This window comes from Mesorhizobium sp. M0208, assembly GCF_040322015.1.
Classification (GTDB): domain Bacteria; phylum Pseudomonadota; class Alphaproteobacteria; order Rhizobiales; family Rhizobiaceae; genus Mesorhizobium.
Genome location: NZ_JAMYSP010000010.1, coordinates 54,256 through 110,326 on the forward strand (window position 1 = coordinate 54,256; position 56,071 = coordinate 110,326).

56 protein-coding genes (2 of these 56 running past the window's edge) are annotated in these 56,071 nt (G+C 63.3%); 20 read left to right on the forward strand and 36 right to left on the reverse strand.

Annotation, left to right across the window (positions count from 1 at the left end; translation table 11 throughout):
* The 4 genes from NKJ17_RS12800 to NKJ17_RS12815 all read right to left on the reverse strand — a co-directional run.
* Positions 1-300: the start of an ABC transporter ATP-binding protein gene (locus NKJ17_RS12800; RefSeq protein ID WP_352688625.1), read on the reverse strand. Its footprint begins 798 nt before the window's first position; the window shows 300 of its 1,098 coding nt (coding positions 1-300); it begins with the start codon at positions 298-300; the stop codon falls past the left edge of the window.
* A gap of 1 nt (position 301) precedes the next feature.
* Positions 302-1,168, reverse strand: a complete 867-nt coding sequence (locus NKJ17_RS12805) for a carbohydrate ABC transporter permease (protein WP_352465970.1) — start codon at positions 1,166-1,168, stop codon at positions 302-304.
* Positions 1,169-1,170: 2 nt separating this feature from the next.
* Entirely contained in the window at positions 1,171-2,067 is an 897-nt protein-coding gene (locus NKJ17_RS12810; protein WP_352688628.1) for a carbohydrate ABC transporter permease, read from the reverse strand.
* Between the two features lie 141 nt (positions 2,068-2,208).
* Positions 2,209-3,528: a type 2 periplasmic-binding domain-containing protein gene (locus NKJ17_RS12815; protein WP_352476491.1), complete on the reverse strand. Its 1,320-nt coding sequence runs from the start codon at positions 3,526-3,528 to the stop codon at positions 2,209-2,211.
* Between the two features lie 159 nt (positions 3,529-3,687).
* On the opposite strand from NKJ17_RS12815, the gene NKJ17_RS12820 reads away from it, so the two are divergent.
* On the forward strand, positions 3,688-4,476 hold the full coding sequence (locus NKJ17_RS12820; protein WP_352451570.1) for an IclR family transcriptional regulator: 789 nt from the start codon (positions 3,688-3,690) through the stop codon (positions 4,474-4,476).
* Between the two features lie 67 nt (positions 4,477-4,543).
* Positions 4,544-5,380: an amidohydrolase family protein gene (locus tag NKJ17_RS12825; RefSeq protein ID WP_352688631.1), complete on the forward strand. Its 837-nt coding sequence runs from the start codon at positions 4,544-4,546 to the stop codon at positions 5,378-5,380.
* 65 nt (positions 5,381-5,445) lie between these two features.
* On the opposite strand, the gene NKJ17_RS12830 is transcribed toward NKJ17_RS12825, so the two are convergent.
* The 4 genes from NKJ17_RS12830 to NKJ17_RS12845 are packed head-to-tail and all read right to left on the reverse strand — an operon-like array spanning position 5,446 to position 8,428.
* Complete coding sequence (locus tag NKJ17_RS12830; RefSeq protein ID WP_352505389.1) at positions 5,446-5,583, reverse strand: hypothetical protein; 138 nt, start codon at positions 5,581-5,583, stop codon at positions 5,446-5,448.
* Between the two features lie 8 nt (positions 5,584-5,591).
* Entirely contained in the window at positions 5,592-6,692 is a 1,101-nt protein-coding gene (locus NKJ17_RS12835) for an extracellular solute-binding protein (protein ID WP_352688733.1), read from the reverse strand.
* Between the two features lie 20 nt (positions 6,693-6,712).
* On the reverse strand, positions 6,713-7,873 hold the full coding sequence (locus tag NKJ17_RS12840; protein ID WP_352688633.1) for a CaiB/BaiF CoA transferase family protein: 1,161 nt from the start codon (positions 7,871-7,873) through the stop codon (positions 6,713-6,715).
* A gap of 3 nt (positions 7,874-7,876) precedes the next feature.
* Positions 7,877-8,428, reverse strand: coding sequence for a MaoC family dehydratase (locus NKJ17_RS12845; protein ID WP_352505387.1), 552 nt, complete (start codon positions 8,426-8,428; stop codon positions 7,877-7,879).
* 190 nt (positions 8,429-8,618) lie between these two features.
* Between NKJ17_RS12845 and NKJ17_RS12850 the strand changes: the two genes are divergently transcribed.
* A complete protein-coding gene (locus NKJ17_RS12850) occupies positions 8,619-9,716 on the forward strand; it encodes a lactonase family protein (protein ID WP_352688636.1) in 1,098 nt (365 codons plus the stop codon).
* 7 nt (positions 9,717-9,723) lie between these two features.
* Here NKJ17_RS12850 and NKJ17_RS12855 read toward each other — a convergent pair whose 3' ends face one another.
* Positions 9,724-10,437: a GntR family transcriptional regulator gene (locus tag NKJ17_RS12855; RefSeq protein WP_023676076.1), complete on the reverse strand. Its 714-nt coding sequence runs from the start codon at positions 10,435-10,437 to the stop codon at positions 9,724-9,726.
* A gap of 258 nt (positions 10,438-10,695) precedes the next feature.
* Between NKJ17_RS12855 and NKJ17_RS12860 the strand changes: the two genes are divergently transcribed.
* From NKJ17_RS12860 to NKJ17_RS12885, 6 genes are all read left to right on the forward strand, one after another.
* Positions 10,696-11,784: an ABC transporter ATP-binding protein gene (locus tag NKJ17_RS12860; RefSeq protein ID WP_352688639.1), complete on the forward strand. Its 1,089-nt coding sequence runs from the start codon at positions 10,696-10,698 to the stop codon at positions 11,782-11,784.
* Between the two features lie 36 nt (positions 11,785-11,820).
* A complete protein-coding gene (locus NKJ17_RS12865) occupies positions 11,821-13,110 on the forward strand; it encodes an ABC transporter substrate-binding protein (RefSeq protein ID WP_352451581.1) in 1,290 nt (429 codons plus the stop codon).
* A 254-nt stretch (positions 13,111-13,364) separates the two neighbouring features.
* On the forward strand, positions 13,365-14,273 hold the full coding sequence (locus NKJ17_RS12870) for an ABC transporter permease (protein ID WP_352688642.1): 909 nt from the start codon (positions 13,365-13,367) through the stop codon (positions 14,271-14,273).
* Between the two features lie 4 nt (positions 14,274-14,277).
* A complete protein-coding gene (locus NKJ17_RS12875) occupies positions 14,278-15,096 on the forward strand; it encodes an ABC transporter permease (protein ID WP_352451583.1) in 819 nt (272 codons plus the stop codon).
* Between the two features lie 2 nt (positions 15,097-15,098).
* Positions 15,099-15,839, forward strand: coding sequence for an aspartate/glutamate racemase family protein (locus NKJ17_RS12880; RefSeq protein WP_352688645.1), 741 nt, complete (start codon positions 15,099-15,101; stop codon positions 15,837-15,839).
* Between the two features lie 6 nt (positions 15,840-15,845).
* Entirely contained in the window at positions 15,846-16,682 is an 837-nt protein-coding gene (locus tag NKJ17_RS12885) for a GNAT family N-acetyltransferase (RefSeq protein WP_352505379.1), read from the forward strand.
* Positions 16,683-16,728: 46 nt separating this feature from the next.
* Here the strand turns inward: NKJ17_RS12885 and NKJ17_RS12890 are convergent, their stop codons facing one another.
* The 6 genes from NKJ17_RS12890 to NKJ17_RS12915 form a co-directional block, all read right to left on the reverse strand.
* Positions 16,729-16,875, reverse strand: a complete 147-nt coding sequence (locus NKJ17_RS12890) for a hypothetical protein (protein ID WP_023716676.1) — start codon at positions 16,873-16,875, stop codon at positions 16,729-16,731.
* A 75-nt stretch (positions 16,876-16,950) separates the two neighbouring features.
* Positions 16,951-18,243: an NAD(P)/FAD-dependent oxidoreductase gene (locus NKJ17_RS12895; protein ID WP_352505378.1), complete on the reverse strand. Its 1,293-nt coding sequence runs from the start codon at positions 18,241-18,243 to the stop codon at positions 16,951-16,953.
* Positions 18,240-19,223, reverse strand: a complete 984-nt coding sequence (locus NKJ17_RS12900) for a branched-chain amino acid ABC transporter permease (RefSeq protein WP_352688736.1) — start codon at positions 19,221-19,223, stop codon at positions 18,240-18,242. The genes NKJ17_RS12895 and NKJ17_RS12900 overlap by 4 nt, the downstream gene beginning before the upstream one ends.
* On the reverse strand, positions 19,220-20,128 hold the full coding sequence (locus tag NKJ17_RS12905; RefSeq protein ID WP_352688649.1) for a branched-chain amino acid ABC transporter permease: 909 nt from the start codon (positions 20,126-20,128) through the stop codon (positions 19,220-19,222). Before NKJ17_RS12905 ends, NKJ17_RS12900 begins: the two co-directional genes overlap by 4 nt.
* Positions 20,125-20,874, reverse strand: a complete 750-nt coding sequence (locus NKJ17_RS12910) for an ABC transporter ATP-binding protein (protein WP_352505376.1) — start codon at positions 20,872-20,874, stop codon at positions 20,125-20,127. Before NKJ17_RS12910 ends, NKJ17_RS12905 begins: the two co-directional genes overlap by 4 nt.
* Positions 20,871-21,668, reverse strand: a complete 798-nt coding sequence (locus tag NKJ17_RS12915; RefSeq protein ID WP_352505375.1) for an ABC transporter ATP-binding protein — start codon at positions 21,666-21,668, stop codon at positions 20,871-20,873. The genes NKJ17_RS12910 and NKJ17_RS12915 overlap by 4 nt, the downstream gene beginning before the upstream one ends.
* A gap of 126 nt (positions 21,669-21,794) precedes the next feature.
* Between NKJ17_RS12915 and NKJ17_RS12920 the strand changes: the two genes are divergently transcribed.
* From NKJ17_RS12920 to NKJ17_RS12945, 6 genes are read left to right on the forward strand one after another with little or no spacing between them, the layout of a single operon-like run.
* On the forward strand, positions 21,795-22,532 hold the full coding sequence (locus NKJ17_RS12920; protein WP_352505374.1) for a GntR family transcriptional regulator: 738 nt from the start codon (positions 21,795-21,797) through the stop codon (positions 22,530-22,532).
* Complete coding sequence (locus NKJ17_RS12925) at positions 22,529-23,017, forward strand: DUF3830 family protein (RefSeq protein WP_352688652.1); 489 nt, start codon at positions 22,529-22,531, stop codon at positions 23,015-23,017. The genes NKJ17_RS12920 and NKJ17_RS12925 overlap by 4 nt, the downstream gene beginning before the upstream one ends.
* Entirely contained in the window at positions 23,018-23,377 is a 360-nt protein-coding gene (locus NKJ17_RS12930; RefSeq protein ID WP_352505372.1) for a TIGR04076 family protein, read from the forward strand.
* Positions 23,374-24,429, forward strand: a complete 1,056-nt coding sequence (locus NKJ17_RS12935; RefSeq protein ID WP_352505371.1) for an aldo/keto reductase — start codon at positions 23,374-23,376, stop codon at positions 24,427-24,429. The genes NKJ17_RS12930 and NKJ17_RS12935 overlap by 4 nt, the downstream gene beginning before the upstream one ends.
* An 8-nt stretch (positions 24,430-24,437) precedes the next feature.
* Entirely contained in the window at positions 24,438-24,866 is a 429-nt protein-coding gene (locus tag NKJ17_RS12940) for a DUF4440 domain-containing protein (RefSeq protein WP_352505370.1), read from the forward strand.
* 48 nt (positions 24,867-24,914) lie between these two features.
* Complete coding sequence (locus NKJ17_RS12945) at positions 24,915-26,174, forward strand: ABC transporter substrate-binding protein (protein WP_352505369.1); 1,260 nt, start codon at positions 24,915-24,917, stop codon at positions 26,172-26,174.
* 72 nt (positions 26,175-26,246) lie between these two features.
* Here the strand turns inward: NKJ17_RS12945 and NKJ17_RS12950 are convergent, their stop codons facing one another.
* The 3 genes from NKJ17_RS12950 to NKJ17_RS12960 form a co-directional block, all read right to left on the reverse strand.
* The gene (locus NKJ17_RS12950; protein WP_352505367.1) at positions 26,247-27,164 is read right to left on the reverse strand and encodes a sigma-70 family RNA polymerase sigma factor; all 918 of its coding nucleotides are present in this window, start codon (positions 27,162-27,164) and stop codon (positions 26,247-26,249) included.
* A gap of 22 nt (positions 27,165-27,186) precedes the next feature.
* The gene (locus NKJ17_RS12955; protein WP_352505366.1) at positions 27,187-27,726 is read right to left on the reverse strand and encodes a dihydrofolate reductase family protein; all 540 of its coding nucleotides are present in this window, start codon (positions 27,724-27,726) and stop codon (positions 27,187-27,189) included.
* 139 nt (positions 27,727-27,865) lie between these two features.
* Positions 27,866-28,405 (reverse strand): Lrp/AsnC family transcriptional regulator, encoded by a 540-nt coding sequence (locus NKJ17_RS12960; protein ID WP_352476516.1) that lies wholly within the window; start codon positions 28,403-28,405, stop codon positions 27,866-27,868.
* 48 nt (positions 28,406-28,453) lie between these two features.
* Here NKJ17_RS12960 and NKJ17_RS12965 point away from each other — a divergent pair, with 48 nt between their 5' ends.
* Together NKJ17_RS12965 and NKJ17_RS12970 are read left to right on the forward strand one after the other, a co-directional pair.
* Positions 28,454-29,629, forward strand: coding sequence for an MFS transporter (locus NKJ17_RS12965; protein WP_352688658.1), 1,176 nt, complete (start codon positions 28,454-28,456; stop codon positions 29,627-29,629).
* 49 nt (positions 29,630-29,678) lie between these two features.
* Complete coding sequence (locus NKJ17_RS12970) at positions 29,679-30,110, forward strand: GNAT family N-acetyltransferase (protein WP_352505364.1); 432 nt, start codon at positions 29,679-29,681, stop codon at positions 30,108-30,110.
* Here the strand turns inward: NKJ17_RS12970 and NKJ17_RS12975 are convergent.
* From NKJ17_RS12975 to murA, 9 genes are all read right to left on the reverse strand, one after another.
* Positions 30,107-31,237 carry an anhydro-N-acetylmuramic acid kinase gene (locus NKJ17_RS12975; RefSeq protein WP_352505363.1) on the reverse strand — a complete coding sequence of 377 codons (1,131 nt, stop codon included), beginning with the start codon at positions 31,235-31,237 and terminating at the stop codon, positions 30,107-30,109. The genes NKJ17_RS12970 and NKJ17_RS12975 overlap by 4 nt on opposite strands.
* A gap of 6 nt (positions 31,238-31,243) precedes the next feature.
* Positions 31,244-32,245: a serine hydrolase domain-containing protein gene (locus NKJ17_RS12980; RefSeq protein ID WP_352505362.1), complete on the reverse strand. Its 1,002-nt coding sequence runs from the start codon at positions 32,243-32,245 to the stop codon at positions 31,244-31,246.
* Positions 32,246-32,315: 70 nt separating this feature from the next.
* Positions 32,316-34,064: an ABC transporter ATP-binding protein gene (locus NKJ17_RS12985; RefSeq protein ID WP_352505361.1), complete on the reverse strand. Its 1,749-nt coding sequence runs from the start codon at positions 34,062-34,064 to the stop codon at positions 32,316-32,318.
* A complete protein-coding gene (locus tag NKJ17_RS12990; RefSeq protein ID WP_352476522.1) occupies positions 34,061-34,900 on the reverse strand; it encodes an ABC transporter permease in 840 nt (279 codons plus the stop codon). The genes NKJ17_RS12985 and NKJ17_RS12990 overlap by 4 nt, the downstream gene beginning before the upstream one ends.
* Positions 34,900-35,859 (reverse strand): ABC transporter permease, encoded by a 960-nt coding sequence (locus tag NKJ17_RS12995; protein ID WP_352505360.1) that lies wholly within the window; start codon positions 35,857-35,859, stop codon positions 34,900-34,902. Before NKJ17_RS12995 ends, NKJ17_RS12990 begins: the two co-directional genes overlap by 1 nt.
* A gap of 34 nt (positions 35,860-35,893) precedes the next feature.
* On the reverse strand, positions 35,894-37,414 hold the full coding sequence (locus NKJ17_RS13000) for an ABC transporter substrate-binding protein (RefSeq protein ID WP_352505359.1): 1,521 nt from the start codon (positions 37,412-37,414) through the stop codon (positions 35,894-35,896).
* A 99-nt stretch (positions 37,415-37,513) separates the two neighbouring features.
* Entirely contained in the window at positions 37,514-38,419 is a 906-nt protein-coding gene (murQ, locus tag NKJ17_RS13005) for an N-acetylmuramic acid 6-phosphate etherase (RefSeq protein ID WP_502896030.1), read from the reverse strand.
* A 169-nt stretch (positions 38,420-38,588) separates the two neighbouring features.
* Entirely contained in the window at positions 38,589-39,479 is an 891-nt protein-coding gene (locus tag NKJ17_RS13010) for a glucosamine kinase nucleotide-binding domain-containing protein (protein WP_352505357.1), read from the reverse strand.
* A complete protein-coding gene (gene murA, locus NKJ17_RS13015; protein ID WP_352505356.1) occupies positions 39,476-40,732 on the reverse strand; it encodes a UDP-N-acetylglucosamine 1-carboxyvinyltransferase in 1,257 nt (418 codons plus the stop codon). Before murA ends, NKJ17_RS13010 begins: the two co-directional genes overlap by 4 nt.
* A gap of 186 nt (positions 40,733-40,918) precedes the next feature.
* Here murA and NKJ17_RS13020 point away from each other — a divergent pair, with 186 nt between their 5' ends.
* The 3 genes from NKJ17_RS13020 (at position 40,919) to NKJ17_RS13030 (ending at position 44,049) form a co-directional block, all read left to right on the forward strand.
* Positions 40,919-41,767: a MurR/RpiR family transcriptional regulator gene (locus NKJ17_RS13020; protein ID WP_352505355.1), complete on the forward strand. Its 849-nt coding sequence runs from the start codon at positions 40,919-40,921 to the stop codon at positions 41,765-41,767.
* A 230-nt stretch (positions 41,768-41,997) separates the two neighbouring features.
* A complete protein-coding gene (locus NKJ17_RS13025; protein WP_352505354.1) occupies positions 41,998-43,107 on the forward strand; it encodes a carbohydrate kinase in 1,110 nt (369 codons plus the stop codon).
* Between the two features lie 12 nt (positions 43,108-43,119).
* A complete protein-coding gene (locus tag NKJ17_RS13030) occupies positions 43,120-44,049 on the forward strand; it encodes a pseudouridine-5'-phosphate glycosidase (protein WP_352505353.1) in 930 nt (309 codons plus the stop codon).
* A 32-nt stretch (positions 44,050-44,081) separates the two neighbouring features.
* Here NKJ17_RS13030 and NKJ17_RS13035 read toward each other — a convergent pair whose 3' ends face one another.
* From NKJ17_RS13035 to NKJ17_RS13075, 9 genes are all read right to left on the reverse strand, one after another.
* Entirely contained in the window at positions 44,082-45,473 is a 1,392-nt protein-coding gene (locus NKJ17_RS13035; protein WP_352688666.1) for an FAD-binding oxidoreductase, read from the reverse strand.
* 255 nt (positions 45,474-45,728) lie between these two features.
* Positions 45,729-46,967, reverse strand: coding sequence for a VWA domain-containing protein (locus NKJ17_RS13040; RefSeq protein WP_352505351.1), 1,239 nt, complete (start codon positions 46,965-46,967; stop codon positions 45,729-45,731).
* Positions 46,968-46,969: 2 nt separating this feature from the next.
* Positions 46,970-49,219, reverse strand: a complete 2,250-nt coding sequence (locus NKJ17_RS13045) for a DUF5682 family protein (RefSeq protein WP_352688669.1) — start codon at positions 49,217-49,219, stop codon at positions 46,970-46,972.
* A gap of 4 nt (positions 49,220-49,223) precedes the next feature.
* Positions 49,224-50,303: an ATP-binding protein gene (locus tag NKJ17_RS13050; RefSeq protein WP_352645331.1), complete on the reverse strand. Its 1,080-nt coding sequence runs from the start codon at positions 50,301-50,303 to the stop codon at positions 49,224-49,226.
* An 18-nt stretch (positions 50,304-50,321) separates the two neighbouring features.
* On the reverse strand, positions 50,322-51,764 hold the full coding sequence (locus NKJ17_RS13055) for a DUF5691 domain-containing protein (protein ID WP_352505348.1): 1,443 nt from the start codon (positions 51,762-51,764) through the stop codon (positions 50,322-50,324).
* Positions 51,761-53,164: an SWIM zinc finger family protein gene (locus NKJ17_RS13060; protein WP_352505347.1), complete on the reverse strand. Its 1,404-nt coding sequence runs from the start codon at positions 53,162-53,164 to the stop codon at positions 51,761-51,763. The genes NKJ17_RS13055 and NKJ17_RS13060 overlap by 4 nt, the downstream gene beginning before the upstream one ends.
* A 192-nt stretch (positions 53,165-53,356) precedes the next feature.
* On the reverse strand, positions 53,357-54,637 hold the full coding sequence (locus tag NKJ17_RS13065; protein ID WP_352505345.1) for an amylo-alpha-1,6-glucosidase: 1,281 nt from the start codon (positions 54,635-54,637) through the stop codon (positions 53,357-53,359).
* A 34-nt stretch (positions 54,638-54,671) separates the two neighbouring features.
* Positions 54,672-55,712, reverse strand: a complete 1,041-nt coding sequence (locus tag NKJ17_RS13070; protein WP_352505344.1) for an ABC transporter ATP-binding protein — start codon at positions 55,710-55,712, stop codon at positions 54,672-54,674.
* Between the two features lie 21 nt (positions 55,713-55,733).
* Positions 55,734-56,071, reverse strand: the 3' portion of a protein-coding gene (locus NKJ17_RS13075; RefSeq protein ID WP_352476534.1) for a carbohydrate ABC transporter permease. The gene runs 505 nt beyond the window's last position; 338 of the gene's 843 nt are visible here — the last part of the coding sequence; its start codon lies off the right edge, out of view — the gene reads right to left on this strand; the stop codon is at positions 55,734-55,736.

Consider the following 56,071-nt stretch of genomic DNA (forward strand, 5'->3'; position numbering starts at 1 on the left):
CAGCGAGAAGCCGAGGTTTTCGCGCACCGTCATATGCGGATAGAGCGCGTAGGACTGGAACACCATCGAGATGTTGCGCGAGCGCGGCGGCAGGTCGTTGACCATGCGGCCGCCGATCTCGATGATCCCGTCGCTGATCGCCTCGAGGCCGGCGATCATGCGCAGGGTTGTCGACTTGCCGCAGCCGGACGGCCCGACCAGCGCGATGAACTCGCGGTCGGCGACCTCGAGGTCGATGCCGTGCACGACCGCCACCGGACCATAGCTCTTGGTGAGTTTCTTGAGCGATACAGTTGCCATGTCAGCCTTTCACCGCGCCGGAAGTGAGGCCGCCGACGAGATGTTTCTGGACGATGAAGGTAAGCGTGAGCGCCGGTATGATCATAACCACGGCGAGCGCGCACATGCCGCGCCAGTCGATGGTGAATTCGGCCGTATAGTCGAGCAGGCCGACCGGCAGGGTCTTGGAGTTGATCGAGCGTGTCAGCTGCGAGGCGAGCGCGAACTCGTTCCAGGAGGTGAGGAAGGCAAAGATGCCGGCCGAGGCGATGCCCGGCCCGGCCAACGGAAACTCGACCTGCCAGAAGGCCTGCCAGCGCGTGCAGCCGTCGATCTGCGCCGCCTCGGCGAGGTCTTTCGGCACCTGGCGGAAAAAGCCGTCGATCAGCCAAACGGTGAAGGGCACGTTGAGCGCGACATAGACCAGGATCAGCCCGAAATGCGTGTCGATGATGCCGAGCCGCGCAAAGACGAAGAACAGCGGCAGCGACAGCGCAATGCCAGGCACCGTGCGCGTCAGCATCAGGCCAAGGAACATCGCCGATTTGGCGCGAAAGCGGTAGCGCGCAAAGGCATAGCCGCCGGCCATGCCGATAACGATGGCGATCACCGTCGAGGTCACCGAGATGATCAGCGAATTGCGGAAGTAGTCGAGCACCGGGATGCCGCCCTGGCCGACGCCGCTGAACATGGCTATGTAGGCATCGAGCGAGAGTTGCTGCGGGATCCACACCGGCGGCTTGGCCATGATCTCGACGGTCGGCCGCAGCGACGACAGCACGATCCAGATGCCGGGCAGGCAGATGACCAGCATGGCCAGGAACAGTCCGATGCCGTGAACGATGCCGAGCGCTTTGTTGCCGACGCGATGCAGGCTGTTCTGGTCCATCCTCACCACTCCGCCGCGATCTGCGTGCGCGCCGCGGCGAGCTTGCGGTAGAAATAGACGGTGAACAGGATGGACAGCAGGATCGAGAAGTAGGCCATGGCATTGGCCATTCCCATCCGGGCATCGCCATAGGCAGTGCGGGCGACGAGCGTCCAGACGAGTTCGGTGCGGCCGGCAGGACCGCCGTCGGTCATGATCTTGACGATGTCATAGGCGCGCGCGACGTCGAGCGAGCGGATGGTCATGGCGATGAAGGCAAACGGCATGATGAACGGCCAGGTGACATAGCGGAATGTCTGCCACGGCGTGCAGCCGTCGACGCGCGCCGCCTCGACCGGTTCGCGCGGCATCGCCAGCAGCCCGGCAAGGATCAGGATCGCGAACACCGAGGTCGACGACCAGATCTCGGCGGTTAGGATGGCGATGAAGGCGAGATTGCCGTCGATCAGCCAGGGGATGGCGCGGTCGGTCAGGCCGAGCCCCTGCAGGGCGTTGTTCACCAGGCCGATATTGTCGTTGAACATGAATTTGAACTGGAAGCCGACCAGGATCGGCGAAAACATCATCGGAAACATAATGATGGTGCGCAGAACCCGCTGGCCGCGCGATGCCTTTTCCACCAGCAGCGCCAGCCCGAGCCCGATCAGCATTTCCAGGTTGAGCGCCACCGTCAGCAGCACCACGGTGCGGGCAAAGGCGACCCAGAAAGCGCGGCTGGTCAGGATGGCGACGTAATTGCGCGCGCCGATGAAGACCCAGAACGTCTCCGGCCTGGTCAGCCGGAACGGCGTGAAGCTGGAATAGAGCGACAGCAGCAGCGGCACCACCACCACCGCCGCCAGCACGATCACCGCCGGCAGCAGGAGCAGCAATGGCGGCGAAGGTCTCCAGCCTTTCATGGCGATCCGGTTCTGGTTGGTGCCCGGACACCGAAGGCCGCCATTGGCGAACTGGGATCAAGACAAAGCGTGTTGCGCATGGTTCGAAAAAATGCTCGGGGCGCCGCTCTTCAATGAGCGCGGCGCCCCTCGGTTGAATGATCAAAGCTTGCCTGCGTCCTCGAGGATCTGGGTGGCCTTGGCGGCAGCGTCGTCCAGCGCCTGCTTGGAGGTCTTGTCGCCAAGGATGGCGGCCTGCAATTCGGGATAGACGGCGTTGGAGATTTCAATCCATTCAGGTGTCTGCGGCACGGCAAAAGCGTGCTTTGCCTCTTCCTGGAAAGCCGCCAGCACTTCCTTCTTATAGGGATCGCTTGCCGCCTGCTGGATGTCCCAGTCCCACACCGCCGTGCGGGTCGGCAGTGGGCCGCTTGCCGCCTCGAGCTTCTGGCTGTCCTCATTGGTCAGGAACCAGACCAGCGACGCCGCAGCCTCCTTGCTGGCGCAGTTCTCGGTGACCGAAAATCCGTGGTGCCCCGACCAGCCGGTGCGAATGCCGGCCGACCCCTTCGGCGCCACCTTCACCCCGACATTGCCGGCGACCTTCGACGACTTCGGATCGTTGAAGAAGCCTGCCCAGCCCGGCCAGTCGAGGTTGATGGCGACGGTGCCTGAGGCAAAGCCCTGGCCGAGATCGTCCCACAGATAGTTGGTGGTGCCGGCCGGCACCGCCTTGGCCTTGTAGAGATTGACGAACCAGTCGAGTGCGTGCACGCCGGCTTCCGAGTTGAAGGCCGGCTTGCCATCCTTGTCGAGGTATTCGCCGCCGTCGGCGATGAGCATCTCGTAAAACCGGCCGTTGATCGCCTCTTCCTTGCCGGCGAACTGGGTGCCGTAGAAATCGGGCGGGCTGGCGAAGAATTCCGCCTGCTGGGCGACCTCGTCCCAGGTGTCGGGCGGTGTCAGCTCCTTGCCGTACTTGGCCTTGTAGGCGGCCTTCTTGGCTTCGTCCTGGTAGAGGCTCTTCTGGTAATAGAGCGCCGACACGTCGAACTGCGCGCGCGGCAGCATCACCAGCTTGCCGTCGAGCGTCGAGGCCTTGATCGTCGACGGCACGAAGGCGTCGATCTCCTCCTTCGGCAGCAGCTTGTTGAGGTCGGTGTAGATATCAGGATACTGCGGCGCGAAGGACGAGTGGTTCGACCCAACGCACCAGTTGATGCTGCCGGAGGCGATGTCCGACTTGATTTCCTTGTCGAGCTCGAAGTGGTTTTTCTTCGAGATCACGTTGACCTTGGCGCCGGTCAGTTTTTCCCATTCGCCGATGCGCGCGTAGAGCCCTTCATATTGCTGGCCGCCGATCAGCTTGGCGTCGATAGTGACGCCGTCGAATTTGCCGGGCAGGTCGGCAGCAAGGGCAGCACTCGCACCAAGTGCGAGCAGCGTTACGCCGGCTGACAGGCCGCAGAACAGTTTCGTCATTGGTATCCTCCCAAGAGCCTGCATCGATCGCGTAGTGAGGTCGATCGGCAGCTTCATTCATATACAAACAAAACATTCATAGGATCGTCAAGCCGAAAGTTCTTTCGGAAGCAATACCGTTATGCGTATATGAAAAATGCAATTCACTGGAGAGGCGGAATGGCAGAGGACGAGGAAGACGACCGCTATCGAGCCCCGGCGCTGGACAAGGGGCTCGACATCCTCGAGCTGCTGGCCGGGGTCGATGGCGGCCTGACGCAGGCGGAAATCGCCAAGAAGCTCGACCGCAGCCCGAACGAATTCTATCGCATGCTGGACCGGCTGGTGCGGCGCGGCTATGTCACGCGGCCGGATGGTGACCGTTACTCGCTGACGCTCAAGCTGTTTGGTCTGGCGCAGCTGCACGCGCCGGTGCGCCGGCTGGTTTCCTATGCGACGCCGCTGATGCGCGAGCTGGCCGAGACCACACAGCAGGCAAATCAGCTGGTCGTCTTCGATCGCGGTTCTGCGGTGGTGATCGCACAGCAGGAGGCGCCGGATTACTGGGGCATCTCGATCCGCGTCGGCTCGCATATCAGCCTGTTCGACACCGGCTCCGGCCATGTGCTGCTGGCGTTCCGCCCGCCGGAAGAGCGGCAGATGATGATCTCAGAACATCTGCGCAGCACCGACAAGCCGCCGCAATCGCCGGAGTTCTTTGCCCGCCTCGACCAGATCCGGGAACGCGGCTACGAGATGATGGCATCGATGCAGACCGCCGGTGTCTTCAACCTGTCGACACCGGTTCTTGGCTCGGACGGCAGGGCGATCGCCGCGCTGTCGATCCCCTACATAACCCTGGTCAACGCACCCAAGGCGCCCGACATTACGAGGACGATTGAGCTGCTGCTGGCAGCGACCGAAAAGCTGTCGCAGCTGGCGGGATCGACCGTCAAGCAATCGCGATGAATTCTTATTTGAATGAAGAATTTCTCCGTGAGATGATCGCGAAGTCGCCAAGGAGGAGCGCGCCACCATGATCTTCGACACTCATCTGCACCTGATCGACCAGTCCGCGCTGCGCTATCCCTGGCTGGCCGGTGTGCCGGCGCTCAACCGCGATTTCTCCTACGACGAATATGCAGTCCAGGCCCGCCGCGCCGGCATCGAGGGCGCATTGCACATGGAGGTCGATGTCGATCCTGCCGACATCGAGGCCGAGACCAGCCATGTGAAAACGCTGTCGCAGCAGAAGGGCAGCCTGCTACGCGGTGCAATCGCCTCCTGCCGTCCGGAAGAGCCGGGCTTTGCCGGCTATCTCGAGCGCCAGCGTGAAGATTCTTTCGTCAAGGGCTTTCGGCGTGTGCTGCACGTCATTCCGGATGAACTGTCGGAAGGCGCGCTGTTTCGTGAAAACATCAAGCGGCTTGCCGGCAGCGGCCTGACCTTCGACCTCGTCGTCCTGCCGCACCAGATCCCCAAGGCGATCGTACTCGCCGACCTCGCGCCGGATGTGCAGTTCGTGCTCGACCATTGCGGCGTGCCCGACATCAAGGGCGGTGCCGAGCACCCCTGGCGCGAGCACATGGCGGAGATCGCGCGGCGCCCGAACGTCGCCGGCAAAATTTCCGGTGTGGTCGCCTATGCGGATGCTGGATCCTGGACTGTCGAAACGCTGCGTTCCTATGTCGAGCACACCATCCAATGCTTCGGCTGGGATCGCGTCGTCTGGGGAAGCGACTGGCCGGTCTGCACGCTCGGCGGCGGGCTTGCGACCTGGATTGCGGCGACGCACGCGCTGCTTGCCGGCACCAGCGACGATGAACGGCAAAAGCTGCTGTCCGGCAACGCCAAGCGGCTGTGGAGTTTGTAGAGCATTTTGCAGCCAAGTGGAATCACTTGGCGTCGCACAAATGCGGCTAAAACGAATAGACGGCCTCAGATGGTCGCCGACATGTGCCGCTCGCGACCGTAGAGCGAAACCAGGAGCACGACGACCAGGCCAAGTGCCGCCCAGGCCGACGGCAGCACCTTCTGCGGCGCGCCGTCATATTGCGCCTTCAGTTCGGTCGGCAATCCAGCGATCACGCCCGAAACAGGCGATTGAGATCGGCAACGACGCGAGCCGCATTGTGCCTTTCGCTCAGGCCAAGATTGATGCGATCTGACGCCGCCTGCTGGAAGGCCATGTAGCCGTCGTGCCGCGGCCTGACCCAGGCACCTTCGAGCGTGGCTCGGGTGTCCTTGTAGAAATTGCCGCTGGCGGCGTTGACGGCGGCATTCGCCCAGGCTGCCGCATGGCCGGGCTGGCCGCCGGCCGAGGCATAAGGGCCGCGCTGCACGTCACCGCTGGCGATCCAGTAAGCGAAGTCGATGGCCGCCCGCCTGGCCTTCGAAAAGGCCGACACGGCGATGCCGGTCCCGCCGAGCGCCGAGCCGATCGGACCGACATTGCCCGCAGCAGGGATATCGGCGAAAATAACGCGGCTGGGCCGGAATCCGGCGATGGCGTAGGAGACATAGCCATAGATCAGCGGCGCACAGGCGATCCGCGATCCCGATCCGGCCATTTGCTCCAGAACCGCGATCGGGTCCGTGCCAAGACAGGCCGGGTCGACGAGCGCCGCGATCTCGCGCATCATCTCGAAAACCTGCTTGCCGATTGCAGGATCCACATGGTCGCCCGGGCCTTCACCGGCGGGCCGGCCGAGATTACCGGCGAGCGTGTAGAACACCATCAGCGAATGCGGCGGCCTGAGCGGCAACAACACGCGGCCCTGCCGCGCCAGATCGAGCGCATCGGCCCATCTCGCCGGCGCAGCCGAGAGCATGTCGGGCCGCCACGCCTGCACCTGGCTGGCCGCGTCGATCGGAAACGCCCACTGCCGGCCCTGCCAGTTGTAGCTGGCATAGGATCGGCCGACGCTGCCCGCCGCAAGTGCTTTACGTTCGGCTTCCCGGCCGGCGACATCGAGCGGCGTCAGACAGTTCTCGGCGGTGATCTGGCCGACATGCGGATGGTCGATGACGATCAGATCATAGGTACGCGCCAGTTCCTCGACCGGGAAGGATTCGAAATCCTGCAGCGAGCGCTTGTCCCATTCGATAGTGACGCCGGTCCGTTCCTTCCACAGCGCCGAACAGGCGACCATCGGGTCATAGCCGCGCGGATGGCTCCAGGTCATGCCTTTGAGCATGACGTCGCTCACAGCCCGAACTCCGCGCGGATTTTTGCGCTGTGCTCGCCGATGCGTGGCGCGGCCCGCTCGACCTTGGCGCGGATGCCGTCGACCGTGAGCGGCGAGCGCGTGGTAAGGATCGAAACGTCATCCTCGCGCGTCACCGTCTGCAGCATGTCGAGAACCTGGAAGCCTTCGCTGGCCATCATTTCCGGCCAGGTCAAAACCTTGGCGCACCAGATGTCGGCAGGCTCGAGGATGGCAAGCCACTCGTCGACCGTTTTCGTCGCGATTTTTTGCGCGATGATCGCTTTGATCTCGTCGCGGGCAGTGAACCAGGTCGACGGCTGATCGCGGTAGGGCGCAAGCTCCTCGAGCCCGAGGAGATCGGCGAGTTTCGAGATCGGCGTCATGGCGATCGCCAGATAGCCGTCCTTGGCCGGATAGACGCCGTAGGGCGCCGACAGATAGGCGTGTGCGCTGCGGAAGCTCGACCGCCGCGGCAGCCGGCGCCCGTCATTGAGATGCGTGGTCAGCACCTCGAACTGGAAGTCGACCAGCGCTTCGAGCAGGCTGGTCTCGACATGGCTGCCCTTGCCGGTCACACCGCGCCGCACCAGTGCGGCGAGGATGCCTTGCGCGGCGGCCGAACCCGCCAGCATGTCGGCGATCGCCAGGCCGAAGGGCACCGGCCCCTGGTCCTCGTCGCCGTTCAGCCACATGACGCCGGAGCGGGCCTGCGCCAGCAGATCCTGCCCGGGCCGCTTGACCCATGGGCCTTCCTCGCCGTAGCCGCTGATCGAGGCATAGACCAGGCGCGGATTGATCTTGCGCACCGCCTCAAAGTCGAGGCCCAGTCGTTCGATGACGCCGGGCCGAAAATTCTGGATCAGCACGTCGGCCCTGGCCAGCAGGCCGCGCAGTGCCGCAAGGTCGGCCTCGTCCTTCAAGTCGATGGCAAAGCTTTCCTTGGCGCGGTTGATCGCGTGGAAGATAGTGGAATCGCCGCCGATCTCGGTGTCGCTGAGATAGAGACGGCGCGACAGGTCGCCGCCATCCGGCCGTTCGATCTTGATGACGCGAGCGCCGAGGTCGAGCAGTCTGAGCGAGCAGTAGGGGCCGGACAAGAACTGGCTCATATCCACAACGATGAGCCCGGTCAGCGGCAGTTCGGCAATGGCAGCCATTGCCTATTTCTCCGTCTTGCCGGCGAAATCGGCCGGATTGCGGTACTTCACCGTCTGCAGGTGCTCGCAATAAAGCACAAGCTCTCCTTCACCTTTGAAGACTTCATAGCTGGCGCGGATCAGCCCCATCTCCTTGTATTTGGGTTTCTTGTCGAGATTGGAGCGGATCGAATAGATCGTGTCGCCGATGAACACCGGCTTGATGAAGCGCAATTTGTCGTAGCCATAGGAAAAAGCGTTGATGCAGTTGGTGGCAACGAGGCCGAGCCCGGCCGAGAACACGAAGGCGCCGGCGACCAGGCGCTTGCCGAAGATGCCTTCTGTTTCGGCGAACATCTGGTCCTGCACGTAAGGATGGATATCGAGCACCAGCGCGTTGAAAAGATGGCTGTCGCCCTCGGCAATGGTCCTGCGCAGCGAGCGGATCTTCTGGCCGACCGGCCAGTCTTCGTAGAACCAGTTCTCCGCGTTCCAGACCGGAAGATCGGCGTGATCCCTAGGCATGTTGGCGGGGTGTGTCGATGCCACGCCCACGGTTGGCGCGAAACCGCTCATGACGACTTCCTCTGGGAGCGGGAATCGTCCATCAGGGCGCGCCGCAGACCAGCGAAATGCATGATCGATCCTCCCGTCAATCTTCTTTTGTGAATAGTATTTTCACATATGGGGTTGTGATGCAAGCGAGTCTCGGTGAAATTTTGGCGGCTCCGTCGCGGCCAATGCCGGCGGAACGTGGGAGGAAGTGATGCAGAATGCCTGTCTGGTTTTCGTCGGCAGCCTCAATCGCGACGCCCCCTATTTTCAGGGCGCGCGCGGCGTCGGGCTGGGCGTCTACAGTTTCGACGAGGGGACGCTGGAGACAAAGAAACTGGCCGAGACGGAAGACATCGACAATCCGACCTTCCTGTCGGTGACGCCGGACGGCTCCCACGTCTACGCCAACTCCGAAGTGTTCACCTGGCGCGAAGGGGTTGTCTCGGCCTACCGTTTCGACAGGCAGACCGCCACGCTGTCCTACATCAACAAGCAGCCGACGCTGGGCAGCATCACGGCGCATAACACCATCACGCGCGACGGGACCAAGCTGCTGGTCGCCAATTACGGCATGGGCGAGGGCGGCCCCGATCGCTCGGTCGTGGTCTTGGGGCTGCGCGAGGATGGCGGCCTGACAGCGCCGTTGTCGAGCATTGCCCATAGCGGGACCGGACCAGATCCTGCCCGCCAGGAGCGGCCGCATGCCCATAGCGTAACCGAGACGGTTGCCGGCGGCATGGCGATCGTCGCTGACCTCGGCATCGACCGGCTGGTGTCCTATCGCATCGGCTCAGACGGCAGCCTGACGAAGCTCGCCGAGTCGGCGCTTGCGCCAGGCGCGGGTCCGCGCCATCTCGCACTGCATCCGGGCGGTCGCTTCGTGTTCGTCATGAACGAGCTGGATTCGACGGTTGTCTCGCTGGCGCTGGACGAAGCATCAGGCAAGCTTACGGTGATCGACAGCAAGCCGGCCGTGCCGCCCGAGGCGCGCGACGGCAATCACTGCGCCGACATCCAGATCTCGCCTGACGGCCGCTTTCTCTACGGCTCCAACCGCGGTCATGACAGCATCGTGGTGTTTTCGATCGACCAGCAAACCGGCAGGATTGCCCTTGTCGACTATACGCCTTGCGGCGGTGCCACGCCGCGCAATCTGGCACTGACGCCCTCGGGCGGCCATCTCTTCTCGGCCAACCAGAATGCCGACCGCATCTCGATTTTCGCCCGTGATGCCGCAACCGGCCGGCTGACCGACACCGGCCGATCCATCGAAATTGGCACGCCGATGTGTGTGAGGATCGTGCGTTGACGCGATCTCAGAACTCGAGCGCCTGCCTGAGTGCCGGGCCGCTCCTGACGCGCAGATCGAGGTCGGCCTCGATATGGTCGATGTGGTGCAGCATCAGCGCGCTGGCGCGTTCGGCATTGCCATTTTCCAGCGCCTCGAGGATCTGCGTGTGTTCGTTGTGGCCGCAGCTCGAGATGCCCGAGCGGCCATAGAGTGCGATCACCAGCGATGAACGAGCGACCAATTCCTCCATGAAGCGCTGCAGGATGACGTTTCCCGCGACCGACGCCAGAAGCAGGTGAAAATCCCCCGACGCCTTGATCTCCGATCGCCTTGCGTTGGGTCCGCGTTCGGCGATGAAACGGCCTTCTTCGTCGAGCTGGGCCTTGAACGCGGCGACATGCGCCGGCGTCATCCGTCCGGCGGCGGCAATCGCGATGCCTGGTTCGATGAGCCGGCGCGAAGCAAAAACCTGCCGCGCTTCCTCCGGCGACGGATTGGCGACGAAGGCGCCGCGATTGCGCTCGGTGCGCACCAATCCCTCGAAGGAAAGCATCTGCAGTGCCGCACGCGCCACGGTGCGGCTGACATCGAACAGCGTGCCGACTTCGCCTTCGGAAAGCTTGGTTCCCGGCGCCAGCCGGCGATCGACGATCGCGTCGCGCAACTGGTCGCGGATCGCCTGCGCGCGATCCTCGTTGGCGGCCTCGATAGCAGGGAAGGTCTGGTCGGCAATGTTCATGGCAGTGGTCCTGCCTTCTTCTACCCTGAATCGCATCGCTTGGACGAGAGACAAAGTGAATACAGAGATGAAAAAGATTGCATACGATCTTTGCGAAGATCGGCGGCAATCGCCTATAATTTGTGCATTGCACAAGGGTGACGTATCGGCAGCTATATAGAGGCGGCCCTGATTTCTTCGAGGATTCAGTCGGTTGGTGCGGCGGCGCGCAACTGGCACGCATGATGCTTTGGCTAATCCGACCAAAGGGGAAGCTGGATGTCCAAAGCCGCCGAAATCGACATTGTGTCCGTTTCGAAAGTCTATGGCGCGACGACTGCCGTCGAAGGCATCAGCCTGAAAATCCCTGCGGGAACCTATTGCTGCCTGCTCGGTCCGTCCGGCTGTGGCAAGACCTCGACGCTGCGCATGATCGCCGGGCACGAGAGCATATCGAGTGGCGACGTGCGTCTCGGCAACACGGTGGTCACCGACCTGCCGCCGGCCAGGCGCGGCACTGCCATGATGTTCCAGTCCTACGCACTGTTTCCGCATCTCGACCTGATCGACAATGTCGCCTTCAGCCTGAAGATGAAAGGCGTCGGCAAGGAGGAGCGCCGCGCCAAGGCACTCGACATGCTGAAGCTGATGCAGATGGAGGCCTATGCCAGCCGCCGCCCGGCGCAGCTTTCCGGCGGACAGCAGCAGCGTGTCGCTCTTGCCCGCGCACTGATCACCGATCCCGAGGCGCTGTTGCTCGACGAACCGCTTTCGGCGCTCGATCCGTTCCTGAAGATCCGCATGCGGGCCGAACTGAAGAAGTTGCAGACGTCGCTCGGCATCACTTTCGTCCACGTCACCCACAGCCAGGAAGAGGCGATGGCGCTGGCCGACCTGATCGTGGTGATGAACGACGGCCGAATCGAGCAGGCGGCGCACCCGCGCACGGTGTTCGAGCGGCCGGCCACCCCCTTCGTCGCTCGTTTCATGGGCGACCACAATGTCATCTCCGGCCGCGTCACCGGTAGTCGCGACGGCATGGTCGTTTTCGACGTGCCCGGCGGCGTCGCGCTCGCCGCGAGCGGGCAGGGCAGGGAGACCGGGGAGCCCATCGACATCGCCATTCGCACCGACCACGTGCGCATCGGCGAGCCGGCGGCAGCCGGGCTCGGCTTCACCGGCATCATTGCAAACGTCGAGTACCGCGGTTCGACCGTGAAGCTCTCGGTCAATGGCGCCGGCATCGAGGATTTCACGGTGATCGTCGACGACACCAGCTTCTTCGCCAGGCCGGTTGCCGTCGGCGACGCCGTGCCGATCGCCTGGGATGCCGAGGACGCGATCGTCCTTGGCCGTCTCGATTCCTGAAATCCAGCATAACCAACCAAAACAGGGGAACTGAACATGACCAACACCACCGACAAGAAGACTGGAATATCGCGACGTTCGCTGCTCAAGACAGGTGCCGCCGCCGTCGGTTTCGCCGCCGGTTCCGGCGCCATATCAGGCTTTCCGACCATCTGGGCGCAATCGAACATCACGCTGCGCCAGTTCGGCACCGGCGTATCCAACCTCAATGCCATCGCCGACAAGTGCAAGGCCGACCTCGGCATCACGCTGGAGATGACAGCAACCGATTCCGACGCCGCCGCGCAGCGCGCCGTGACGCAGCCCGACAGCTACGACATCGCCGACATCGAATACTGGATCTGCAAGAAGGTGTTCCCGACAGGCGTCCTGCAGCCGATGGATGTCACCAAGCTGAAATATTACGACGAGCTGGTGCCGCTGTTCAAAACCGGCAAGCTGACGCCGGACAGCGTCATTGCCCAGGGCACCGCGCCGCATACCGTCGGTTACGTCGAGGCGCAGGACAGCAAGGTCTTCGCCAAGGCGCCGACCAACTGGTTCACCATGGTGCCGACGATCTACAATGCCGATACGCTTGGCATCCGCCCCGACCTCGTCGGCCGCGATATCACCACCTGGGCCGACATCATGGATCCGGCCTTCAAGGGCAAGACCGCCATCCTCAACATCCCGTCAATCGGCATCATGGATGCGGCGATGATCATGGAGGCAACGGGCAACATCAAATACGCCGACAAGGGCAACATGACCAAGGAGGAGATCGACAAGACGATCGACTTCCTGATCAAGGCCAAGCAAGCCGGCCAGTTCCGCGCCTTCTGGAAATCCTTCGACGAGAGCGTCAACCTGATGGCTTCAGGCGAAGTCGTAATCCAGTCGATGTGGTCGCCGGCCGTGGCCGCGGTCCGCTCCAAGGGCATCGCGTGCCGGTTCCAGCCGCTCAAGGAAGGCTACCGGTCCTGGGGTGGCGGGCTTGGCCTGGCAGCCCATCTCTCCGGCGCCGAACTCGATGCCGCCTATGAATACATCAACTGGTACACGTCCGGCTGGGTTGGCGGCTATCTCAACCGCCAGGGCTATTACTCGGCCAACATGGTGTCGGCCAAGAAGTTCATGTCCGAGGACGAGTGGGGCTACTGGATCGAAGGCAAGCCGGCAAAGGGCGATATCCTGTCGCCGGACGGCAAGGTCATGGAAAAGGCTGGCGCCGTGCGTGACGGCGGCTCGTTCGAAGAGCGCATGGGCAAGGTCGCCTGCTGGAACTCGGTCATGGACGAGGACCGCTACATGGTGAAGCGCTGGAACGAGTTCATCGCTGCTTGATGCAGCCGGGCAACAACTGAGATGCCTCATTCCTTCCCACCCCCCTCTGTCCTGCCGGACATCTCCCCCGCAAGGGGGGAGATTGCGCCGTCATCTCTGATTTCGCCAATCTCCAATGCTTCAAGAGGAGAGCTAGCAGCCAAATTGCCGATCTCCCCCCTTGCGGGGGAGATGTCCGGCAGGACAGAGGGGGGTGGGAAGGATCACGGCGTGCCGGACTATCGGCCCTCTGCGACACCCCAGGGCTGTTCCAGATGACAGTGGCACTCGATCAGCCCGCAACCATTGCCACAAAGCCTGCCAGACGTAGGCGCTCCTTTGCCGCCATCGCACCCTATCTCCAGGCAACACCACTTGCCCTGATCCTCGGCGCGTTCCTCCTGCTGCCGATCCTGATGATCGCCGTGGTCTCATTCTGGGATTACGATTTCGCGGCGATGTATCCGGATTTCCTGACCACCAATTATTCCGACACGCTCGGCTCCTGGGTCACCTGGAAAACCTACCTGAATACGCTGAAATACGCCGCCATCGTCTGGGCGCTGACGCTGTTCATCGGTTTCTGGGTCGCCTATTTCCTTGCCTTCCATATCAGGACCACGGCCATGCAGATGGTGCTGTTCCTTGTCTGCACGGTGCCGTTCCTGACCTCCAACATCATCCGCATGATCTCGTGGATTCCGGTGCTTGGCCGCAATGGCCTGGTCAACTCGACGCTGGTGCAAATGGGGCTGATCCCGAAGCCGATCGAATGGCTGCTCTATTCCGAATTCGCCGTGGTGCTGGCCATGGTGCATCTCTATACGCTGTTCATGGTGACGCCGATCTTCAACACGCTGATGCGCATCGACAAGTCGTTGATAGAAGCCGCGCGCGACGCCGGCGCTTCCGGCTGGCAGGTTCTGTGGAACGTCGTCATTCCGCTCGCCAAGCCCGGCATGGCGATCGGCACCATTTTCGTCGTCACCCTGGTGATGGCCGATTTCTCGACGGTGCAGGTGATGTCCGGCGGGCAGAGCGCCTCCGTCGCGCTGATGATGAAGAACCAGATGTCGCTGCTGCAATATCCGGCAGCCGCCGCCAACGCCGTCGTGCTCTTGGTGCTGGTGCTGCTGATGGTCGCGGGCATCCTGCGCATCGTCGACATCCGCAAGGAGCTGTGAGGCGATGAGCCAGGACAAGCGCACCCTCGAATTCTATGTGTTGGCGGCGTTCTTCGGTCTTTTCGTGTTGTTCCTCTACGGCCCGCTTTCGGCGATCCTGATCCTCTCTTTCCAGGGCGAGAACGGCGGTCTGACATTTCCGCTGAACGGCGTGTCGCTGCACTGGTTCGCCAATTTGTTCGAGCGCCAGGCGGTCGGCGACTTCGGCGGCAGCTTCAAACGCTCGCTCGTCCTTGGCCTGATGGTGATGGTCGTCACTGTCGCCGTGTCGCTGCTCGCCGGCCTGGCCTTCCGGCAGAAATTTCGCGGCGCAACCGCACTGTTCTATCTGGCCGTCGCCAGCCTGGTCGTGCCCTCGATCATCATCAGTCTCGGCATTGGCGTCGTCTTCCAGCAGATCGGCTTCCGCCCCGCCTGGTACACATCCGCTTTCGGCGCCCATCTGACCTGGACCTTGCCTTTCGGCGTGCTGATTATGTTTGCTGTCTTCAACCGGTTCTCGCCCGCCTACGAGGAAGCCGCGCGCGATCTCGGAGCATCGTCGTGGCAAACCTTCGCGCATGTCGTCCTGCCGATGATCGCGCCCAGCCTGATCGGCGTCGGCCTGTTCGGCTTCACTCTGTCATATGACGAGTTCGCCCGCACGCTGATGACCTCGGGCACGTTCAACACCTTGCCGCTCGAAATCTACGGCATGACGACCAATGTCACGACGCCGGTGCTCTATGCGCTGGGCACCGTGACGACCGTGTTTTCCTTCCTGGTGATCCTGCTGACGCTCGGCGCAATCGTCTATGTCGGCCGCCGCCGCGAGCGTGCCTGACAGTGCAGATCCTCGTCGTCAATCCAAACACCACCGCCAGCATGACCGACACTATCGCGGCGGCGGCCCGATCGGTCGCTGCCCAATCGACGAAGATCGTTGCCGTCACCTCGTCGATGGGACCTGTATCGATCGAAGGCTATTACGATGAAGCACTTGCCGTGCCCGGCCTGCTGGTCGAGATCGCCGCCGGCGAACGCTCGGGCGCGCAAGCCGCGATCATTGCCTGTTTCGACGACACCGGCCTCGATGCCGCGCGCGCCATGGCCAACATTCCGGTCATCGGCATTTGCGAGGCATCGCTCAGCACGGCCTCGTTCATCGCCCAGCGCTTCACCGTCGTCACCACCACCGGACGTTCGCGCGTGCCGGTCGAAGGGTTGGTGCAGCGCTATGGCATGGCAGGGCGCGCGCGTGTGCGCGCCGCCGACATCCCGGTTCTTGCCCTCGAAGATCCGGCGTCCGACGCACTGCTCAGGCTGCGCAACGAGATTGCGCGCGCCATCGACGAGGATCGCGCCGAGGCGATCGTGCTCGGCTGCGCCGGCATGGCCGATCTGGCGGCGGCGCTGCAGCGGGAATTCGGGCTTCCGGTCATCGACGGCGTGGGCGCTGCCGTGAAACAGGCCGAGGCATTGATCGCCCTTGGCCTGACGACATCCAAGCGCGGCGCCTATGCAAGCCCGTTGGCAAAGTCTTATCATGGCGCGTTGAAATCCTTCGCGCCTGGCGCCGCCGAGTGATCGAAAATGCTCAGAACGATCCGAACACTCGCACTTGAAGAGGTGGAAACCCTTGTCGACTGGGCGGCGCAGGAAGGCTGGAATGCCGGCCTCGGCGACGCCGCTCTGTTCCAGGCAGCGGACCCGCAGGGCTTCATCGGCGCCTTTGTCGAAGGCGAGATGGTGGCCGGCATTTCGGCTGTGGCGTATGGCGACGATTTCGGCTTCATCGGCCTCTATATCTGCCGGCCGGACAGGCGCGGTGCGGGCCATGGCAAGGCGGTCTGGGATGCCGGCATGGCGCGGCTCGGCAACCGCACGATCGGACTCGACGGCGTCGTCGAACAGCAGGCCAACTACCGCAGCATGGGTTTTGCACCGGCCTACCGGACGATCCGGTTCGTCGGATTGCCGGATGTTCCGGCAGCCGTCGGCAGTGACATTTGCGCAATAGGGCCGGATCTCGTGCCGGACATACTGGCCTATGACCGCCGCTTCTTTCCCGGCCCGAGACAGTCCTTCCTGGAACACTGGCTGCGCCCGCCGCATATGGCGCTTGCCATGGTCAAGGACGGCGCAATTGCGGGATACGGCGTCGCGCGCCGATGCCGCGACGGCTGCAAGGTCGGCCCGCTCTTTGCCGACAATCTGGACACGGCAAGCCGTCTCTTCGCCGCGCTCGCGCAGATGTGCGGCCCCGGAAACGTCCATCTCGACGTCCCCGAAACCAGCGGGCAATTTGCAGATTTGCTGTCGTCCGCCAGCCTTCAACCGGGCTTCGAAACGGCTCGAATGTACAAGGGAAGGGCGCCGCAGCTCACGCAGTCCGGTGTCTATGCGATAACGACCTTGGAGCTTGGTTGAGACGGTGCAAGTCGGCTTCAGCGCGCAAGTCGGGGAGCAGAAATGTCTACTTTTCCTGAACTGAAATGCCGGAATCGTCGATACGAAGTTCCACGCCTTTCGGCTTGGTCTCCTCGCGATAGACGTAAATGCCCAAGGCAATGACGGCGACGACCAAAGCGCCGATGATGAGATAAAGATAGTTCTGCTTCATCCGCTGTCGTTAACAACATGATTTGAGCGAGTCTAGCGGTTCGGTATCAGGACGGCGGACGGACGCGCACGTCGATCAGCCATCCAGCCGATCGCGCAGCATGCTTAGGGGAAGCAGCATGTTTGGCGCGTGCCGCGTCAGGCCGTGGAACGGGATCGGCGACGGCGGCGCAAACGGCAGCGGCAAATCCTGAGGCTTTGTTCCGTCAGTCCAATCCGCGAGCACCTTGCCCATGCTCGTCGTCATGGCGATGCCGCGTCCGTTGCAGGCAAAGCCCGCGATCAGGCCGGGGCCGAGATCGACAAGGCGCGGCAGGAAGTCGGGCTCGACGGCAGCCATCCCCGACCAGCTATATTCAAGCGGCGGGATCTCCGGGAGGTCAAGGTGTTTTGCCAGGCGCCGCCAGATCGCCCGCGGCACCCGCGTGTCGGCACCGGGGCCAAAAACATGCATGCCGCCAGTGATCAGCCTGTTTTCGCCGTCGAAGCGGAAGGTGAAGAGATTGCGTCTTGTGTCGCCGACGCCTTGCCCGCCAGGAAGCAGGCGAGTGCGTATCTCGCGCGGCAGCGGCGCTGTCGCGATCTGGAAGATTTTCAGCGGGAAATAGGTTCGCTGCAGCGCGCGATCCAGCGGCCCGCCATAGGCGTTGGTGGCGACCAGCACCTTTCCTGCGCGTACCGAGCCGGAGGCCGTCTTCAAAGCCCAACCATCGCCTATGTGATCGATCAACGCGACACGCGTATGTTCGAAAATGCGCGCGCCGGCCTTTTCCGCCGCATCGGCGAGGCCGCGCGCATATTCGACCGGATTGAGGACGCCACCCGACCGATCCATCCAGCCGCCGACATAGCCGTGAACGCCGGTCAGATCCTCGATCGCTTGCCTGTCCAGCGCAACAGTCGGCCTTCCGCGCCTTGCCCATTGTTCGGCCCGCGATCTGGTCTTTTCCAAAGCGGCCGGTGAATGGGCTGGTTGTATCCAGCCGCTCTGGATGGCATCGCATTCGATGGCATGCCGCTTGATCAGGTCGAAGACGAGGTCGGCGCTGCCGGCGGCGAACCCGACAAGGCGTTCGCCGCGTTCGGGTCCGAGCTGGGCAATGATATCGTCGGGGTCTCTTTTTGCGAAATTCGGCACGACAAAACCGGCGTTCCTGCCGGTCGCCCCCCAGGCGATGATTTCGGCTTCGAGGACGGCGACCGAGATGCCTTTCTCGGCGGTGTGCAGCGCGGCGGAAAGGCCAGAAAATCCGCCGCCGACAATCGCCAGATCGACCTCGAGTGCACCTTCGAGCGAAGGCCGGTCGCGGCGGTTACGGCCGACGGCGTGCCATAGCGAAAGGCCGCGTGGCACGGCAACGCTGCTCATGACCTTGCAGCGCTCTCGTCCGGAGCCGCTTTCGCGCCCTTGCCGAACCTTGCGCGCCGCGGCCTGTCGCCGAACAGGCCGTTCGGCCTGACCAGAAGGATGACGCACAACATCACGCCGATCGCCACGATCTGCAGCGAAGCGGCGCGTGCCTGCTGTTCCGGCGAGAACAACACACTGGTCAAGGCTCCCGATCCGGCCCATATCGCCCAGACCAGGATGCTGCCGATGACGGCGCCGATGTTGCTGCCCGAGCCGCCGACGATCAGCATCACCCAGACCTGGAAGGTCAGCGCCGGCAGATAATTGTCCGGAGCGATGAAGCCGGTGAAATGCGCCTGCAACGCGCCGGCCAGTGCCATGATGGCACCGCCCACGGCAAAGGCCTGGACGCGGTAGAACCGTGCGCTTTTACCTAGGGATATCGCGGCCCGCTCGTCCTCGCGAAGCGCCTTCAACACGCGCCCCCACGGGCTGCGCGACAGATGCTCCAGCGCGAGATAGACGATCAGCGTCACCACCGAGACGATCGCAAGGTTCGAAAGGTTGAACAGCAACGGCGTTTCGGCAAGACCGCCGAGCGGACGCGGAATGAAGCCGATGCCGAATGGGCCGCCGGTCAGCTTCTGGGCATTGAGCGCTACCAGTTGCACGACGACGGCGACGCCGAAAGTAGTGATCGCCAGATAGTCCGATCTCAGGCGCAGCGTCGCGATGCCGGTGATGGCGGCCGCGACGCCGCCCACCAGCATGGCGCCGAGCCAGCCGACAAGGATCGGCAGATCGAAGCCGCCGAGCCGCGCGGCATCGTCGGGCGTGGTCAGCAGTGCCGAGGTGTAGGCGCCGATGGCAACGAAGCCGGCGACCCCGACATTGAAAAGCCCGGTCAGCCCCCATTGCAGGTTGAGCCCGAGCGTGACGAGCGAAAAAATCAGCGCGGTGGTCAGGAAGAAAGCGCCGTAGCCGAGCAGATCCATCAGCGTTCCCTCACTCCGAAAAGGCCGATGGGGCGCACGAACAGCACCGCCATCAGGATGATGAAGGAGACGGCCGCCCGCCATTCGGCGCCGATCAATTGCACGGCACCCGCTTCGGCCATGCCGATGATCAAACCGCCGAGAACGGCGCCGGGCACGCTGCCGATGCCGCCGAGGATGGCGGCCGCGAACATCGGCAACAGCATCTCGAAACCCATGAATGGCCGGATCTGAATGAGAATGCCGATCATGACGCCGGCGACGCAGGCCAGCGCGCCGCCGATGAGCCAGGTGACGCGCACCACCTTGGCGACGTCGATGCCAACGATGCGCGCCAGTGCCGCGTTCTGGCTCAATGCCTGCATCGAACGGCCGGTCTGGGTGCGGGTCATCAGGAGGTGCACACCGAGCACGAGCACGGCGGTCAGCAGCAGCAGCGCGATCTGGTCGGGGGTGATGCGAATGCCGAAGCCGACGGGCATGGCGATCTGGATGGCCCGGCTGAAATAGGTCGGACGCGAGGTGAAGATGAATTCGAGCAGGCTTCTCAGCGCCATCGAGGCGCCGAAGCTGGCCATCACCACGATGATCGCCTGGCCCTTGGCCCGCAGCCGCGCGAACAGCACCAGATCGAGCGCCAGTGCCAGCAGGCCGGTAACCGCCATGCCGATGATGAGCGCGGCGATCAGCGGCCAACCGAAGGAGAGGGGCGCGATCGGCGCGATCTTGCCGAACATCGCGCCAATGGCGCCAACCACGGCCAGCGTCGCATAGGCGCCCCAGGCCATGAAGTCGCCATGGGCGAAGTTCGAGAAGCGCAGGATCGAATAGGTGAGCGTCACGCCGATGGCGCCGAGGCCGATCATCGAGCCTGCCAGCAGTCCGTCGACGACAAATTGCAGGTTCATGCCGCGCCTCCTTTCCCGAAGTCGGGGCGGCGCTGGCCAAGGTAGAGTTCGGCGACGACCGGATCGTTCCAGAGCTCGGAGGCGATGCCCTGGTGCCGCTCCTTGCCCTCGACCAGCACGTAGGCGCGGTCTCCAATGGCAAGCGCTGCCTTCGCGTTCTGCTCGACCAGCAGGATGGTGACGCCGGATTTGCGGATGCCGGCCAGCATCTCGAACACCATCGACACGAATTTCGGCGACAGGCCGGCCGACGGCTCATCGAGCACCAGCGCCTTGGGATGGACGATCAATGCCCGCGCGACGGCCAGCATCTGCCGCTGTCCGCCTGAGAGATTGCCCGCGGCTGTTCTGCGCTGAAGGGCGAGATCGGGAAAGACCGCATACATTTCCTCAATGCGGGCGGGGACCTCGCGCGGCCTCAGAATGCCGCAGGCGACCTTGAGATTGTCCTCGACCGACATCAGCGGGAAGATGTTCTCCGTCTGTGGCACGAAGGCAAGGCCAAGGCGGACCATGGTGTGGGCGGGCGACGCCGTGATATCCTTGCCGTCCAGCAGCACCGTGCCGCCGGTGATCGGGACAAGGCCGGCGATGGCCTTGATAAGGCTCGACTTGCCGGCGCCGTTGGGACCGAGGACGACGACGATCTCGCCCTTGTCGACGGTGATCGAGGCGCCGCGCACGATCGGAACGCCGGGCTCATAGCCGGCTTCGAGATCGCGGACATCGAGTACCCTTTGGCTCATGCCGTGCCTCCGAGGTAGGCCTGGATGACGCGTGGGTCACGCGCCACCTCGTCCGGAGTGCCTTCGCGCAGAAGCTGGCCGCTCGCCATGACCAGCACGCGGTGGCAGAGTCGCGTCACCATGTCGATATTGTGCTCGATCAGCAGGAAGGTGATGCCGCGCGCATTGATGTCGCGGATGCGGTCGATGATGATCTCGAGCAGGGTTGCGTTGACCCCGGCCGCCGGCTCGTCGAGCAGGATGATCGCCGGGTCGGCCATCATCACGCGGGCCAGCTCGAGCAGCTTGCGCTGGCCGCCTGAAAGCACGCGCGCCGGCTCGTGCGCAAGGTGAGCGATCGTGACGAGCTCGAGTAGTTCGACGGCTCTTATCTCGGCAGCCCTTTCTTCGGCAGCGACCCGCCGGGGCGTCAGGAAATTGGCGAGCAGTTTTTCTCCGGCCTGCCCTTGAGCAGCCAGCATGACGTTTTCGATCAGCGTCAGGTTAGGCAAGGGCCGGGGGATCTGGAACGTGCGGCCGAGGCCGCGGCGGATGCGGCGATGGGCAGCTTCCCCCGACACCGATACGCCGTTGAGGAGGATTTCGCCGCTGGTCGGCAGAATGCTGCCGGCGAGCAGGTCGAACATCGTGGTCTTGCCGGCGCCGTTCGGGCCGATAAGGCCAAGTATTTCGCCCGGCCGGACGTCGAACGAGACATTGTTGACCGCGACCAGGCCGCCGAAGCGTCTGAGGACGTTCCTGGCCGTGAGGACCGGCGTACGGATCTCCTCCTGCCGTTCCGTCGTGTCGCTCATCAATTCCTCTGGCCGAAAAGCGATCTTCGTCGCCTATGATCTGATTTGTGATCACGCTTGCTTTGATCACGCTATTCGGCTTTAATTTCTTCCGCAAGCCGAAAACGGCCAAGACCGGGATTGCCTATGCAGAAGGCCGCCATCGAAAAGAACAATGAGATGATCGCAGCCCAGCTTACGCCGGTCGGCCGCGAGACCGTGCAGGATCGCGTCTATTCGGAGCTGCGCCGCGCCTTGATCGGCGGCCTTTTCGAGCCGAGCCAGGTGCTGACCATCCGCGGCCTCGCCGACGCGCTGGTCACCAGCACCATGCCGGTGCGCGAGGCGCTCGGACGGCTGATCACCGAGAAGGCGCTGGAGGCGCTTCCCAACCGTTCAGTGCGCGTGCCGCCGATCACGCTGGAGCGCATCGACGACCTCTTGCGCGCCCGCTCTCTGATCGAGGGCGAAGCGATCGCGCTGGCCGCGACGCGCATGAATCCGCGCCAGATCGCTTCGGTCGAGGCCATGCTCGGCGAGTGGGACGAGATGCGGGCGCTGAAGCACAAGAAGGACATCGACCGGGAGGCGACGCTCAATCAGAGCTTCCACTTCGAGATCTACCGATGCTGCGGTTCCGCCGTGCTGATCCCGATGATCGAGAGCCTCTGGCTGCAATCCGGACCGTGCATCCGCGTAGCCATCTACGCCTTTTCCGACGCCGGCGAGGTCGATACGGCCCACTACCACCGCAGCATCGTCGCAGCGCTTTCAAGGCAGGATGCGCAAGCGGCGCGCGAGGCTCTGGTGGCCGACATCAGCCGGCCCTTCGCCTTTCTGCGCGACAAGCTCCAATCCACAAGCAAGGAAGGATTGAGGGCATGAGGGCGCCTGGCATCAGCATCACCGAGCCACACTCGATGCTTTCCGTGACCGCGCTGATGTTGCCTGAAAAGGCGCCCGACAACGCTGCCTTCCTGCTGGCCTATCTCGAGCAGCCGCGCGTCGTTGCCGGCATCCATGCTATGTGGACGGGGCCGGAAATCTCCTGCCCGGTTCCATCAGCCGAACTTGAGGGCCAAACGTATGCCAGGCCCTTGCCGGCGGAGAACGCAACGCTGACGCCGCAGCCGGGGGACATCGTGTTGTCCTACGTGCCGCCGCGCATGTGGGGCGGCAACCCGAATGCCATCTTTGACGTCGGCCTGTTCTACGGAGCGGGTGCACGCCTGCTATTCCCGATCGGCTGGCTTGCCGGAAGCGTCGTCGCGCAGGTGGTGCCTGAGGATCGCGATAAATTCGCAGCCGCTTGTGGCGTGATCCGCCGCAACGGTGCCTGCGACATCACCTTCACCCGGGTGGAGATCTGAATGGCTGAGACCGACGACAGTTTCGAACTCTTCGACCTTCGCGTCGAGGCGGTTATCCCCAAGGGCAAGCCGATCTATTGCGGCGCCAAGCCCGGCGACTATTTCGAGTTGAAGGGCGAGATGCTGTCGATGCCGGCGGGGCAAGGTTTCTCGATCTATTCCATTGCGGCAGTGTTGCCGCTTCTGGCCGCAAAGCAGCGCCCGACCCACAGGAACGACTGGATGACGTCGGACGCCGAGATCGCTTGTCCGGATCCGAATTGCGCCAGCCGGCTGCGGATCGTCAGGACGGGCAAGCGGCGGTTCAGCCATGCCGAGACCACGGCGGTTCCGCTGCCGAAGGAGAGTGACCAGAGATGACCGCCAAGGCATTCGAACTGAGTCCCGGCTACACGATCTCGCGCGTCATTCGCGGCGGCTGGCAGCTTGCCGGCGGGCACGGCGCGGTCGATCGCCAACAGGCGGTGAGCGACCTGATCGCCACGTTCGACGCCGGCATCTGGACCTATGATTGCGCCGATATCTATACCGGTGTCGAGGAACTGATTGGTGCGGCGCGCCTGCGCCTTGCCAATGAGCGTGGCCTCGACGCTGCCGCCAAGATGAAGGTGCACACCAAGCTGGTGCCTGACCTCGAACGGCTCTCCACGATCGGCCGCGACTACATCAGCAGCATCGTCGACCAGTCGCTGCGGCGGTTGAAGACTGAGCGCCTCGATCTTGTGCAGTTCCATTGGTGGGACTATTCGGTGCCCCGCTATGTCGACGCGATGGGCTGGCTCGACGAAATCCGCAGGGAAGGCAAGGTGCGCAATATCGGCACCACGAACTTCGACACGCTGCGGCTGGCCGAGATCCTGGCCGCGGGTGTGCCGCTGGTCAGCCAGCAATTGCAATACTCGGTGCTCGACCAGCGGCCGGCGAACAGCCTTGCAGCACTCGCCAGCCGGCATGGCGTCAGTTTCCTCTGCTACGGTTCGGTGGCTGGCGGCTTCCTTAGCGAAAAATGGCTTGGCGTTACCGAGCCGCAGACGCCGCTCGAAAACCGGTCGCTGGTCAAATACAAGCTGATCATCGATGATTTCGGCGGCTGGGAGCTTTTCCAGGAGTTGCTTCGCACACTGAAGGCCATCGCCGACCACCGCGGTGTCGACATCGCCACCATCGCCAGCGCCTGGGTGCTGCAGCAGCCGCAAGTGGCGGCCGTCATCGTCGGCGCCCGCAACCAGGCGCACGCCCTTGCCAATGCCAGAATCATGGACGTCGCGCTCGATGCAGACGAACGGGCGAGGATCGCTGCCGTAATCGCGCAAAGCCGGGGGCCGCTGGGCGACGTCTACACATTGGAACGCGACCGTCACGGCCGCCACGGCTCGATCATGCATTACAATTTGAATGCAGGCAGGAAATGAACGCGGCCATGGACGAAAACCCCTCCTTGCTTTCCCGCGCCAGCGTCGAGGTGGTCGATCTCCACCGCTTCTTCGTCGACTGGTTCAATGCAGCAAGTGCGGACAATGCAGATTTCAGGCGCTTCGAAAGCGTCATGGGCAAAGGCTTCCAGATGGTTGCACCGGATGGCCAGGTCCTCGATCGTGACGCGGTGCTCGACCATGTCAGGGCAAGCCGCGCCAGCTGCGACGGCGATTTCAGTATCTCGATCGAGGACATCCGGGCCGACTGGCAGGCCGGGGACACGATCGTCGTCTGCTACGTCGAGGCACAGCAACGCGCCGGCAGGCACAGCCGCCGTCGCTCGAGTGCCGTTTTCACCACCAGTTCATCGGCGCCTAACGGCGTCGAATGGCGACATCTGCATGAAACCTGGCTGCAGGTGCCGGAAGGCTGAACAGGCTCAAGACGTGAATGAGAGTCGTGTAACGAAAGGGGAACAACAATGACAAAGACGGTACTTCAGATCACCACCGCGCTCGCCTTGCTGACAGCGGCCGGCGCAGCGCAGGCCGCCGACTGCAAGATCACCGTCGGCCTCGTCATGGAACTGACCGGCCCGGCCGGCGAATACGGCCAGGCCGGCGCCAAGTCGGTCGAAATGGCCTTCCGCGACATCAACGATGCCGGCGGCGTGCGCGGCTGCGATCTCGCGACCGACACGCGCGACAGCCAGAGCCAGGGCAACATTGCGGTCGACGCCGCAACCCAGCTCGTGCAGGTCAAGAAGGTGCCGGTGATCATAGGCGGCATCATCTCCTCTGTGTCGATCCCGATCCTGACCTCGGTCACCGCGCCGGCCAAGATCGTCCAGGTGTCGCCGGCTTCGTCGTCGCCGACGCTGACGGCGCTCGGGCGCGACGGCAAGACCAACGGCATCTTTTTCCGCACCATCACCTCGGACGCTCTGCAGGGCGTCGCCGCCGCCAAATATGCCATCGACAAGGGCTTCAAGAAGCTGTCGGTCATCCACGTCAACAACGACTTCGGCGTCAACATGGTGGCGGAATTCTCGCGTGCCTATAAGGCGCTCGGTGGCACCATCGTCTCCGACACGCCTTACAATGAAAAGCAGTCGAGCTATGCCTCGGAGGTAACCGCGGCCATGGCCGGCGAACCGGACGGGCTTTACCTCGTCAGCACGCCTGTCGATGGCGCAACCATCGCCCGTACCTGGATTTCGCAGGGCGGTGTCCAGAAATTCCTGCTCAATGACGGCATGAACAGCCCGGATTTCATCGAATCCGTCGGCGCCGACTATTTGAAGGATGCCTATGGCACTTCCTCGGGCACCAGCCCGACCGCATCGACCGAATATTTCACCAAGAACTACAAGGAATTTTCGGGCATTGAGCCGTCGAACCCGGCGGCCGACCGGTCCTATGATGCCGGCGCCATTGTCGGCTTGGCTATCGCGATTGCCGGCTCCGAGGATCCGGCCAAGATCAAGGACGCGATGTACAAGGCGGTCGATCCGGCCGGCACGCCGATCTATGCCGGCAAGGACGAGTTCGCCAAGGCGCTCGGCCTGATCAAGGACGGCAAGCCGATCCGCTACGAAGGCGTCATCGGCCCTGTAGCCTTCGATAAGTACGGCGACATCACCGGCCCGTTCCGGCTCTGGAAGATCGTCGACGGCAAGGTGACGACCGATGGCGAAATGACGACGGATGACGTCAACGCCTTGCAGGCGAAGCTTCAGTAAGCCCCCTATGTCTTGTCCGGCATTGATCCCATTTCATTGAGGTTGATGCCGGACACTTGCATGTCCTGTTGGTTAGGCCGGCCTGGAAACGACCACCGCACCAGCCGTCGGCATGATCCAGCGGCAGGCATAATAATCGGTGATGCGATTTATGGTCCCGCCAGCGGCTTCGATCCGAACCGGATGGGCCGGCTTCCAACCGTCTTCGCCATGGTGGAGCACGAGCAGCACCGCCTCGCCATCGATCATGCCAATCGCCATTTTCCAGGCCGTCGAGGCTCTTTCATATTCGACGAAGTAAGGTGATTCCGACAGCCTGCCCTTGAAGCAATCCGCGACCCGCAATTGTGCGTCGGCGCTGGTCAACGCCCGAACCCCGTCCCAGTCGCGGCGGTTGAACAGTTCGACATAGCGGCTGAGCAATTCCAGAAGTTCCGGATCGCGTTGGGGCTCCGAACGCACGATTGGCTCGCCTGACAAGGCGCCCAATTTGGAGCGGCCACGGCCCAACGCGGCCTTGACGCCACCCACGGTCGAGCCGACGAGATCGGCGATCTCTTCCAGCGAATAGTCGAAGACGTCCTTGAGCAGGACGCAGGCGCGTTCCTTGGGCGGCAGGTGGATCACCAGCCGTTCCATCGCGCGATCCGCGCCCTTGCCCGCCGGCTCGACCGGCAGGATGATCTCGTCTTCGACGAAATTGGCCTCCGCATGCTGACGCACCTGCCGGCTTCGCAGGAAATCGATGCAGCGATTATGTGCAATGCGAAACAGCCAGGGGCGAAGAGCAGTCGCATCGTCCAGCTTCTCGATCTTCCGATAGGCCTCGAACAGCGCCTCTTGCATCACGTCTTCGGCGTCGAGCGTCGAACCGGTCATACGTGCACAGTAGCGGTGCAGCCGTCCACGCAAATGCGCGACTGTCTCCAGGAAGCCGGCGTAGCGGACGTCGAAAAGCCCGGTCGGGTCAAGTCTTGGCTGCATCTTCATCGGCATTCAATTCGGCGGCGGATCACAGCGGGACATAGGTCAGCGTAATGACCCCGTTCTTGAAACGGTGCGTATCTATAAGCTCCAGCTTGACCAGGGACGGGTCGACATCCTGGAAAGCGCGTTTGCCATGCCCGACGCGGGTCGGCACGATCGAGAGTTGATACTCGTCGACAAGCCTGTTGGCGAGCAGCGTCTGGTCGAGATTGCTCACTCCATACTTCAATATGTTGCCGCCGGTTTGCTGCTTGATCCTGGCGATTTCGGCAGCGACGTCGCCTTCGATCAGCGACGCGTTCCAGCTCACTGCCTTGAGGCTGCGCGAAGCGACGAGCTTGTTCAGCCCGTTCATGCGGTCCATGTACTTGCTGCCTTTGACCTGCGGCCAACGCGCCGAAAACATTTCATAGGTGATGCGGCCGAGCAGGAAAAAATCCGCCTCGCCGGCCTTTTCATATGAGTGTTCCTTCATCTCCTCGTCGAAGAAGGGCGAGGCCCATTCCATTGGTGCTTCGATGACGCCGTCCAGCGAAATGAAGCTGCCTACGATTAATTTTCTCATCGCGTGTCTCCGGTTGCGCAACAGGCATTCCGTCGGATCCAAAAACCGGCGCAAACGAACCGGCCCGACGGATGACCACAGGATGCAGTGCCTAAGACGTTTCCGGTTCGACGTTGGATACGCGTGAGGATCGTATGAGCTAATAAAGCGGCTTGGCCATGTGCCGGGGGGTCGGCCATTCCGTCGTTATCCCCGGCTGCACCGGCCGCTCGAGATAGGTCGACAGCACGACGTAGCTTCGGGTCGAGGTGACACCAGGCGTTTCGTAGAGGCGCGACAACAGGCCTTCGAGTGCCCGCGTGTCCTCGGTGCGGACCTTGATCAGCATGCATGTGTCGCCGGCCACCGAATGAATCTCCTCGACTTCGGGGTGTTCGGAGATTGCCATCAGCTCCGGCGTCTTGCCCCACCCCTTGGTGTCGATATGGACGAAGGCAAGCAGCGGCTTGTGCACCGCTTTTGGATCGATGATGATCGCGGTGTTGCGGATGGCACCGCTGCGCCGCAGGCGCTTGACGCGTTCATGGGCTGCCGGCGGTGAAAGGCCGACGCGGTCGCCGAGCTCGGCATAGCTGATCGTGGCGTCGTCGACCAGAACGCTTAATATTTTTCGGTCGATTGCATCGATATCGCGGGCGGCAGGCCTGTTCTGCGGAATGCCATCTGTTTCTTCATCCATAATGAAATTCCCTATTGATGCAGAATTTAGTACGGCCAATATCGCCATATGTCGAACAATGATCAAGTCGCAACATTTACGGCAAGGCCGCCTATCCCGGCGCTCGCTTACCTCCTCACCGGATGCATTGCCGTGATCGGCTCGAACTCGCTGGTGCTCGGTCCGATCGCACCGGCGGTTGCCGCGTCCTTCGGCACAAGCGTGCCGGCGGTTATGATCGCGTCCGCCGCGTTCGGGCTCGGTACGTCGGCGAGCGCTTTGTTCCTGGCGCGCTATATCGACCGGCTTGGTGCCCGCCGCATGCTGCAAGGAGCGTTGCTGCTGCTGGCGATAGCGCTCGTCGCCAGCGCTGCTGCGCCGACGGTGACGGCGCTGGTCGCGGCCCAGCTTCTCGCCGGCATCGCTGCAGGTGTCGCCATGCCGGCAATCTACGCCAGCTCCGCCGCGATTGCACCGCCCGGCCGCGAAAGCGGCACCATAGGCGTCGTGCTGACCGGCTGGACGCTGAGCATGATCGCCGGGGTTTCGCTGTCGGCCGTACTTGCCGACCTGGTGCATTGGCGCGCCGTTTTCGCGGCGGTCGCGGTGCTCTCAGCACTCGCATTGGCAAGCCTGACGCTGACGTCGCTGAGCGATGTCAGGAAGAGCGGCCCGGCGCCGACGCCGCTGGGCGCTTTGAGCGTCCCCGGCATAGTGCCGCTTCTGGTTGCCTGCGCCGCATTCATGACCGCGTTCTACGGTGTCTATGGCTATCTTGGCGATCACCTTCACAATGGCTTGGGACGGCCGGTCAGCGCCAACGGGCTGGCCGCGCTCGCTTATGGCGCCGGATTTGGCGCGGCGGCACTTCTTGACGGCGTTATCGACCGCCTGGGCGCGCGGCGTGTCATGCCATTTGCCTACCTGCTCGTCGCGGCCGTCTATGTCGCGATTGCCGCGGCGAGCAGTAGTTTCCATCTGACCATAGCGATGATAGCCGTCTGGGGCCTTGCCAATCATTTCGGCCTGAATGTCCTGGTGATGCGCCTGTCCGCGCTCGATCCTGCGCGGCGCGGCACGATCATGGGCTTGAACAGCGCGGTGACCTATCTCGCGGTGTTCGTCGGCACCACGGCGTTCGGACCGCTTTATTCCACATTCGGTTTTGCGGCGTCGGCGGTGGTTGCAGCCCTGCTCATGCTGATCGCTGCTGTGGCAGCGGCGTGGCGTTCGCCGAAGCTATAGCGCAGCAAGGCTTGCGTCTCGGCCCCGTCCATCGATAGATGCTTGGTGGATGGACAATACAACGCTTGAGACAACCGCCGATCCCTTGCCGCACGAGCTGGCTTTTCTCGGAGAGCGGCTTGCTGCGTTCAACGACAGTGATGTCGGCGCCTCCCGCAGGAAGGCAATGGCCGTGTTCGTGCGCGATGAGCACGGCGTAATTGTCGCCGGCATCTCGGGATACACCGCCTGGGGCTGGCTCTATGTGCAATGGCTCTGGGTCGATGAAAAACTGCGCGGCCACGGCATGGCCGGCAGGATGCTCGAGGCGGCCGAGAGGGAGGCGATCGCGCGCGACTGTCACGGCGCCTGGATCGACACGTTCAATCCCAAGGCGGCCAAGGCCTATGAGCGCCACGGCTACCGGCCGTTCGGTGCGCTCGCCGACTTTCCCATTGGCCGCAGCCGCATCTTCTTACAGAAGAACCTGAAACACGATTAGCCGGCGAGCCGCCCTCCGCGCATCGGCTGCGGCACGCCGGTCGTGCTGGGGAAGCTGATCGGCAAGCCCCTAAGCACGCGCACTGCCAGGAAGGCAAAGCACTCCGCCTCCACCGCATCGCCCTTCCAGCCCAGCGCCTCGGCCGGAACCGCTTCGACGCCGGCGCGGCTGGCAAGCATGGCCATGATCGTTGGATTGTGGCGACCGCCGCCGCTGACCACCAGCCGCTTCGGCCGGTGCGGCAGAAGATCGAGCGCTTTGGCGACGGCGGCCGCGGTGAAGGCCGTCAGCAGGGCTGCCCCATCCGCGGCGTTCATTCCGTCCGCCATCGAGGCGCCGAAATCGAAACGGTCCAGCGATTTCGGGTAGGGTTTGGTCAAGTAAGGGTGCTGCAGGAGCTTGGCCAGCCGCGTCTCGTCGACCGTCCCGGCGCGGGCCAACGCGCCGTCGCGGTCCATTTCGCCAAGCCCCTTCGACTTGATGAAGTCGTTCAGCGGCGCGTTGGCCGGTCCGGTATCGAAGGCGACGACATTGTCCTTGCCGTCCCACCAGGTGATGTTGGCGACGCCACCGAGATTGAGCACTGCCGTGTCTCCACTGGCATCAGCGTCGCGCAGCAGCGCGGCGTGATAGGCGGCAGAGAGCGGCGCACCTTGGCCGCCGGCGCGCATGTCGGCCGAGCGGAAGTCATAGGCGACCCTGGTGCCAAGGATCGCATGCATCAGCTCGCCGTCGCCGAGCTGGCGGGTCTGGCCCAGCCGGCCCACTTGCGGGGCACGGTGCAGCACGGTCTGGCCATGGAAGCCGACGACGCCGATATCGGCCATGGTCAGGCCGTGACTTTCGACAAGATCCCTGACCGCGGCGGATTGGGCGCGCGTCAGTGCCTCCTCTGCCTCACGAAAAATCGCCGGTTCCGGTCCGGTGAAATTCCAGATCCTGGCCTGGCGCAACGTCTCCTCCAACAGGCTGCGGATCGACCTGGGGTAAGGCGCCAGCGTGTAGGTGCCGAAATCCGCGATCCGTTCGCCGTCGGTCTTGATCAGCGCGACGTCGATATTACCGTCCAGCACGGTGCCGGTCATCAGGCCGACAGCCCACATTGGTGCGCCATTTTTAGCAATCATGACTTGTCAGGCTCCGTTGACGAGATCGCCGATCGATTGCCTTAGCGCTGCGATCCCGCTGTTGAAATGACGTGTCGGATGGATCCGGTTGGTGAGCAAGGTCCATGCTCTGCCTTTGTCGAAGTCGACCCAAAGCCCGGTGCCGGTGAAGCCGGTATGGCCAATTGTGCCGGGGCTGCACAGCCGGCCGCCGGACCAGCCTTCGTAAGGCCGCTCCCAGCCATGGGTGCGGGTTGCCGACAAGGGCGTGCGCATCAGCGCTATTGAACGCTCGGATGCGCCGCTCCCGTCCAGCAGCCCTAGCGCAAAATCGAGGATCGCGGCCGCCGTTCCGAACAGCCCGGCGTGACCGGCCCCTTGCAATGCCGAGCAATTGTCGTCGTGGACCTCGCCGCAGAGAACACGATGGCGCCATGTGCAGTCTTCTGTGGCCGCCGCGCGATCCGGTTCGGTGGAGAACGCGAAGCCCGGACCGGGATCCATGTAGCGAATGGTCTTGCCGGACAGGCGCTCCAGGACGAAGCCGAGCAGAATGAAATTGATATCGGAATAGACCGGCTCCCCGACCTGCCACTCGCGCTGCAGGACAAAGGCGCGCAACAGCTCGGGATCGCGGCCATAGGTGTAGATTGGAGCAACGGCGGGAAACGGCGTCTGATGACCGAGACACTGGCGAAACGTCACCTTCCGTTCCCAGGCTTTTTCGTCATATTGGCGAAGGTCGGGCAGGACCGAAATCAGCGGCGCGTCGAGGTCGATGACGCCTTCTTCCGCCAGTGCAAGGATACGCGGCGTGGTGAAGATGACTTTGGTCAGCGACGCCAGATCGAACCATGTTTCGATATGCATCGGCCGTATCTTCGGCACGACTTGGGCTGAGCCGACTGCCCGGACGATGCGTTGACCGTCCCAGTCGACCATGCCGAGCACGCCGCCAGGAATGCGCGACGCAGCCACGGCCGTTTCGAGCGGGGCGAATGCACGGTCGAAGAGATCATGCTCGATCAAATGCGGCCTCCGTCTGAAAAGCAGCGAGGGGGCTGTCCGTCTGACTCTGCATGCTTTCGAGCGACAATCATCACGCTTCCACCCGTGCCCTATGGTCCGGCCCGAATTGCTGCCAATTGGCCGGGCCCGGCTCAAATCCCAGCGGGCGCACGAGCGAGGGAACCTGGCGCGTGTCCAGCTCGAAACGTTCATGCCGCCGGTCTATGGTGGGAACGGCCGCGATAAGCTGTTTGGTATAAGAGTGCTTCGGCTGCGAGAGCACCGATCTGGCATCGCCGATCTCGACGATCTGGCCGGCATAGATGACCGCAATGCGATGGGCGATCCGCTCGACGACAGCCATGTCATGCGAGATGAACAGGTAGGCCAGCCCGAATTCACGCTGCAGCTCGACCAAAAGCTCCAGCACCCTGGCCTGCACCGACACATCGAGCGCCGAAACCGCTTCGTCGAGGACGACAACCGAAGGATTGAGCATCAGCGCGCGAGCGATGCACAGGCGTTGCCGCTGGCCGCCGGAGAATTCGTGCGGATAGCGCTGCAGGCTGTTTTCCGGAAGGCCGACGCGTTTCAGCAGCGCGGCCATTTTCGCCCGCGTTTCAGCAGTTATCCGTCCGCCGCTAGCGATCACCGGCTCTGCGAGGATGCTTTCGATGGTGAGTCTGGGATTGAGCGAGCCATAGGGATTCTGGAACACCATCTGCACGGGAAGGGCGCTCTGCCCGGCGACGGCCTTGCGCGTGCTGGCCGAGATTGTGCCGCGTGTCGGGCGCACCAGCCCCAGAATCGCGCGGGCGGTGGTGGACTTTCCGGAACCGCTCTCGCCGACGACCGCCAATGTCTCGCCCGGCATTAGCTCGAAATCCACACCGTCCACCGCGTGCACGGTACCGCTGGCGCGGCTGAAAAACCCAGCCTTGACTGGAAACCGCACCACGAGGCCATCGACCATCAGCGCCGGCTCGGCAGCTTTTTGCGTTTCGCATTGCACGTCCTTGCGTACGGCACTGCCGCCGGCGAAATGCGGCACCGCATGAAGCAGATGCCGCGTATAGGGATGCTGCGGATCGTCCAATATCTGGTTCAGCGCGCCCTGCTCGACAGCTTCCCCGCTTTGCATCACCATGACCTTGTCAGCGATGCCTGCAACCAGACCGATGTCGTGGGTGATGAAGATCATCGACATCCCGGTTTCCTGCTTCAACTCGGCGAGCAGCGCCATGATCTGCGCCTGCACCGTAACATCCAGCGCCGTCGTTGGTTCGTCGGCAATGAGCAGGCGCGGGTTGCAAGCGAGCGCCATGGCGATCATCACCCGCTGCAACATGCCGCCCGAAAGCTGGTTGGGCGTATATTTCAGTCGCCGTGCAGCGTCGGGAATACGCACGCGGTCGAGCGCGTCCTTGGCCGCCGCCGTCGCTTGCCGGCCGGTCAGGCCGCGATGCAGGCGAAACGATTCCTCGATCTGCCTGCCGATGGTCAGCACCGGATTGAGCGAGCTCATCGGCTCCTGGAAGATCATGCCGATTTCACCGCCGCGGATCTTCGTCAGTTGCGGCTCGTCCGCGGCGGTCAGGTCGAAAATGCTGTTGTCGACCCGCTTCAGCGTGATCGAGCCTGCGGTGATGCGGCCGCCGCCATAATCGACAAGGCGATTGATCGACAGCGCCGTGACCGATTTGCCCGAGCCGCTTTCGCCGACGATTGCCAATGTCTCGCCGTCGGCGAGATCGAAGCTGACGCCGCGCACGACCTCATTGGCTTTCGGGTTGCGGCCGAAGCCGACGCGCAATCCGCTGACGGACAGCAGCGGAATCATGCGATCGATCTCCGCATCTTCGGGTCGAGGACATCACGCAACGCATCGCCGAGCAGGTTGAAACCGAGGATGCTGATCATGATCGCCACGCCGGGGAAGATCATCAGCCAGGGAGCTGTCTCCATCAGATTGCGGCTGTCGCTCAGCATCAGGCCGAGCGACGCGGCGGGCGGCTGCGTGCCTAGCCCGAGGAAGCTTAAGCCGGCCTCGGTCAGCAGTGCCCAGGCCAGCGCCAGCGTCACCTGAACCGTCAGTGGCGCCACCAGATTGAGCAGCAGATGGCGTGTTACGATGTAGCCCGCACTGCTGCCGAACGTGCGGGCCGCGTCGACGAACTCGCGCGCCTTGAGCGACAGAGCCGGACCTCGCACGACGCGCGTGAAGATCGGCGTGTAGACGATGGCAATGGCAATGACGCTGGTCGAGGTTCCCGGTCCAGCAACCGCGACGATCAGCAGCGCCAGCAGGATCGCCGGGAACGCCAGCACAACGTCCATGATGCGCATCACCAGGCCGTCCCAGCGGCGCCCGAACCAGGCTGCCGCCAGCCCGAGCACGGTGCCGGCCAGTGTCGCGAAGGCGACCGAAAAGAAGGCCACGATGAAGGACTGGCCGATCCCGGTCATCAGCCGACTTGCGACATCGCGGCCGAACAGGTCCGTGCCCATCAGGTAGGTGCCGTCAGGCGCATGCAGTCGCTCGACCCGGTGCTGCGTCAGCGGATCGTGCGGCGTCAGCCCCAGCATGCCAAGCACGGCAAGCAGCAGATAAAGCGCAACGATGGCACCGCCGATGCGGCCGCTGGGATGCGCAAATATAGCCCGCAATGTCGCCATCAGTGCTCGCTTAGCCGGATACGCGGGTCGAGCGCGACATAGGCGAGGTCGACGAGGAGATTGACGATCATGAAGTTGAAGGCGATGAACAGCACGCTTCCCTGCACCAGCGCGTAGTCGCGCTGCAGGATGGCATCCAGCACCATACGGCCGAGACCGGGCAGCGCAAATATCTGCTCGACGATGACTGCCCCGCCCAGCAGATAGCCGAACTCTATGCCGCTCAGCGTCACGACCGGGATGAGCGCGTTGGGCAAAGCATGCCCCCAGATGACGCCGCGCGCCGAAACGCCTTTGCTGCGCGCCGTCCTGACATAGTCGTCGCTGAGCACATCGAGCATCGCCGAACGCGATATGCGGGTCACCGAAGCCGCGAAGGCAAATCCAAGCGTGACCGCAGGCAGCAACAGCTGGCCGAGATTGCGCAGCGGATCCTGCCACAGCGGCGAAAACTCACCCATCGCCGGCAAAACGCCAAACCCCGCCGACAGCGTGTAGATGATCAGCAGGGCAAGGACAAAGTTCGGCGTCGACTGCCCGATCATTGCGACAACGCGCACGCCGAGGTCGGACAGCTTTTCATTATGGGTGGCGGCAAAAATCCCGGTCGGCATGCCGACAACCAGGGCGATGACCATCGAAAGCAGGGCGAGCTCCAACGTTAGCGGGAAACGCTCGAGGATGACGTCGAGCACCGGCCTGCCATAGGTGGACGAAATGCCGAGATTACCTTGGACAAGACCAAGCAGCCAGCGCCAGTACTGGATGAACCAGGGCTGGTCGATGCCGAAATAAGCTGCAAGCGCATCGCGCTGCTGCGGCGTCAGCAGGCCGGCTTCGGTCCCCAGCATTGCCGTGATCGAATCGCCCGGAACCATCCTGATCGCCAGGAACACGACGATGGACACGCCAAGCAGGACGAGAGGGAAGGTTGCCAGTCGCCGCATCAGATAGTTCACGCGAAGAATACCCTCTCGTCTGGCACCAAAGCAGCTACTGGATCGTCACCTTGGCGAGGCTGAACAGCGAGCCTGTCGGCACCGGTTCGAATCCTGCGATATTCTTCTGCTGTGCGGTGTAGCTGTAGGACGTGTAGAGCCAGATCCAGGGCGACATCTCAGTGATGTGCTTCTCGAAGTCGGCGAAGATCGCTTTGCGCGCTGCCGGGTCGGTCTCGCTGCGGCCCTTCTGCATAAGACTGTCCAGCGTATCGTCGATATAGTTCGCGACCTTCTGCAGATTGCCCGTCTTGGTCCAGTAACGGTTGTACATAGTGTAGGGATCGGCCCTGCCGCCGTTCAGGGCGATGGCCATGTCGAAATCGCCCTTCAGCCAGGCATCGACATAGACGTTGAGCTCCATCATTTTGATGTCGAGCTTGACGCCGATTTCTGCGAGTTGCGACTGGATGACCTGGGCTTCCGCCGCCGCTGTCGGCGGCTCGCCGGTGGCGCCGATCACGGTCGCCGAAAAGCCGTCGGCGTAGCCCGCTTCGGCCATCAGCTGCTTGGCTTTCTCGACGTCGCGCTTATAGCAGAACAACTGGCTCGGATCGGTCGCCAGCGCAGGGATAGTCAGCGGGCCGGTGACTTTGCCTTCACCGAGCGAGGCGGTGTCCAGCACTTCCTGCCGGTCGATGGCGCAGGAAATCGCCTGACGCACCTTGAGTTCGGTCATCGGCTTGCGGGAAGGATTGAGCTGCAGCACGTGATAGGCAAGCACCGGCACACGGTTCAACTGCAGGCTGGCTTCCTTGGGCACAAGCGTGGCGACAAGCGGATCGTTGAGCAGGGCAAAATCGATCTGCTTGCTGCGCATCGCCGCCAGGATCGCCGTCTCGTCCGGCAGCACGCTGACCTCGATGCCGTCGATGCCGGTCGTGCCGCCCGCCCAATCCTTGTTGGCGACAAGCACTTCCTTGGAATTCGGATCCCACTTTTCCAACTTGAACGGACCCGAGCCGATCGTCGTCGTGCCGATCGAGCCGGCCATGATTTCGCTTGCCGGGACGATCGCGGCGTTGACGTCGCTCATCGCCGTCAGGATCGGCACATCCGGCTGCGAGAGGTGGAACACGACGGTGGCTGGATCGGGTGTGTCGATGCTGGCGATCGAGAGAAAGTTGGCGCGCGCGGCCGCGCCGGTCTTCTCGTCGAGTATGCGCTCGAACGATGCCTTGACATCGGCCGAGGTCACGGCGGCGCCGTTCTGGAATTTTGCTTTCGGATTGAGTTTGAAACTCAGCTCCTTGCCGTCCGGCGAGAACTGCCATGAATCGGCAATCGCGGGCGTGATTTGCAGGTTTGCGTCGAGCCGCACCAGTGGCTCATAGATCAGTTCCAGCAGCCGCAGTGAGGAGAATGCCGTCTGCTTGTGCGGATCAAGACCGGTGGCGTCCTGCGACCACGCCATATGCAGCGTCGCCGCACTCGCCTGCGCCGGTAGCGCCGCGATGCCAATCATTGCCGCGAGGGTCATGCCGGAAAGCAGTTTCTTGCCAATGTGCCGTACCATTGTCGTCTCCCATTATTGTTAAACCTGATGCCTTGCAGTTCGCCGGACCGCTTCAAAGGGACACACGCCCCGGAACATCGGCCCAGTGTCCATGCGGTCTTACACCGTCTTTTCGCCTATCGCCTTGCGCAGGAAACCTCCCGCGTTGCCAAGCGCCTTACGTGCTTCCTCGACGCCCATGCCGGTGATCGTCACCAGGATTGCCAGTTTTACATCGTTGCCGGTCTGGTCGAGTGCCTGTCGTGCCTGCTGTGCCGCGCAGCCGGTCGTCTGCATCACGATCCTGACCGCCCTGGCGACAAGCTTCTTGTTGCTTGGATTGAGGTCAACCATCAGGTTCTGATAGCTCTTGCCGATGCGGATCATGCTGGCGGTAGACAGCATGTTGAGCACCAGCTTTTGCGCGGTTCCCGATTTCAGTCGGGTCGAGCCGGTGAGAACCTCCGGGCCGACCACCGGAGAGATGGCAATGTCGGCTATGCCGGCAATGGTCGATCGCGGATTGCAGGACAGCGCCACGGTGGTCGCTCCCACCTGCTTGGCATAGGTCAGGCCGCCGATGACGTAGGGCGTGCGCCCGCTGACAGCGATGCCGACCACCACATCGTCGGCGGTCAGCTTGATGTCCTGCAATGCCTTTACACCCTGTTTCGGGTCATCCTCGGCGCCTTCCGCGGAGCGCACCAGCGCGTCGTCGCCGCCGGCGATCAGGCCCACCACCATGTCCTCGGGTACGCCGAAGGTCGGCGGACATTCCGAGGCGTCGAGGACGCCGAGCCGGCCGCTGGTGCCAGCGCCCACATAGACAAGGCGCGCACCCTTCTGGAACGCGCTCACGATCCGGTCCACGGCAGCAGCAATCTCAGGAATGACCTTCTCGACGGCGGCCGCAACGCCTTTATCTTCGTCATTGATCTTCCGCAGCACCTCGATGGTCGGCAACAGGTCGATGTCGATGGTTCTCGGGTTGCGGTCCTCGGAAACCAGCCGCTCCAACTCCGACATCAACCCGTGTTCGACCACTTGCTTACTTTCAATCTGCCGTGAGCGGGAACGCGATGCCGTGCCGGGCAGGCGCCCGGCTGTCGTGTTTCTGCTTAGTTAACTTTTTAGAATTCGGTATTCCCGGTGTCAACGGATTGTAGGAATAAAATATTCCTCTTTGAGTAGCGCGTTACTCGCCGCAAAGCGACTTTCTGGCCAGGATTATGGCTCCCGAAACCGCATCGCCGTCGGCCGGCTTCAGCCGTCGGCGGACGTCGGGAGCGAGCCATGGCTCAAGCGGGCTGGACAACCCTCCGAGCAACGTAACCCGCGGCGCGCCTTTTTCGAACAGCACCCGCACGAAGGTGTCGATCTGCTCGGCAGCGCCTTGCACGATCCGCCGACCGGCCGGATCGCCCTGGTCGGCATGGCGGATCACCATCGGCGCCATGGCGGCATAGTCCGTCGCACTGGCGCGGTCCATCCAGGCCACCGCCTCGAACGGGTCGTCCTTGAAGCGCTGCATCACCTCGGCCAGCAGCGCGGTCCGCTCGTGCCGGCCGTCATGGGCGCGCAAGGCGAACTGTACCGCTTTCAACCCTAGATCGGCACCGCTTCCCTCGTCGGAAATCGGAAAACCGTAGCCGCCGACACGCAGGTTGCGCCCTTCGACAAAGCCGAGCCCGATCGAACCGGTGCCGGCTATGACGATGGCGCCGTCCTGGCCCGAATGCGCGCCCAGGCAAGCCGCGACGCCGTCGCTGACGAAGTCGAGACTTGCAAAGGGATGGGAGATCGCACGAAACGCCTCAATCGACCCCTTGCGGCCGATGCCGGCAAGACCGACGCCGGCACGGATCCTGGCGATTTTCGTCGCCGTGAACCCTGCCTCTTTGATCGCAGCACCAAAGGCTTTGGCAACGGAGGCCCAGGCCGCCTCTATACCGAGCCGCGTTGTCGCCGGACCTGAGAGACCTTGCCCGAGCACGGTTCCCGCCTCGTCTTCGATACGCGCCCGACAGCCGGTTCCGCCGCCATCGACGCCCAGGAAATAATGCGAAGACGCCGCGCCGGCACTCATCCACTTATCCGCTCGATCTGGGCGCCGCAAAGCCGGAGCTTGCGGTCCAGTTGCTCATAGCCGCGATCGAGATGATAGACGCGGTTGATCGTCGTCTCACCCTGGGACACCAGCGCTGCCAGCACCAGCGAGACGGAGGCGCGCAGGTCGGTCGCCATCACTTGCGCGCCCTTCAGCTTCTCGCCTCCGCGCACCAACGCCATGGTGCCTTGCAGCTTGATGTTGGCGCCGAGCCGCATCAGTTCAGGCACATGCATGAAGCGGTTCTCGAAGATCGTCTCACGCAACAGCGAAGCGCCCTCGGCACAGCACATCAACGCCATGAACTGCGCTTGGAGATCGGTCGGAAAGCCCGGATAGGGCTCCGTCGTCACATCGACGGCTTTGAGCGGCCCGTCTCTCGATACGATCAGCCCGCGGTCGCCCGGCCAGATTTTCACACCGGCTGTTTCGAGCAGCTGGACGACGGATGCCATGTGCTCGAGCCGCGCGTGGGTCAGCTCGAGCTGACCGCCGGTGATAGCCGCCGCGACGGCATAGGTGCCGGCCTCTATCCGGTCCGGGATGATGTCGTGCGTGGCGGCGCGCCAGCCTGTGCTGCCCGCGATCAGGATACGGTGCGTGCCGGCGCCCTCGATCCGCGCGCCCATGGCGTTCAAGCAGGCGGCAAGGTCGGCCACCTCCGGTTCGCGCGCCGCATTGAGGATCTCGGTTTCGCCCTTTGCAGTCGTCGCTGCCATCATCGCCGTTTCGGTCGCGCCGACCGATGGTGAGCTCAAAACGATACGCGCGCCTTTCAGTCCGCCCGGCGCGGACGCGACGATCAGCCCGTTTTCGACCGCAATGTCGGCGCCAAGTGCGGCAAGTGCGGCGACATGCATGTCGACCGGCCGTGCGCCGATCGCGCAGCCGCCGGGCAGCGAAACCCTGGCGTGGCCGAAGCGGGCAAGCAGCGGGCCGAGCACCAGCACTGTCGCGCGCATACGCCTGACGGTATCGTAGGTTGTCTCCTTGGAGACGGCAGCACTGGTATCGATTGTGGCGGCATGCGCCGATCTGGTGACTTCGGCCCCATGAAGGCCGACGACGCCAAGCATGTTGTCGACGTCGGTCACCGCAGGCAGATTGGTCAGTTGCAGCGGATAAGGGCTGAGCAACGCCGCCGCTATTTGCGGCAAGGCCGCGTTCTTGGCGCCGGAGATCGTCACCGCGCCCTCAAGCCTATGCCCGCCGACGATCCGCAATTTGTCCATGGCTCTGACCTAATCCCGAGCTGTCGGCGTGTCTACGATCTTTCGTGGCCGAATCGTCGGCTTGCCCGAAGGCTGGGCCGCAACCGCACCGGTAGAGATTTGATGGATCATTCTTGGCTGTCAATCAGAGACGGAATAATTTATTCCTTGGTTTGGCATTGTCCGTGACTGGCAACAGGTGAACGCATGTCCATCCTGAAGAAAATCGAGGCCAAGCTCGAAATCATGGCGCCCGGCGACCGCGAGATCGGTCGGTATATCGTCGATAATCCCGACCAGATGCTGCGCCTGTCGACGGCGGCGCTTGCCGCTGAGATCGGCCGCAGCCAGTCGAGCGTCGTCAAGTTCAGCCAGAAGCTCGGCTATTCCAGCTATCAGGAGCTCAAGCTCGCCGTCAGCGAGGCCAAGTCGCAGGAATGGCACGTGCCGGCCGGCATGATCCACGGTTCGATCGAGGTCGGCGACAGCTATCTGGTCATCCTGCGCAAGCTGATCGGCAGCAAGCTTTTGTCGATGCAACAGACGGTCGCGGCCAACACCGAGCATGAAATCGGCAAGGCCCTCGAAGCATTGAACGGTGCGCGCCGCATTCATTTGGCAGGCGTCGGCGCATCCTCTCTGGTGGCGCGCGATTTCTCATACAAGCTGATGAAGCTCGGCCGCAACGTGCTGCACGACAGCGACAGCCATGTGCAAATGGCCAATGTCTCGACGCTTGGACGAGGCGACGCGTTATTCGCGCTCTCCTATTCCGGGGCGAGCATCGAAACCCTGCGGATAGCTGAACTCGCACATAAACGCGGCACCACCGTTATCGCCGTCACCGGGCTTCGCGACAATCCGCTGAGCCGGGTTGCCGACATTCGCCTCCACACGATCGCCGATGAAGAGCGCGCGCGCTCTTCATCGATAACCGCGCGTGATGCACAACTGACGCTAACCGACCTGCTGTTCATCCTGCTTGTGCAGAAGCAGCCTGACGCCAATGAATATGTCCACAACAGCGAATTGGCCGTCTCGGTGCTGAAGGCTTAGCTGTCTTCGGCATGGCGTTAAGGCCTCTGTTCCTCCCTGATGCTGCACGTCGACAAGAGCAGGTTTCGTCCTCCGAATAGCTTTCTTCAATGCGCTCACACGCTCTCCGGCTGGCAGAGCCGCGGGAGCGCCGATTGGTCAAACGCCGCCATGGCAAACCAATGTTGACAAGATCATCTGTTGTTTCATACATCGAGTTCAGCTTCGAATTTGGCGGGCCAGGTGAGACGATGGACGACCTTGGAGCACAAGAACAAGCGGTTCTCGACCTCATTGCGGCGAATCCGTTCTCCGGCCAGCAGGATATTGCAACCGCGCTCGGCATTGCCCGCTCGACGGTCGCCGCCCACATCGTGCAACTCATCAACAAGGGCTACATTCTCGGCCGCGGCTATGTCTTGCCGGCGTCCAAACGTATGGTCTGCATCGGCGGCGCGGTGCTCGACCGCAAATACCACGCCAGGAAGGATCTGATCTTCGAGACATCGAACCCGGTCGAAGGCCATCGCAGCTTCGGCGGGGTTGCCCGCAACGTCGCCGAAAACCTTGCCCGCCTCGGTGTCGACATAAGCTTCGTCTCGATCGTCGGCGAGGATGAAACCGGCCGCGCGCTGGTGCGGCATTTGCGTGACTTCGGCGCCGATGTCAGCCAGGTCATCACCACCACGGAGCGGCCGACGGCCGAATACGCGGCCATCCTCGACCGCAACAACGATCTCGTGCTCGGCATCGCCGACATGGAGATCTTCGATCTGTTTTTGCCGTCCTATCTCGACCGTTTCTGGCCGCACCTGGCTTCGGCGACATGGGTCTTCATCGACTGCAATCTGCCGGCCGCGACCATCGCAGCGCTGATCTCGCGCAAGCACGGTGCGCGCTTCAAGCTCGCAGTCGACACGGTATCGTCACCGAAATCAGCGCGCCTGCCGAAGGACCTGACCGGCATCGATCTTCTGTTCACCAATCATGACGAGGCCAATACGATGCTCGGCATGACGGATGCCGACAGGCGGCTGACGCCGGAGGAAGCAGCAGCAGCGCTGCGCGCGGCAGGCGCTGGCGAAGTGATCGTGACTGTGGGTGCGCATGGATTTGCCGTTGCGACCGAGAGCGGTGTGACGGCCATGCGCTCCGTCCCGGCCCAGCCCGTCGACATCACCGGCGCCGGCGACGCTATGATCGCCGGCACTCTGTACAAGGTGCTTTCGGGTGAGCCGGTGGCTCATGCCGTGCGCACCGGCGCGCTGCTTGCCACACTGACCACCGAGAGCGAATCCAGCGTCCACCCCGATCTGTCGCCGCGCTTCCTTGCCGCCGGCATGTACCGCATTCCTGCCTGAAAGCGAGATGATATGAAACCTTCCCTTGTCCATTTGAACGATGAAGTCGCTGCTGCGCTTGATAAAGGCCGCGCGGTGGTGGCATTGGAATCGACGATTGTCACCCACGGCATGCCATATCCGGCCAATCTGGAAACCGCTCGTGGTGTCGAGACCGTCGTGCGTCAAAACGGCGCCGTGCCCGCCACGATCGCAGTGGTCGCCGGCAAGATCAAGGTTGGCCTCGACGACCGTGAACTGGAAGAGCTGGCAGCGGCAAAGGGCGTGGTCAAGGCTTCCGGGCGCGATCTCGCCGCAATCATGGTGCGCGGCGGCTCGGCCGGAACCACCGTCTCGGCGACGATGCGGATTGCCGCTTTAGCCGGGATCGGTATTTTCGCGACCGGCGGCGTCGGTGGCGTGCATCGCGGCGCCGAAGCCACTTTCGATATCTCCGCTGACCTGACCGAACTCGGCCAGACCGGCACAACCGTCGTCTGCGCCGGGGTTAAGTCGATACTCGATGTTGCGAAGACGCTGGAATATCTGGAAACTCAGCGCGTGCCGGTGATCGCCTATGGGAGCGATGATTTTCCGGCTTTCTACACCCGCTCCAGCGGGCTCAAGGCCGACCATCGCCTCGATACCCCCGACGAGGTCGCGCGAGCCATGCTGCTGCATGACGAGATGGAATCCGGCACCGGCATTCTCGTCGCCAACCCGATTCCCGAAGCGGACGCGCTCGATCCGGCGTTCATCGACGGCACGATCGTAGCGGCCGTGGCTGAGGCCGAGAAGCGCGGCATCGGGCGCAAGGAACTGACGCCGTTTCTCCTCGCCCGCATCAACGAGCTTTCACAAGGCCGCAGCCTGAAGGCCAACATCGCGCTTGTCCGCAACAACGCCGCGCTTGCTGCCCGCATCGCAGTTGCGCATGCGGAATTGAAGGGCGCGACCAGATAGAGACAGCGTCCGGCCAGCGCTACGTGCCTTTTTCAGCCCGGCACGAGGTCGAAGATGCGCCCGGCATTGAGGATGTTGTTCGGGTCGAAGGCCGCTTTCAGGCGGCGCATGGCCGCGATCTCGGCGTCGCTACGCACCAGATGCAGCCATTCCTTCTTGTCGAGGCCGATGCCATGCTCGGCCGAGACGCCGCCGCCAGCCGCGGCCACACCCCGGTAGATGATCCCGTATGCAGCCGCCGGATCCACGGTGCGGACCTGGTAGTGCAGATTGCCGTCGCCGAGATGGCCGAAGACGTAGATGTCGGCGCTCGGGTCGACGGCTTTGATAGCGGCTTCCGTCTCGCGCAGGAAAGTCGCCATTTTCGCCAGCGGGATGCTGATATCGACGCCGATCAGTCCTGCCATCGAAAACAGGAAACGGTTGGCCTCCTCGCGCACCGCCCAGAGCGCCCGGAATTCGCGCGGCGATTGCGAGACGACGACGTCGTCGATCACGTCGCCCTCGACCGCCTGCATCAGCACCGCGGCGAAGCGGTCGCCGTCGCGGTCCGGCTCATTGCCCTGTATCTCGGCCAGCACATAGACGGGCGAGCCGGCCGGCAGCGGCGCCGGCGCCTCCATGCCGGCGATCATGGCGCCATAGAGCGGTGCGAAATTCACATCATAGGCCGAGAGCAACGGCCCAAGCTTCTGCCGGAGCTGCGCAAGCAGCGCAATCGCCGCATCGAGCGATGGAAGTGCGCAGAAGGCATTTACCTCGGTGGCAGGTTTGGGATGCAGCCGCAGGCAGGCGCGCGTGACCACGCCGAGCGTGCCTTCGCTGCCGATGAAGAGCTGGTTGAGGTCATAGCCGGAATTGTCCTTTGGCAAGCCCTTGAGCGACGTGAGCACACTGCCGTCGGCAAGCACCGCCTCCAGACCGAGCACCTGCGCGCGGTACATGCCGTAGCGCAGCACGCGAATGCCGCCGGCATTGGTGGCGACATTGCCGCCGACGGTGGCCGTGCCGCGCGCGCCGATGTCGACGCCGAAAAGCAAGCCGGCCGCATCGGCCGCGTCCTGCACCATTTGCAGCGGCGCGCCGGCCTCGGCGACGATCGTCGCCGCCTCGCGGTGGGGCGCCGCGACCGCCGTCATGCGCTCCAGCGACAGCACCGCCTCGCCGGGCTGGATGCGCGCCGCGCCCGCAAGACCGGTGCGGCCACCCTGGATGACGAGCCTCTGCCCGGCCTCGTTGCACAGGCGCAGAATGTCCGACACCTCGCCGGTCGTGCGTGGACGCAAGACGATCGCTGGCGGCGCGCCGTCCTTGCCGTCGGGATCTTCCCGGTAGCGTGGTCCGGCCTCCTCAGCCGAGACAATCGCTGACCTGTCCAGCCGCTTTTCCAGCCGCGACAGAAGCTCGGCAATTTTCTGCGACATGTGGCTCAAGGACATGAACGGCCCGGGCGCATCGACGCGGCCGGGAGAGGGAAGGGCGAGGGCTGTGAAAGCGGCCGTGGCTGATTTCTACTGTTCAGCAAATGTGGGGAAAACCCGCCAGGAATACAGCCGGTTGTCTTCGCCATGCGTCGCTCCTGTAACAGGTCGACCATAGGCGCGGCTGGCTATTTGTCAAACCTTTGACCGCAAGCGCTTGCCTGCGGGCTGCCCAGTATTCTGGACCGAGGCAAACGCTCACTCATGCATCCCAGGCGCCTCAGCCCCGGCGCGAATGAGCTTGATGTCGGCTCCCGCCGCCCAGGCGCCGATATCCTCCCGCCGCAGTGCCGCCGCCATCATGTCCGGAAACAGATCCGGCGTGCAGGCGAAGACCGGAATGCCAAGTGCCGCGACCGAACCTGCCATCGCTGGATCATAGCCGGGCTGCCCCTGATCGGTCAACGCCAGAAGCACGACGGCATTGACGCCGGATCGAACCAGCGCCGCCAGCCGCCGCAGCAGTTCCTGGCCATTGCCGCCTTCATAGAGGTCGGTGATCAGCACCAGATGCGACTTGGTGGGCCGCTCGATACGGTCGGCGCAATAGGCGACCGCCTGGTTGATGTCGGTGCCGCCGCCGAGTTGCACGCCGAACAGCACTTCAACAGGATCGCTGAGTTCTTCGGTAAGGTCAACGATGGCGGTATCGAAACAGACGAGCTTGGTGCGCACAACCGGCAGCGAGGCCATCACCGCTGCGAAGATCGAGGCATAGATCACCGAACTTGCCATCGAGCCGGACTGGTCGACGCACAGAACCACCTCGTCGAGATCGACCAGCCGTCGCTGCTTGCGTATGAAACCAACCAGCTTCTCCGGCACGATAGTCTTGTGTTCGGGTTGGTAGTGGCGAAGGTTCGCCGAGATGGTGCGCTGCCAGTCGATATCGCGCGAACGCGGGCGGTTGGTGCGCCTCGACCGGTCGAGCGCGCCTCGGATTGCCTCGACTGTCTTCTGCTCCAGCCTCTGCATCAGCTTGGCCACGATATCGGCGATGATCGCGCGGGCGATGTCCTTGGTCTTGGCAGGCATCACCGAGCGGAGCGAAACCAGGTCGGCGACCAGATTGACGTCCGCCTCGATCGCCTTCAGGAACTCCGGCTCTATCAGCATCTGCTTCAGGTTCAGCCGTTCGAAGGCATCTTTCTGGACGATCTGGACGACCTGCGCGGGAAAGAAAGAGCGGATGTCGCCCATCCATTGCGCAACGCGCGGCGCCGAACGGCCTAGCCCGCCGCGCCGTTTGCGCGGGTCGGCAGCGGCATTGGCGCCGTCGCCGTATAACGCGTCAAGAGCCGCCGAAAGCCGTTTGTCGTCGCTGGAAAGTGCCGCAGATGTCTCATCGTCGGCGCCGATCGCCAGACGCCAGCGGCGCTCTCTTCCGCCATCGGGCGATGGTGCGCCGGTTTGGGTCGCCTCTGCCTCGTCGTCCATCGTTATGTCCCGCTCTTGAGCAAAGGTCCAAGCCGCTCCAGGTGCCGACGCCAGGCCTCGCCGCCATCGGGCGCCGGTATCAGGCCGGCCGGCAGCCGAGCGGCGCGGCCGAGCACCGCTTCAATCAACCGCCGGCGCTCCATGCTGTCCATATTGGAGAAGACGCGGCGCAGCAGCGGTAGATGCGCGATGAAAGCGTCCTCGTCGAGGGACTTCAGCCACGCATCAACCGCACCGCGCAGACCTTCGTCATAGATCAGCCGCTGACCGGCAGTGCTGAAGAAGCCTTCGAAGAACCCGGCCGCTTCAATGACAGGAGTCCCCGGTGACAAGCGTCGCTCGAGCAGTCCGGCAGCGTCCTCGGCGGAAAGCCGGCCAGCTTCGTAGAGCAGGTGCGCGGCGCATCCTGCCGGCAGCGCCGTCGACCGCGATCCCTCCAGCACGGCAGCCAGTCCGTTACGCCATCCGTCCAGCACGTCTTGCCCGGGCTCGACCAGTCTGATCGCCTCATCGGCCTTGCGCATCGCACCGACTAGCGTCGCCGCGGCTTGCTCATCCAGATCGCGTACAGCATACGGAAGCGCGATCGCACCTTCGACGATCAGCCGCTCCATGAGACCGGACAGCCGGTTCGTCTCCGTTTTGCGGGCCTCGCCGTAACGGATGATGTCGGCGAGGGGCGGCACAGACGCCAGGATCTCCAGGCATTCGCTGCTGCGCGCCGCTCGCGCCTCCAACGCCGCAAGGCCGGCAGTCGATGCTTCCGACAGGCTTGCCGTGATCGCGTTCTCCACCAATGCCGCAAGCGTATCGAGCGTCGCCGCCGTTTCGATCATCTGGATCAGGCGGGCATTGGCAGCCTTTTCGATGGTCGGCCCGTAGATCAGGTTCTCGACCAGACGAACGGCATATTCCGGTTCCCACGCCAGGGTCCACCGCTCGCGGAAGGTGCCACGGCTGCGACCGGCATCGGTCAGTCTGCCCCAATGCACACCAAGCACGCTCAGCCGATGCAGCAATGTCGAGCGAAACAGTCCGCTTTCGCTGCGCAGGTCGACGGACAGTTCGCGCTCCAGCGCCTCGGGCTTCAGCCGCGCCGCCTTCTGGTTGCGCTGCAGATCCTCGATCAATGGCGCCAGCGGCGTGTCGGGCGGAATTTCACCGACGTCCGCACCCAGAAGCAACTCGGCCTCGACCAGCCCCCACAGCAACGCTTCGCCATTGAACAGGGCCGCGATCGCGGCGTCGCGCAATTCCTCGAACCCGGGCTTCGGCCGTTCGCGAATGGCGGCGAGCGCGCGGGCGAGCCGCTCCGCTTCGATCAGCGAAGCGGTCGAGACCAGATGGCCCTTCGCCCGCAGCAGCGCCGCGATCATGGCAAGCCACAGGGTTGCCGCATCGCGCCGACCGCGCGTGCGCCAAAGATGCTTGCACCAGCCGGGCGCGACGACGCCCGCGCCATAGCCGTATCCCAGCGCCAGGCGCGGTCCGGTCCACGGTGCCCATGTCATTGTGCTCTTGCGCCGGGCAATTCCCTTGATCAGGACCTGATCGTTTTTCTGAGTGTGGGTGGCCTGCAGCGCCGGCACATGCCATGCTCCGCAGACGACGGCGATCGGCCCCTCGAACTGCTTACGCGCCTTGGCGATTTCGAGCCGCATATGCGCCTCGCGCTTGGCTTCGAACTGCGCGATCGGACCCTCACCATTCCGCAGTGTCGTCATCGCATCGGCGATGGCCGCAAATATCGGGCCGGGTTCCGGGTTCTGTTCAATGATGTCCGACCACCAGCTTTCGCCGTCCTCATAACCGGCGGCGTGCGCCAGCATGGCAATCGGATCACGCGGAAGCGGAGCCGCGTCACCATCCTCGGGGGCTTGGGTAGCTTCGGTCACATCGGTGTCCTCCGCGCCACCGATCGCAGCAGTGGTGAACCGTGCCGACGATGGCAGGTCGATAAACTGCAACGTCGCCTTATTGCCCACAGCCCAAAGCGCCGCCTGGTATTCGGGCGAGAACTCGGCAAAAGGCCAGAAGCTTGTCGAAGCCGGATCGTCTTCCGGATAGCAAAGGAGCGCCACCGGCGGCTGCATTTCGGGGCGGGCCAGCATGGGCAGAAGCTCAGAGGCGTCGATCGGCCCCTCGATCAGCACGGCGACCGGGTTCAAATCCTGCAGTGCCTGCACCAGGCTGTCGGCGGAACCCGGCCCGTGATGGCGTATCCCGAAATAGGCAATGTCGCCGTGGCTCATGGCGTCAGATCGCTGCGTTCAGCGCCGCGTAATAGCCGGCATAGTCGGGGCGCTTCTTGAGCACCGTTTCCAGATATTCCTCGAGCACCACCTTATCCTGCACCGGATCCTTCACGATCGCGCCGACAAGGCTGGCGGCGAGACCTTCGGCGCCGAGCTTGCCACTGTCGAACCACGCCGCCTGGCTGAGCCCGCCAACCATCGTGGCGATCGCTTCTGCGGTCGACAGCGAGCCGGAAGGAGTCTTCAGCGTCACCTTGCCGTCGGCAGTCGCGCCGGAGCGCAATTCGCGAAAGATGGTCAGCACACGGGCGATCTCCTCGCCGACATTTTTTGGCACCGGCAGGTCGAGTCCGCCAGCCATCTCATCGACCCGTTTGGAGACGATCGCCACCTCTTCGGCCATGTCTTCCGGCAATGGCAGCACCACGACATTGAAGCGACGCTTGAGCGCCGAGGAGAGCTCGTTGACACCTTTGTCGCGGTTGTTTGCCGTGGCGATAATGTTGAAGCCGCGCTGGGCGTAGATCGAGGTGTTCAATTCCGGAATCGGCATCATCTTTTCGGAAAGCACGGTGATCAGCGTGTCCTGCACGTCCGAGCCCATGCGGGTCAGTTCCTCCAGCCGGCAGAGCTTGCCGTTCTGCATGGCTCGGTAGAGCGGCGTCGGCACCAACGCTTCCTGGCTCGGGCCTTTTGCCAGCAGCTGCGCATAGTTCCAGCCATAGCGGATCTGGTTCTCGTCGGTGCCGGCCGTGCACTGCACGATCAGCGTCGAGTCGCCCATGATGGCGGCGGCAAGATGTTCAGATACCCAGGACTTGGCGGTTCCGGGAACGCCGAGCAGCAAGAGTGCACGGTCGGTAGCGAGCGTCGCTACCGCGGTTTCCATCAACCGGCGGCGACCGACATATTTCGGGGTTATCAGTGTGCCGTCGCTAGCCTTGCCGCCGAGCAGATAGGTCAGCACAGCCTGTGGCGACAGGCTCCAGCCGGCAGGTTTTTGCCTGTCGTCACCGCGCGCCAGCGCCTGCAATTCAGAGGCATAGGCCTGCTCGACCGGGAGACGGATGGCAGCGTTCATATGAATTCTCCGGATTGATCATGTGTCGGTTCGAGACTGATGTTCGGCCAGCGCCGCGTTGAGACGCAGGACACTGAGTGATGGGGCGGCGGGCGGCATACCGGCAGCGACGACCTCGTCGATCAATTTGGCTGCTGTGGTCGCTGTGGCAAGGTAGCCGATCGTTTCCAGTATATCGTCAGCGCCCCGCCGCACGGCTTCGTCGTTTCCCGCAACGGCGGAACGCAAAGCGGGAAGAGCTGACCCGTTCGAAAGATCGTCCCATTCCAGCCAGCCAGCATCAATGCCTTCCGCCAGATTGATCGCGCTGAGGTAATTTGCTTGCTTGAGGATCAGCCGGACGAGAGCCCGTTTCCTGCGGCTGTCCAGACGCGGCACAAGGTGCAACACGAACAGCGCCGGTTTGCCGCCTTCGGTGACAAGCATGTCCGCCATATGCGTCACCGCCGCGTCGCTCCCAGAAGCGGCGACCATTCGGGCGATCAGGATATCAGCGTTGTTGTCGGCGCCGAACTGCCAGGCTCCGATGAATTCGGGTTCCGTGATGCCGAACCGTCTGGCGAGGTCGACCAGATTGCAGGTCTCGAACAATTCGGCGCGGCGCTTTTCCTGCGCCGGGGATTTGAGTTTCGCCGGCGTGTAGGTGGTCCGGCGGCGGATGAAGCCGGATTTGCCTTCGCCGATGAAGACGGCGAGTTCGACTGCTGGATCCTCCGCCCCGCCTTCGCTCGAATGGCCGTGCTCGCCCAACCTTGCCAGCAACCGGCCAGCCAGGTCCTGCACCTTGCCGGAACGGTCGGTGGCAAGGCTTTTCAGGAACGGCGCGTCCTCGGCATTGAGGCCGAAGCGCATAAGTTCGATGAGCGCAAGCCTGACCTCCGCAGGTTCGCCCGAGGCCTTGGCCTCGATCAGCATTCGCGCCGCGGCCGGTTCGCGCCGGCGCATATCGGCCAGCGCGATGCGGCGCGCGGCGGGATAGAACTCATCCCAATTTTCCGCCGTGAGTTTCTCTTGCGGGGTATGTCTTTCTCCATCCACGCTGGCTTGCCAGTCGATCCATGGAGCGTAGACATCCGGGCTGTTCTGATCCGACGAGGGCATCCAGTCCATTGGGTGGAGCACGAAGCCGCGGCTGGCGACAAGCGTCACCACGCGCGTCTTGCGCCTTGCGTCGGCGGCTTGTTTCAGGGCGGCGCGCAAAAGCGGCCGCAACCGCTCCGGCAGCAGTGGCAAGGCAAGCCCGGGCAGCGGCGGCCGCCGCTTGAGCGTCTTCGGCGCCGCCGGCCGCAAGGCGACGCCGAGCGCTTGCGCTGCAATTGCCAGGAGCCGGCGCTCCTGCTCGTCGGGACTTGCGCCGCCTGCGATTGCCTTCCAGGCGGCCGGAGCCAGATCGAAGGTGGCTCCGCCGGTGATCCAGCAATCGCGCATGGTCGCCAGGCCTGTTTGCTCGCCCTCATTCACGACAGGTCAAGCCTCCCGAACCCGCTTTGAGCCGCCAGAAGGTCAAGCCGAGCGCCGTCCCAGAGCGCTGCCGTGGCGGCAAGGTCGAGGCCGAGCAATGTCTGATTGACGGCGCCACTGATCGGCAAGGCGAGCCCTTGCGGATCATCGGCGGCCTGCCACCAGGCTGCGCCCCGATCGTCGACCAGGATCGCACCAGGCGGCAGCATGAGAGGGCTATCTGTGAGCCAGGGAGCGGCATCCTGATGGCACACATGCGCAGCCAGCGGATCCTTGGCGACGCCCAGGGTAAAATCGGGCCACGGGCCCGATGCGACGTCGCCCATGCGTTCTGCCACCAGCGCCCGGAGTGGCCGGCGTGATGGATAAAAGACCAACCGGGCATTGAAGCGATCGCCTGGCGAGAAGGCGTTGGATCGGCGTCCGGCCGAGGCGGGAAAATAATCGAGCAGCAGGGCAAATTGTGGTGTGGAGCTTTTCAGATCGAGCAGCCATGTCGAATGGCTGACCAAACCATCGCGCCGGGTCTCGATCTTCTCGCCGACAACCTCCCAGAGACTTTCGACTTGCATTGCATCGGGATTGGCCAGCACCTGTTCGCGGGTTTCGGATGTCGATACAAGCCGCTTCAGCTCGGGATCGTCGGGCGCCGACCGCCAGGCCTTGGCCAGCAGCACGAGCTTGCCGAGTTCGCGGATCGCCGCATCCGGTCGTTCTTCGCTGCGCAGCGCCATCAGCCGCGACGGAATCTCGTCGATACGGCCGGCGAGCGCCGCTGCCTTCATATCGACCAGCCGCGCAGCAATCCGCCGGCAACGGTCGCTGCTGGCGTCGACAAACCCGGAAAGACCGAGCCGCAACTGGTCGGCAATCCACTGGTCGAGTTCATCGAGCGCCGCCGACACTGTTTCTCGTGTGCTTTCCGCCCGCTTGCGCTGCGCCGCCTCGCGACGCTCGACCGTTGCGTTATCTTCAACGGCGGCGCTCTCGTCCGCCCGTGCGGCTTCGCCAATGCTCTTGGCTTCCGCGCCCGGTGCCGGTTGCTGCACCGGCTGTGACGCCGTCTTCCGGCGCCGGCCAAGCCAGTCATTCACCCATTCCGGCGTGGTATCGGCAGCGGCAAAACTGGCTGGCGCGGTGGCGGCGATCCACATCAGGGCCAGCGTGTGCTTGCATGGGAATTTGCGCGAAGGGCAGGTGCATTTGTAGCCGTGATCACCCGTGTCGACCACCACTCGATAAGGATTGGAGCCGGAACCCTGGCATTCGCCCCAGATGAGCGCCTGCTGCTCATGCTTTTCGAGCCGCGGCCAGTTCGTTCGTTTGGTGAGCTTGGAGGCGGCGCTCAGCGACGCCTGATCGGGAGCAAGCGCCTCAATGGTCTTCAGATCGAATTCCAAGCCGCGCTTCTCCCCGCCCCGACGCAGTATAGATAGCGGTTTGTGACGAATTATTATAGCTCTGGCATGGTGAAGATTGGGCATGCCTTGGCCCTGTTTGATGGGCCAGGACATGCCTCAGACGCAAATGGGGTCGACTGTTATTCGGCAGACAGAACGGGCTTTGGTAGCCGGCGGCCTAGGCGGAAGCGTTCAGGCTCTGCCCTTCAGGAACTCGATCACCATCGCCGCGGTCCAGGTAAAGCGATTGCCGCCGAGCGGCTCGCCGCTGAGGGGATCGTAATATTCGGCAAAACCGCTCTCGGCGATCAGGTCGAGACTGGATTGCGTGATCCGTTGTGCGATTTGGCTGTGGCCGGCGGCGGCAAGGCCGTCGGCGATCATGTAATTGACCACCAGCCAGACCGGGCCGCGCCAGTAGCGCTTTGGGTCGAAGCGTCCATCGCCAGGATCGTGCGAGGGGACGATGTAACGCGCTTTGCCAGCGATGCGCTCGATCGTTGCAGCGATGGCGGCTGCCCGGCTTTCCGGAATGGCCGAAAACACCGGCAGGATGCCGCCGACCGACGCGCTGTTAACGAGCTTTCCGGCCACTCGGTCGAAACAAATGTACTGGCCATGTGTGTCGCTCCACAGCCGTTCCATCGTCGAAAGCCCCTTTTCGGCACGGGCGCGATTGGCTTCTGCGATTTCAGTTTCGCCAAGTGTATCGGCGAGATCGGCAAGGTCGGCGGCGGAACGGATCAGGATGGCGTTGAAGCCGGGATCGACGACCTGGAAGGGCGAGGCATCGTGCAGCCGGGTGTTGTCCCAACCAAGTTCGCGGAAATGCTGCAGCAGCCAGATATAGCGATCGTACTGGGCCCTGGTCGGTCGATGCGCAGGGTCGGCGTGCAGGATGTCGCGGCGGGTGTAGGGCTCGACGCCTTCGGTCGGCACGCGCTCGAACGCCTCGTCCCAGTCGATCGAGTTGTCGCGGCCGGACTCCCATGGGTGAATTATGGCGACCAGCCCTTCGCCGTTCGGGTCGCGATTTTCGTAGAACCAGCGGTGCCAGGCGTCGATCTTCGGCAGCAGCGCGCGGGCGCGCTCGGCCGCCAGTTTCTTGTCCTTGGCCTGGTCGAACAGGCGGCGCACGGCAAAGCCGGCGACTGCCGGCTGGGTGATGCCCGAGGTGGCGGTCGGGCGGTCCGTTCGCCAGACCCCCGGCCCGGGGAAATAGCCGTCGTTCCAGACGTGGAAGACGATGTGCGGCACCATGCCGTCCGGCCACTGGTGAGCGAACAGCGTGTCGATCTCGGTCCAGGCTCGGGCCTCGTCATAGTGGGCAAGACCGAGGGCGGTCAGGCAGGAATCCCAATTCCACTGGAACGGGTAGAGGCCCTTGGTCGGTATGGTATAGGTGCCTTGGTCATTTTCCCTGAGCACCTCGACGGCGCGGGCGATAGTTTCGTCAATGGCAAGAGATATCATCGGGGCGTTCGTACTTTCAGGATCGAAGGGAGGATCAAAGGGCGTTCGTGGTTTCGGGATCGAACCAGCGGATGCGATCGGGTTTGGGCGAAAGCCGCAAGTGATCGCCGACGGCGACCGTGGCGTTCGATTCGAGAATGGCGCGAAACAGGCCGCCCTCGACATCGCAGGTGACCAGCGTGTGCGGTCCGAGCGGCTCGACGACGCGCACGGTGGCGTTAATGCCTTCGTTACCGGCGTCCACATCCTCGGGGCGAATGGCGAATTCTATCGTCTGCTTGTCCGATTTGGGGCCAGGTAGCGTCAGGCCGGCGACGATCCAGCTGCCGTTCGCAGTCTTCGTCGCCGGGATGAAATTCATCGGCGGGTTGCCGATGAAGGAGCCGACGAAGCGGGCCGCCGGATTGCGGTAGACCTCTACCGGTGAGGCGGCCTGGACGATACGGCCCTGATGCATGACGGCGATGCGGTCGGCAAGGCTCATCGCCTCGACCTGGTCGTGGGTAACGTAGATGGTGGTGGTCTTGGACGCCGCCAGCACGCCCTTGAGCTCGGCGCGCATTTCGAGCCTGAGCAGCGCGTCGAGGTTCGACAGCGGCTCGTCCATCAGGATCACATCGGGCTCCATGGCGAGCGCGCGGGCGACGGCCACACGCTGGCGCTGGCCGCCGGAAAGCTGGCCCGAATAGCGCTTCAAAAGTTGCTCGATATGCATGAGCTCCGCGGTGCGGTTGACGCGCCCGTCGACCTCCTGCTGCGGCAGCTTCTTCATGCGCAGGCCGAAGGCGATGTTCTCGAATACCGTCAGGTGCGGAAAGACCGCGTAATTCTGGAACACCATGGCGATGCCGCGGGCGCGCGGCGGCAGATGGTCGACGCGACGGCCGCCGATCCAGACCTCGCCCTGGCTTGGCGTTTCCAGCCCGGCGACGATCCTCAGCAGCGTGGTCTTGCCGCAACCTGAGGCGCCAAGCAGCACCATGAATTCCTGGTCGGCGATGGTCAGGTCGATCGAATGCAGCGCGGTGAAGCCGCCGAAACGTTTTGCCACCTGCTTGATGACGATCTCAGCCATCGGCGTTCTCTTTTGTGCGCGTCATCGGTTGGCGATCCCCCACATGGCGAACAGATATTTGCGGACGGCGAAGATGAAGATCAGCGCCGGGATAACCAAGGCAGCACCGCCGGCGAATTTGAGGTAGAGCGGCGATTCGCCAAGGCTCTGCAGCAGGAAGGCGGTCAGCGTCCGGTTCTCGATGGTGAGCACGGCGGCGGCAAACACCTCGTTCCAGGAGATGGTGAAGGCAAACACCGCCGACGCCGCGATGCCCGGCAGCGCCAGCGGCAGAATGACTTTTCGGAATGCCTGCAATCTCGTGCAGCCGAGTGTCCAGGCAGCTTCCTCCAGCTCGACTGGGATGCCGGAGAACAGCG

Excerpts from the sequence above, each read along its gene's own strand:
- NKJ17_RS12805 (WP_352465970.1), bottom strand. The coding sequence starts at position 1,168 with ATGGACCAGAACAGCCTGCATCGCGTCGGCAACAAAGCGCTCGGCATC.
- NKJ17_RS12810 (WP_352688628.1), bottom strand. The coding sequence starts at position 2,067 with ATGAAAGGCTGGAGACCTTCGCCGCCATTGCTGCTCCTGCTGCCGGCG.
- NKJ17_RS12815 (WP_352476491.1), bottom strand. The coding sequence starts at position 3,528 with ATGACGAAACTGTTCTGCGGCCTGTCAGCCGGCGTAACGCTGCTCGCA.
- NKJ17_RS12820 (WP_352451570.1), top strand. The coding sequence starts at position 3,688 with ATGGCAGAGGACGAGGAAGACGACCGCTATCGAGCCCCGGCGCTGGAC.
- NKJ17_RS12825 (WP_352688631.1), top strand. The coding sequence starts at position 4,544 with ATGATCTTCGACACTCATCTGCACCTGATCGACCAGTCCGCGCTGCGC.
- NKJ17_RS12835 (WP_352688733.1), bottom strand. The coding sequence starts at position 6,692 with ATGACCTGGAGCCATCCGCGCGGCTATGACCCGATGGTCGCCTGTTCG.
- NKJ17_RS12840 (WP_352688633.1), bottom strand. The coding sequence starts at position 7,873 with ATGGCTGCCATTGCCGAACTGCCGCTGACCGGGCTCATCGTTGTGGAT.
- NKJ17_RS12845 (WP_352505387.1), bottom strand. The coding sequence starts at position 8,428 with ATGAGCGGTTTCGCGCCAACCGTGGGCGTGGCATCGACACACCCCGCC.
- NKJ17_RS12850 (WP_352688636.1), top strand. The coding sequence starts at position 8,619 with ATGCAGAATGCCTGTCTGGTTTTCGTCGGCAGCCTCAATCGCGACGCC.
- NKJ17_RS12855 (WP_023676076.1), bottom strand. The coding sequence starts at position 10,437 with ATGAACATTGCCGACCAGACCTTCCCTGCTATCGAGGCCGCCAACGAG.
- NKJ17_RS12860 (WP_352688639.1), top strand. The coding sequence starts at position 10,696 with ATGTCCAAAGCCGCCGAAATCGACATTGTGTCCGTTTCGAAAGTCTAT.
- NKJ17_RS12865 (WP_352451581.1), top strand. The coding sequence starts at position 11,821 with ATGACCAACACCACCGACAAGAAGACTGGAATATCGCGACGTTCGCTG.
- NKJ17_RS12870 (WP_352688642.1), top strand. The coding sequence starts at position 13,365 with ATGACAGTGGCACTCGATCAGCCCGCAACCATTGCCACAAAGCCTGCC.
- NKJ17_RS12875 (WP_352451583.1), top strand. The coding sequence starts at position 14,278 with ATGAGCCAGGACAAGCGCACCCTCGAATTCTATGTGTTGGCGGCGTTC.
- NKJ17_RS12885 (WP_352505379.1), top strand. The coding sequence starts at position 15,846 with ATGCTCAGAACGATCCGAACACTCGCACTTGAAGAGGTGGAAACCCTT.
- NKJ17_RS12890 (WP_023716676.1), bottom strand. The coding sequence starts at position 16,875 with ATGAAGCAGAACTATCTTTATCTCATCATCGGCGCTTTGGTCGTCGCC.
- NKJ17_RS12895 (WP_352505378.1), bottom strand. The coding sequence starts at position 18,243 with ATGAGCAGCGTTGCCGTGCCACGCGGCCTTTCGCTATGGCACGCCGTC.
- NKJ17_RS12905 (WP_352688649.1), bottom strand. The coding sequence starts at position 20,128 with ATGAACCTGCAATTTGTCGTCGACGGACTGCTGGCAGGCTCGATGATC.
- NKJ17_RS12910 (WP_352505376.1), bottom strand. The coding sequence starts at position 20,874 with ATGAGCCAAAGGGTACTCGATGTCCGCGATCTCGAAGCCGGCTATGAG.
- NKJ17_RS12915 (WP_352505375.1), bottom strand. The coding sequence starts at position 21,668 with ATGAGCGACACGACGGAACGGCAGGAGGAGATCCGTACGCCGGTCCTC.
- NKJ17_RS12920 (WP_352505374.1), top strand. The coding sequence starts at position 21,795 with ATGCAGAAGGCCGCCATCGAAAAGAACAATGAGATGATCGCAGCCCAG.
- NKJ17_RS12925 (WP_352688652.1), top strand. The coding sequence starts at position 22,529 with ATGAGGGCGCCTGGCATCAGCATCACCGAGCCACACTCGATGCTTTCC.
- NKJ17_RS12930 (WP_352505372.1), top strand. The coding sequence starts at position 23,018 with ATGGCTGAGACCGACGACAGTTTCGAACTCTTCGACCTTCGCGTCGAG.
- NKJ17_RS12935 (WP_352505371.1), top strand. The coding sequence starts at position 23,374 with ATGACCGCCAAGGCATTCGAACTGAGTCCCGGCTACACGATCTCGCGC.
- NKJ17_RS12940 (WP_352505370.1), top strand. The coding sequence starts at position 24,438 with ATGGACGAAAACCCCTCCTTGCTTTCCCGCGCCAGCGTCGAGGTGGTC.
- NKJ17_RS12945 (WP_352505369.1), top strand. The coding sequence starts at position 24,915 with ATGACAAAGACGGTACTTCAGATCACCACCGCGCTCGCCTTGCTGACA.
- NKJ17_RS12950 (WP_352505367.1), bottom strand. The coding sequence starts at position 27,164 with ATGAAGATGCAGCCAAGACTTGACCCGACCGGGCTTTTCGACGTCCGC.
- NKJ17_RS12955 (WP_352505366.1), bottom strand. The coding sequence starts at position 27,726 with ATGAGAAAATTAATCGTAGGCAGCTTCATTTCGCTGGACGGCGTCATC.
- NKJ17_RS12960 (WP_352476516.1), bottom strand. The coding sequence starts at position 28,405 with ATGGATGAAGAAACAGATGGCATTCCGCAGAACAGGCCTGCCGCCCGC.
- NKJ17_RS12965 (WP_352688658.1), top strand. The coding sequence starts at position 28,454 with ATGTCGAACAATGATCAAGTCGCAACATTTACGGCAAGGCCGCCTATC.
- NKJ17_RS12970 (WP_352505364.1), top strand. The coding sequence starts at position 29,679 with ATGGACAATACAACGCTTGAGACAACCGCCGATCCCTTGCCGCACGAG.
- NKJ17_RS12975 (WP_352505363.1), bottom strand. The coding sequence starts at position 31,237 with ATGATTGCTAAAAATGGCGCACCAATGTGGGCTGTCGGCCTGATGACC.
- NKJ17_RS12985 (WP_352505361.1), bottom strand. The coding sequence starts at position 34,064 with ATGATTCCGCTGCTGTCCGTCAGCGGATTGCGCGTCGGCTTCGGCCGC.
- NKJ17_RS12990 (WP_352476522.1), bottom strand. The coding sequence starts at position 34,900 with ATGGCGACATTGCGGGCTATATTTGCGCATCCCAGCGGCCGCATCGGC.
- NKJ17_RS13000 (WP_352505359.1), bottom strand. The coding sequence starts at position 37,414 with ATGGTACGGCACATTGGCAAGAAACTGCTTTCCGGCATGACCCTCGCG.
- murQ (WP_502896030.1), bottom strand. The coding sequence starts at position 38,419 with ATGTCGGAGTTGGAGCGGCTGGTTTCCGAGGACCGCAACCCGAGAACC.
- NKJ17_RS13010 (WP_352505357.1), bottom strand. The coding sequence starts at position 39,479 with ATGAGTGCCGGCGCGGCGTCTTCGCATTATTTCCTGGGCGTCGATGGC.
- murA (WP_352505356.1), bottom strand. The coding sequence starts at position 40,732 with ATGGACAAATTGCGGATCGTCGGCGGGCATAGGCTTGAGGGCGCGGTG.
- NKJ17_RS13020 (WP_352505355.1), top strand. The coding sequence starts at position 40,919 with ATGTCCATCCTGAAGAAAATCGAGGCCAAGCTCGAAATCATGGCGCCC.
- NKJ17_RS13025 (WP_352505354.1), top strand. The coding sequence starts at position 41,998 with ATGGACGACCTTGGAGCACAAGAACAAGCGGTTCTCGACCTCATTGCG.
- NKJ17_RS13030 (WP_352505353.1), top strand. The coding sequence starts at position 43,120 with ATGAAACCTTCCCTTGTCCATTTGAACGATGAAGTCGCTGCTGCGCTT.
- NKJ17_RS13035 (WP_352688666.1), bottom strand. The coding sequence starts at position 45,473 with ATGTCGCAGAAAATTGCCGAGCTTCTGTCGCGGCTGGAAAAGCGGCTG.
- NKJ17_RS13040 (WP_352505351.1), bottom strand. The coding sequence starts at position 46,967 with ATGGACGACGAGGCAGAGGCGACCCAAACCGGCGCACCATCGCCCGAT.
- NKJ17_RS13045 (WP_352688669.1), bottom strand. The coding sequence starts at position 49,219 with ATGAGCCACGGCGACATTGCCTATTTCGGGATACGCCATCACGGGCCG.
- NKJ17_RS13050 (WP_352645331.1), bottom strand. The coding sequence starts at position 50,303 with ATGAACGCTGCCATCCGTCTCCCGGTCGAGCAGGCCTATGCCTCTGAA.
- NKJ17_RS13065 (WP_352505345.1), bottom strand. The coding sequence starts at position 54,637 with ATGATATCTCTTGCCATTGACGAAACTATCGCCCGCGCCGTCGAGGTG.
- NKJ17_RS13070 (WP_352505344.1), bottom strand. The coding sequence starts at position 55,712 with ATGGCTGAGATCGTCATCAAGCAGGTGGCAAAACGTTTCGGCGGCTTC.